Source organism: Chromobacterium vaccinii (assembly GCF_000971335.1).
GTDB classification, from domain to species: Bacteria; Pseudomonadota; Gammaproteobacteria; order Burkholderiales; family Chromobacteriaceae; genus Chromobacterium; species Chromobacterium vaccinii.
Window position 1 is genome coordinate 56,333 of record NZ_JZJL01000006.1, and the last position, 56,590, is coordinate 112,922.

Annotated in this window: 54 protein-coding genes and 1 pseudogene (2 of these 55 cut by a window edge); 39 read left to right on the plus strand and 16 right to left on the minus strand. The window is 59.2% G+C overall.

Annotated features, from left to right (window positions below; genetic code table 11):
• The 8 genes from VL52_RS04485 to VL52_RS04520 all read left to right on the plus strand — a co-directional run.
• Positions 1 to 146: the 3' portion of a hypothetical protein gene (locus VL52_RS04485; protein WP_144410153.1), read on the plus strand. It extends 1,369 nt beyond the left edge of the window; only the last 146 of its 1,515 coding nucleotides appear in the window; its start codon lies off the left edge, out of view; it ends in the stop codon at positions 144 to 146.
• The gene (locus tag VL52_RS04490; RefSeq protein WP_046155913.1) at positions 140 to 1,240 is read left to right on the plus strand and encodes a type II secretion system F family protein; all 1,101 of its coding nucleotides are present in this window, start codon (positions 140 to 142) and stop codon (positions 1,238 to 1,240) included. The genes VL52_RS04485 and VL52_RS04490 overlap by 7 nt, the downstream gene beginning before the upstream one ends.
• A 70-nt stretch (positions 1,241 to 1,310) precedes the next feature.
• Positions 1,311 to 1,904 (plus strand): type 4 pilus major pilin, encoded by a 594-nt coding sequence (locus VL52_RS04495; RefSeq protein WP_046155914.1) that lies wholly within the window; start codon positions 1,311 to 1,313, stop codon positions 1,902 to 1,904.
• Between the two features lie 49 nt (positions 1,905 to 1,953).
• Positions 1,954 to 2,901, plus strand: a complete 948-nt coding sequence (locus VL52_RS04500; RefSeq protein WP_046155915.1) for an ATPase, T2SS/T4P/T4SS family — start codon at positions 1,954 to 1,956, stop codon at positions 2,899 to 2,901.
• Positions 2,901 to 4,280: a shufflon system plasmid conjugative transfer pilus tip adhesin PilV gene (pilV, locus tag VL52_RS04505; RefSeq protein WP_160298912.1), complete on the plus strand. Its 1,380-nt coding sequence runs from the start codon at positions 2,901 to 2,903 to the stop codon at positions 4,278 to 4,280. The genes VL52_RS04500 and pilV overlap by 1 nt, the downstream gene beginning before the upstream one ends.
• Positions 4,281 to 5,108: 828 nt before the next feature.
• Positions 5,109 to 5,432, plus strand: a complete 324-nt coding sequence (locus VL52_RS04510; RefSeq protein WP_046155917.1) for a hypothetical protein — start codon at positions 5,109 to 5,111, stop codon at positions 5,430 to 5,432.
• A 549-nt stretch (positions 5,433 to 5,981) separates the two neighbouring features.
• Positions 5,982 to 6,494: a hypothetical protein gene (locus tag VL52_RS04515; RefSeq protein WP_046155918.1), complete on the plus strand. Its 513-nt coding sequence runs from the start codon at positions 5,982 to 5,984 to the stop codon at positions 6,492 to 6,494.
• A gap of 31 nt (positions 6,495 to 6,525) precedes the next feature.
• Entirely contained in the window at positions 6,526 to 7,224 is a 699-nt protein-coding gene (locus VL52_RS04520; protein ID WP_046155919.1) for a hypothetical protein, read from the plus strand.
• A 98-nt stretch (positions 7,225 to 7,322) separates the two neighbouring features.
• Here the strand turns inward: VL52_RS04520 and VL52_RS24965 are convergent, their stop codons facing one another.
• Positions 7,323 to 8,339, minus strand: a complete 1,017-nt coding sequence (locus VL52_RS24965) for a prepilin peptidase (protein ID WP_160298913.1) — start codon at positions 8,337 to 8,339, stop codon at positions 7,323 to 7,325.
• A gap of 135 nt (positions 8,340 to 8,474) precedes the next feature.
• On the opposite strand from VL52_RS24965, the gene VL52_RS24970 reads away from it, so the two are divergent.
• From VL52_RS24970 to VL52_RS25295, 5 genes and pseudogenes are all read left to right on the plus strand, one after another.
• Entirely contained in the window at positions 8,475 to 9,305 is an 831-nt protein-coding gene (locus VL52_RS24970; protein ID WP_046155920.1) for a hypothetical protein, read from the plus strand.
• A 55-nt stretch (positions 9,306 to 9,360) separates the two neighbouring features.
• Positions 9,361 to 10,107, plus strand: a complete 747-nt coding sequence (locus VL52_RS04535) for a bactofilin family protein (RefSeq protein WP_046155921.1) — start codon at positions 9,361 to 9,363, stop codon at positions 10,105 to 10,107.
• A 126-nt stretch (positions 10,108 to 10,233) separates the two neighbouring features.
• Positions 10,234 to 10,626 carry a hypothetical protein gene (locus tag VL52_RS04540; protein ID WP_144410155.1) on the plus strand — a complete coding sequence of 131 codons (393 nt, stop codon included), beginning with the start codon at positions 10,234 to 10,236 and terminating at the stop codon, positions 10,624 to 10,626.
• Positions 10,626 to 10,970, plus strand: a pseudogene (locus VL52_RS25655) (ArdC family protein); the annotation flags it as partial. The gene VL52_RS04540 and the pseudogene VL52_RS25655, both read left to right, overlap by 1 nt.
• A 182-nt stretch (positions 10,971 to 11,152) precedes the next feature.
• Positions 11,153 to 12,400, plus strand: a complete 1,248-nt coding sequence (locus VL52_RS25295) for a hypothetical protein (RefSeq protein ID WP_235429205.1) — start codon at positions 11,153 to 11,155, stop codon at positions 12,398 to 12,400.
• 51 nt (positions 12,401 to 12,451) lie between these two features.
• On the opposite strand, the gene VL52_RS04555 is transcribed toward VL52_RS25295, so the two are convergent.
• The 8 genes from VL52_RS04555 to VL52_RS04590 all read right to left on the minus strand — a co-directional run bounded on the left by VL52_RS04555 (position 12,452) and on the right by VL52_RS04590 (position 18,507).
• Entirely contained in the window at positions 12,452 to 12,928 is a 477-nt protein-coding gene (locus VL52_RS04555) for a hypothetical protein (RefSeq protein WP_046155925.1), read from the minus strand.
• Positions 12,925 to 13,656, minus strand: coding sequence for an oxygen-regulated invasion protein OrgB (locus VL52_RS04560; protein WP_144410157.1), 732 nt, complete (start codon positions 13,654 to 13,656; stop codon positions 12,925 to 12,927). Before VL52_RS04560 ends, VL52_RS04555 begins: the two co-directional genes overlap by 4 nt.
• A complete protein-coding gene (locus VL52_RS04565) occupies positions 13,613 to 14,221 on the minus strand; it encodes a type III secretion apparatus protein OrgA/MxiK (RefSeq protein WP_046155926.1) in 609 nt (202 codons plus the stop codon). Before VL52_RS04565 ends, VL52_RS04560 begins: the two co-directional genes overlap by 44 nt.
• Positions 14,214 to 14,933, minus strand: coding sequence for an EscJ/YscJ/HrcJ family type III secretion inner membrane ring protein (locus VL52_RS04570; RefSeq protein ID WP_046155927.1), 720 nt, complete (start codon positions 14,931 to 14,933; stop codon positions 14,214 to 14,216). Before VL52_RS04570 ends, VL52_RS04565 begins: the two co-directional genes overlap by 8 nt.
• The gene (gene sctI / locus VL52_RS04575; protein WP_046155928.1) at positions 14,930 to 15,226 is read right to left on the minus strand and encodes a type III secretion system inner rod subunit SctI; all 297 of its coding nucleotides are present in this window, start codon (positions 15,224 to 15,226) and stop codon (positions 14,930 to 14,932) included. Before sctI ends, VL52_RS04570 begins: the two co-directional genes overlap by 4 nt.
• Positions 15,227 to 15,272: 46 nt before the next feature.
• Complete coding sequence (locus tag VL52_RS04580; RefSeq protein ID WP_046155929.1) at positions 15,273 to 15,500, minus strand: type III secretion system needle complex protein; 228 nt, start codon at positions 15,498 to 15,500, stop codon at positions 15,273 to 15,275.
• Between the two features lie 16 nt (positions 15,501 to 15,516).
• The gene (locus VL52_RS04585; protein WP_052729135.1) at positions 15,517 to 16,707 is read right to left on the minus strand and encodes a PrgH/EprH family type III secretion apparatus protein; all 1,191 of its coding nucleotides are present in this window, start codon (positions 16,705 to 16,707) and stop codon (positions 15,517 to 15,519) included.
• A gap of 135 nt (positions 16,708 to 16,842) precedes the next feature.
• Entirely contained in the window at positions 16,843 to 18,507 is a 1,665-nt protein-coding gene (locus tag VL52_RS04590; RefSeq protein WP_046155930.1) for a HilA/EilA family virulence transcriptional regulator, read from the minus strand.
• Between the two features lie 900 nt (positions 18,508 to 19,407).
• On the opposite strand from VL52_RS04590, the gene VL52_RS23740 reads away from it, so the two are divergent.
• The 22 genes from VL52_RS23740 to VL52_RS04700 all read left to right on the plus strand — a co-directional run bounded on the left by VL52_RS23740 (position 19,408) and on the right by VL52_RS04700 (position 43,776).
• Positions 19,408 to 19,857: an InvB/SpaK family type III secretion system chaperone gene (locus VL52_RS23740; RefSeq protein ID WP_082113625.1), complete on the plus strand. Its 450-nt coding sequence runs from the start codon at positions 19,408 to 19,410 to the stop codon at positions 19,855 to 19,857.
• A 145-nt stretch (positions 19,858 to 20,002) separates the two neighbouring features.
• Positions 20,003 to 21,691: a hypothetical protein gene (locus tag VL52_RS24380; RefSeq protein ID WP_144410158.1), complete on the plus strand. Its 1,689-nt coding sequence runs from the start codon at positions 20,003 to 20,005 to the stop codon at positions 21,689 to 21,691.
• A 291-nt stretch (positions 21,692 to 21,982) separates the two neighbouring features.
• Positions 21,983 to 23,851, plus strand: coding sequence for an ADP-ribosyltransferase (locus tag VL52_RS23745; RefSeq protein ID WP_082113626.1), 1,869 nt, complete (start codon positions 21,983 to 21,985; stop codon positions 23,849 to 23,851).
• Between the two features lie 316 nt (positions 23,852 to 24,167).
• Positions 24,168 to 24,935, plus strand: coding sequence for an AraC family transcriptional regulator InvF (gene invF / locus VL52_RS04610; protein ID WP_144410159.1), 768 nt, complete (start codon positions 24,168 to 24,170; stop codon positions 24,933 to 24,935).
• A 41-nt stretch (positions 24,936 to 24,976) separates the two neighbouring features.
• The gene (gene sctC, locus VL52_RS04615; RefSeq protein ID WP_046155934.1) at positions 24,977 to 26,665 is read left to right on the plus strand and encodes a type III secretion system outer membrane ring subunit SctC; all 1,689 of its coding nucleotides are present in this window, start codon (positions 24,977 to 24,979) and stop codon (positions 26,663 to 26,665) included.
• A complete protein-coding gene (sctW, locus tag VL52_RS04620; RefSeq protein WP_326980816.1) occupies positions 26,655 to 27,809 on the plus strand; it encodes a type III secretion system gatekeeper subunit SctW in 1,155 nt (384 codons plus the stop codon). The genes sctC and sctW overlap by 11 nt, the downstream gene beginning before the upstream one ends.
• A gap of 94 nt (positions 27,810 to 27,903) precedes the next feature.
• Positions 27,904 to 30,000, plus strand: a complete 2,097-nt coding sequence (locus VL52_RS04625) for an EscV/YscV/HrcV family type III secretion system export apparatus protein (protein ID WP_046155978.1) — start codon at positions 27,904 to 27,906, stop codon at positions 29,998 to 30,000.
• Positions 30,001 to 30,086: 86 nt separating this feature from the next.
• Positions 30,087 to 31,361, plus strand: coding sequence for a type III secretion system ATPase SctN (gene sctN / locus VL52_RS04630; RefSeq protein ID WP_326980817.1), 1,275 nt, complete (start codon positions 30,087 to 30,089; stop codon positions 31,359 to 31,361).
• A complete protein-coding gene (locus VL52_RS04635) occupies positions 31,345 to 31,800 on the plus strand; it encodes a SpaM family type III secretion system protein (protein WP_046155936.1) in 456 nt (151 codons plus the stop codon). The genes sctN and VL52_RS04635 overlap by 17 nt, the downstream gene beginning before the upstream one ends.
• A 1,397-nt stretch (positions 31,801 to 33,197) precedes the next feature.
• Complete coding sequence (locus tag VL52_RS25545; RefSeq protein WP_268753679.1) at positions 33,198 to 33,566, plus strand: SpaN/EivJ family type III secretion system needle length determinant; 369 nt, start codon at positions 33,198 to 33,200, stop codon at positions 33,564 to 33,566.
• On the plus strand, positions 33,566 to 34,465 hold the full coding sequence (locus VL52_RS04645; RefSeq protein ID WP_052729138.1) for a YscQ/HrcQ family type III secretion apparatus protein: 900 nt from the start codon (positions 33,566 to 33,568) through the stop codon (positions 34,463 to 34,465). The genes VL52_RS25545 and VL52_RS04645 overlap by 1 nt, the downstream gene beginning before the upstream one ends.
• A complete protein-coding gene (locus VL52_RS04650; RefSeq protein ID WP_046155939.1) occupies positions 34,455 to 35,114 on the plus strand; it encodes an EscR/YscR/HrcR family type III secretion system export apparatus protein in 660 nt (219 codons plus the stop codon). The genes VL52_RS04645 and VL52_RS04650 overlap by 11 nt, the downstream gene beginning before the upstream one ends.
• 20 nt (positions 35,115 to 35,134) lie before the next feature.
• Positions 35,135 to 35,395 (plus strand): EscS/YscS/HrcS family type III secretion system export apparatus protein, encoded by a 261-nt coding sequence (locus VL52_RS04655; protein WP_046155940.1) that lies wholly within the window; start codon positions 35,135 to 35,137, stop codon positions 35,393 to 35,395.
• Positions 35,396 to 35,399: 4 nt separating this feature from the next.
• Positions 35,400 to 36,173, plus strand: a complete 774-nt coding sequence (gene sctT / locus VL52_RS04660; RefSeq protein ID WP_046155941.1) for a type III secretion system export apparatus subunit SctT — start codon at positions 35,400 to 35,402, stop codon at positions 36,171 to 36,173.
• A 1-nt stretch (position 36,174) separates the two neighbouring features.
• Entirely contained in the window at positions 36,175 to 37,239 is a 1,065-nt protein-coding gene (locus tag VL52_RS04665) for an EscU/YscU/HrcU family type III secretion system export apparatus switch protein (RefSeq protein ID WP_046155942.1), read from the plus strand.
• 141 nt (positions 37,240 to 37,380) lie between these two features.
• On the plus strand, positions 37,381 to 37,884 hold the full coding sequence (gene sicA / locus VL52_RS04670; protein WP_046155943.1) for a type III secretion system translocator chaperone SicA: 504 nt from the start codon (positions 37,381 to 37,383) through the stop codon (positions 37,882 to 37,884).
• Entirely contained in the window at positions 37,881 to 39,647 is a 1,767-nt protein-coding gene (gene sctE, locus VL52_RS04675) for a type III secretion system translocon subunit SseC family protein (RefSeq protein ID WP_046155944.1), read from the plus strand. Before sicA ends, sctE begins: the two co-directional genes overlap by 4 nt.
• A gap of 20 nt (positions 39,648 to 39,667) precedes the next feature.
• Positions 39,668 to 40,537, plus strand: a complete 870-nt coding sequence (locus VL52_RS23750; protein WP_082113628.1) for an IpaC/SipC family type III secretion system effector — start codon at positions 39,668 to 39,670, stop codon at positions 40,535 to 40,537.
• An 82-nt stretch (positions 40,538 to 40,619) separates the two neighbouring features.
• Positions 40,620 to 41,657, plus strand: coding sequence for an IpaD/SipD/SspD family type III secretion system needle tip protein (locus VL52_RS04685; protein WP_082113629.1), 1,038 nt, complete (start codon positions 40,620 to 40,622; stop codon positions 41,655 to 41,657).
• A 95-nt stretch (positions 41,658 to 41,752) separates the two neighbouring features.
• Positions 41,753 to 42,016, plus strand: a complete 264-nt coding sequence (locus VL52_RS04690; protein WP_052729144.1) for an acyl carrier protein — start codon at positions 41,753 to 41,755, stop codon at positions 42,014 to 42,016.
• Between the two features lie 67 nt (positions 42,017 to 42,083).
• A complete protein-coding gene (locus VL52_RS04695) occupies positions 42,084 to 42,887 on the plus strand; it encodes an EAL domain-containing protein (RefSeq protein ID WP_082113630.1) in 804 nt (267 codons plus the stop codon).
• A gap of 109 nt (positions 42,888 to 42,996) precedes the next feature.
• A complete protein-coding gene (locus VL52_RS04700; RefSeq protein WP_046155946.1) occupies positions 42,997 to 43,776 on the plus strand; it encodes a hypothetical protein in 780 nt (259 codons plus the stop codon).
• Positions 43,777 to 43,803: 27 nt separating this feature from the next.
• Here the strand turns inward: VL52_RS04700 and VL52_RS04705 are convergent, their stop codons facing one another.
• Positions 43,804 to 45,231: an aminotransferase-like domain-containing protein gene (locus VL52_RS04705; protein WP_046155947.1), complete on the minus strand. Its 1,428-nt coding sequence runs from the start codon at positions 45,229 to 45,231 to the stop codon at positions 43,804 to 43,806.
• 224 nt (positions 45,232 to 45,455) lie between these two features.
• On the opposite strand from VL52_RS04705, the gene VL52_RS04710 reads away from it, so the two are divergent.
• Entirely contained in the window at positions 45,456 to 46,082 is a 627-nt protein-coding gene (locus tag VL52_RS04710) for a LysE family translocator (RefSeq protein ID WP_046155948.1), read from the plus strand.
• An 86-nt stretch (positions 46,083 to 46,168) separates the two neighbouring features.
• Positions 46,169 to 47,557 (plus strand): glutamate--tRNA ligase, encoded by a 1,389-nt coding sequence (gltX, locus tag VL52_RS04715; protein WP_200895953.1) that lies wholly within the window; start codon positions 46,169 to 46,171, stop codon positions 47,555 to 47,557.
• Between the two features lie 66 nt (positions 47,558 to 47,623).
• Here gltX and VL52_RS04720 read toward each other — a convergent pair whose 3' ends face one another.
• From VL52_RS04720 to crcB, 3 genes are all read right to left on the minus strand, one after another.
• On the minus strand, positions 47,624 to 49,039 hold the full coding sequence (locus VL52_RS04720) for a Dyp-type peroxidase (protein ID WP_046155950.1): 1,416 nt from the start codon (positions 49,037 to 49,039) through the stop codon (positions 47,624 to 47,626).
• Positions 49,040 to 49,102: 63 nt separating this feature from the next.
• Complete coding sequence (locus VL52_RS23105) at positions 49,103 to 49,555, minus strand: hypothetical protein (protein WP_052729148.1); 453 nt, start codon at positions 49,553 to 49,555, stop codon at positions 49,103 to 49,105.
• 129 nt (positions 49,556 to 49,684) lie between these two features.
• Positions 49,685 to 50,065 (minus strand): fluoride efflux transporter CrcB, encoded by a 381-nt coding sequence (gene crcB / locus VL52_RS04730; protein ID WP_046155951.1) that lies wholly within the window; start codon positions 50,063 to 50,065, stop codon positions 49,685 to 49,687.
• A gap of 377 nt (positions 50,066 to 50,442) precedes the next feature.
• Here crcB and VL52_RS04735 point away from each other — a divergent pair, with 377 nt between their 5' ends.
• Positions 50,443 to 50,868: an acyl-CoA thioesterase gene (locus VL52_RS04735; RefSeq protein ID WP_235429208.1), complete on the plus strand. Its 426-nt coding sequence runs from the start codon at positions 50,443 to 50,445 to the stop codon at positions 50,866 to 50,868.
• A 6-nt stretch (positions 50,869 to 50,874) separates the two neighbouring features.
• Here the strand turns inward: VL52_RS04735 and mnmC are convergent, their stop codons facing one another.
• Complete coding sequence (mnmC, locus tag VL52_RS04740; protein WP_046155952.1) at positions 50,875 to 52,857, minus strand: bifunctional tRNA (5-methylaminomethyl-2-thiouridine)(34)-methyltransferase MnmC2/FAD-dependent 5-carboxymethylaminomethyl-2-thiouridine(34) oxidoreductase MnmC1; 1,983 nt, start codon at positions 52,855 to 52,857, stop codon at positions 50,875 to 50,877.
• Positions 52,858 to 52,954: 97 nt separating this feature from the next.
• The gene (locus VL52_RS04745) at positions 52,955 to 53,428 is read right to left on the minus strand and encodes a hypothetical protein (RefSeq protein ID WP_046155953.1); all 474 of its coding nucleotides are present in this window, start codon (positions 53,426 to 53,428) and stop codon (positions 52,955 to 52,957) included.
• Positions 53,429 to 53,585: 157 nt separating this feature from the next.
• On the opposite strand from VL52_RS04745, the gene clpB reads away from it, so the two are divergent.
• The gene (clpB, locus tag VL52_RS04750; protein ID WP_046155954.1) at positions 53,586 to 56,165 is read left to right on the plus strand and encodes an ATP-dependent chaperone ClpB; all 2,580 of its coding nucleotides are present in this window, start codon (positions 53,586 to 53,588) and stop codon (positions 56,163 to 56,165) included.
• A gap of 80 nt (positions 56,166 to 56,245) precedes the next feature.
• Here clpB and VL52_RS04755 read toward each other — a convergent pair whose 3' ends face one another.
• On the minus strand, positions 56,246 to 56,590 hold the 3' portion of the coding sequence (locus tag VL52_RS04755) for a DNA-3-methyladenine glycosylase I (RefSeq protein WP_046155955.1). It continues 225 nt past the right edge of the window; only the last 345 of its 570 coding nucleotides appear in the window; the start codon falls outside the window, past its right edge — the gene reads right to left on this strand; its stop codon occupies positions 56,246 to 56,248.

Sequence of the window (56,590 nt, forward strand, 5' to 3'; positions counted from 1 at the left end):
GGCTGTTGCAGCGAGAATTGGCCGACATGCCGGCGGAGCTGGCGGATAAGGGGTTGCGGCCCGATTTGCGCATCAGCGCGCAATTGTTGCAGGCGATCATGTCCGGTCGCGTGGATTATCTCGCCGCGGGGAGCGTGGGATGCTGAGTCCGCTGAAGAGGCTGTTCGGGCTTGCCGCCGCTGGCGATGCGAATCATGCCGGCCTGGCCAGAGCCAAGAGAAAGTTTCTGAAGCTGCGCGCAAAGTTTTACGGCGATTTGGCCGATTCGATCGAGGATGGCGCCAACCCCTATGAATTGTTTTCCCAGAAGCACGCGTTGGCGCGCGAGCGCGGCAATGCGATGGCGCCGCTGTTCGCCCATTGGCGGCAACGGGCGGCGTCGATGAATCTGCGCGGCGCCTGGGAGGGCACCATTCCCGCGGATGACCTGATGGTGATCGGCTCGGGGGAACGCGGCGACTTGCCGGGGGCGCTGCGTTTTCTGTCCAAGGTGGTGAAGATCCGCGAGAAGAACGCCAGGGCGATCAAGCTGGCGGTGGCGCTGCCGATTTTCCTGCTGTTGCTGATGACGGCCGTTCAGTTGGGGGTGGCCGTCGGAATGATGCCCATCATGGAGCAGATCATGCCGGCGGAGCGGTTTCCGCTGGTAGGCAAGGTGTTGTACTACCTGTCGGCGGCGATCCGGGATTTCTGGTTTCTGATCTACGGCTTGCCGACGGTGCTGACCTGCGCCTATTTCTGGTCATTGCCGCGCTGGGCCAGCCCTTTGCGCAGCCGTCTTGACCGCTACCTGCCTTATTCGTTGTATCGCGATCTGAAGGCCAGCGAATTCCTGGTGTCCTTGGCGGCGTTGGCGCAAGCGAACACCGCGGTGTTCGACGCGGTGCTGTTGCTGGAGCAGGCCGCCACGCCTTGGATGCGCTGGCATCTGGCGCGCATCCGCGTATCGCTGACGGCTAACCGCAGCATTCTGAAAGCGATGGATACCGGCTTGTTTTCCGAAGAGATTTTTGACCGGATATCCGAGTACGCCGAGCGCAGCAACTTCGAGGATGGCATTCGCAAGATCGGCCTGGGCACCATTGAAGACATCTCGACCATGATCGAGGAGCGCTCGGCCATTATCCGAAACATCCTGGTGGTGATGGTAGGCGGCTTTATCCTGCTGACGATCGCCGGGATGATGATGACCGCGCTGGAGGCGAGCAATCAGATTCAACAAATGACCAGCGGAGGGTGAGCTTATTCGGCGACAAAAATAAATTGTTCATTATAAATGGTATTTTATTAATCATAATTTGGAGAGAATCGTGAAGAATCCATCGGAAAGAAAACTGACGGCCAGAAGCGGGGCGCTTAAACATCAAGCCGGAATCGACCTGATCCAGCTATCCGTCGCCGTCGGCATCATCGCCTTCATTTTGGCCGTCGGTTTCTTGGTGGTGCCGACCGTGATGACCAACATCAAGGTCAACTCGGAGACCTCGGATATCCAGCAGGCGGTTTCGAATGCCCTGCGCGTGTTCGGCAGCGGTGCTGATAGCTCGAAACTGGATACGACTGCCGCCATCAATCTCAAGCTGTCCCCGCCGGATCGCATCGGCAGCGATGGCAAAACCATCCTGAACCGGTTTGGCGGCACGGTGGACTGGAGCCCCGTCAACTTGTTTGGCACCAGCGACAACAAGGATGGCATTGAAATCACCTCGGCCGGCTATTCCAGCGATGCCTGCGCCAAGCTGATACCGAATGTTCAGGCCTTGTTCACCAAGATCACGATAGGCGCGGACGCTGTGAAAGACATGACCAAAGGCCAAGCTTTGGATGTACTCAAGCTGGGCAAGTTTTGCCAAGGAGGGGGGGATGGGCAAACCGTAACGATCAACTTCAAGTTCACCAAGTGACAGGGCATGCCCCGTCCATGGGCGGGGCGGCAGCGAGAGTACCCAAGCGATGACGCAACAGATCATTACCGATGTCCAGTTGCATGTGCGCGACTGGCAATCCAGCGTGCTGTTTCCCGGGCAGATTCGTCCCAGCGAGGAATACAAGCCTTTCCTGATGAGGTTGACCGAGGCGGTGCTGAATGGACAACAGGAGGTGGGGCAGCGAACCGGTTTCACAGTCATCACCGCGGGGCTGCGTTGGCGGGTGCAGCGCATGCAGCCGTACCGCTACGCCTGCCGGCTGGTGATGAACAAGGCGCCGAGGCTGGGCGACCTGCGTTTGCTGGATTGCCATGTCAACATGATGCTGTCGGACGAGTTGAAGAAAAGCGGCGGGCTGGTACTGTTTTCCGGCTTGACCGGCTCCGGCAAAACCACGACCTTGAATGCGATGCTGGTGTCCAGGCTGGAGATGTTCGGCGGCTTCGCCCAGACGGTGGAAGATCCGGTGGAGATCGTCATTGAAGGATGGCACGGCGACGGTTATTGCACGCAGATCGATGTGACCGATTGCAGCGCGGGACGGGAAATTCAGTTCGACCGGCGCTTCGCCGAGGCGATCACCACTTCTTTGCGTTCCTTTCCTTCGCGGGACCGCTCGATGCTGATGATAGGCGAAGTGCGTGATCCACACAGCGCCGCGGAGCTGCTGCGGATCGCGGTGGACGGCCATCTGGTGCTGTCCACCATTCACTCGCGAGATATTCCTTCCGCCCTGCGCCGGCTGGCTTCGCTGGCGCGCGCCGGCGGCGAAAGCCAGGCGGACAAGTTCATCGCCGATGCCTTGCGCATGGTGTTCCATCAGCGTCTGGATAGCGGCATCCCGCAAGTGAGTTCGCTGGATGTGCGCGAGCGCAAGGATGTCTATCAGTTCATCAGCAAAGGCGAGTACGCGCGGCTGGAAGGCGAGGTTGACATACAGCGCCGCATGAATATCCAGAGCGGGAGGGGATGATGCGCAATAGACAGTCGGGTGAGCTGTTGATCAGCCTGGCCATCGCCGTGGCGCTGATCGGAATGTGCCTGGCGTATTGGGGCGTGCGCCAGGTGAACGAGTGGCGGGAAAGCCGCGGTCAGATACTGGGCGGCGCTTTGGCCGAATTGGGAAAGGGGGTGAACAGCTATGTCGTTCACTACCATCCCCAGATCGTCGACGCGCTGTTCGCATCCAGCCGCGTGCCGCTGGTGGTGAATGGGGAGCAGATCGCCGCGGATACGATTCGTCCCACCGCCGCCGAGATCGCCAAATTCGCTGGCATGAGCGGATTTGGCGATAGGCCGCCGGCTGTTCCCAGAGGCAGCTATCGGATCGAGCTGCGCAAAGGCAGCGAGTGCAACGTCAAGGAAGCCTGCAACGTCAACGCACTCACTTATGTCGACAAGCCGCTGCTTTTGCCCTACCCGGGCGCGATCGACAGGGTTGATTACATGGCTGCGGCGGCTGCGGCGCGAACCATAGGCATCAATGGCGGCGTATCCATCCTGCCCGATAACAGCAAGCTGACTTTTCCGGACAGCGCCGGCACGTCGATTGTCACGCTGGATAATCCTGTGAAAGACGCGCCTGGGGGGATTGTCGCGGTCAGAGGAGGCTATCTGCGCGCGGATTTCGACGAGTTTCTGCGGCGGGACGGCACCAGGCCGATGACGGGCAATCTCAATATGGGAGCCAACAGCATCAATGATGTAAAGGATATCAAAGGGGAGGGATCGCTGCAGATGCGCAGCGTGACCACCACTGAAAGTCTCAATACATTCGGCAATATCGCCGCATTAGGAAATTTGATCATAGGCAGAGCAGCCTCCGTGGGAACATTGTCGGCCGCAGGGCGGATCTCGACCAAAGAGTATGTGCAATTGGGCGGGATGGCGGTTGAAGGGGAGAGCTGCGATCCGGATGGACTAGTGGCGCGCACCAGCAAAGGCGCTTTGCTCTCTTGCCAGTCGAAACGTTGGCATCCTGGCGGATTTTCGCAAACCATAACGGTGAAGGCCCTGGCAGAAGCTTGTGGTTTCCATGCTACTCGTACGTCGCCCAGTCAAGCATCCATCGCTTATTGTCCTGCGGGTTTCCGATTGGTCGCGGGAGGATACTATGTTACTGGCTGGCCGCCGTTTCTTGCCCCGGGACAGCGCAATTACGCGCAATATACCTTTTCGCCAGAGGAAAGCGCACCGCTGGATTTTTACGATTCGGAGAGGCCCGATTCCGATGCGGGCAAGTCGCGCCAGCAGGAGCAGCCTATCGATCTGAGCAATCGAGAGGGATGGTATATCTGGACCGGCGATGCGCAAGGCGGGTGCTGGCGCGCGGTGGCAACCTGCACCCAGTAAGCATTCCAACGCCGCGCCGCGGCAACCGATCCGCCAGCTCCTTGTTGAGCGGCGGATCATCGCATGGCTCCGTGCGCAATGTTTGATCCGTCGCTCGACCAGCGTCCATAAGACCGACATCTCTCCAAGCTCTTTCTTTTCCCCTCTCTATTATCTTCTCCGCCAGCAAACCGTAGTTGCTCCTGTGCGATGGCTGCGCTGCTTTGGCATGAGTTAATCTGATGCCTTCTTTTGTAATAATTCCGTAATGATCTGTGTTGTAGTTAATGCATTGAATGAGCCTGATCGCTGCGCTCAGGCGTTGGTGCGTCATTATTTTTAATTATAACTTACAAGAATAAGTTTATTTCCTATGTGAATGATGGGTATTCTGCTTCGAGTTTCTGTTGATTCGTGATTGGCGGGGCGGAGTGTGTCGGATATGAAATTATTGCGGGCGGGTTGCTGCGTGCTGGCAAATTCTTCGGCATCAAAATGCCTGAGCGGCGGAAAATGTTTTTTATGGCAAAACTGCTCTTCTTGCAGTGCATTATTAGGCGTTTTTTTACTAAAAAGTTGTGTTAAAGTATGTATCTTAATAAATTATTATGTGAACATTGCATTGCCAAAGGCATGATTGTCCGATTGCTGGCCGACTTTTCATGCCAATTGGAAATTATCGGGCGCCGTCGGCATGGCGGACACATTTCCCACGAGAGCGTGGGTGGCTGGGATGGGCACAATCATGTGTTTACAGGGCGATGATGGCTATGGAAGCCTGTCGCATCGCACCTGGCGCAGTGGCTGAAGCTTCCTTGGATAGGGTTGGAAGGGTGATAAAGGTTTTGTATGAAGAAAATTCAAGCGGTGCTGAAGGACATTGCGCAAAAAACCCTGCTACTGGCTGGTTTGATCGACGAAGCGATGAAGGCTGGCGTGCTGACTCAGGATGGGGCAAACGATCTGGCGCGGAGAGTTGGGGTCAATGGATATTTGACTCATAGCTTGGAGACGATGATCTGTTGGACTGCCCTGGATCGTGATGATCCTGATTTTGTCGAAGAGTTGCGGGTGCTGGAGGTGAGCGCCTGTGATTTCGTCTGTTGGATGGATGGCGCGGTTGGCCAATTGCAGGGCGCTTTGCAGCAGACATGTGTCGCAGGTGGCTCGTGACGAGGGCTTGGCAGCGTCGAATATGATGATGCGGCCCAGGTTGGACCCTGAGATCATCTTGGTTATTCGTCAGATTCCAAGCCTTTCTTGGCAGGATTCCGGTCTTTCCGTCAATAAGCGACAATGGATGGTTTGCGCTTTCCGTCGTATGGCGTGAGGCAGTCATCCATTTCATCCTCTTTTTCGCAGCCACTCTACCTTGTCGGCAGATCGCCAGCCGTCTGGAAAGAAGGCGCGCGCCACATCCAAATATTCTTGCCCTGTGAGGTATTTTCTTGTGGATCCTGTATTCCGCGAGGTGATTGCCTGTGCGGTTCGGAGGATGAAATTCCAAGGTTTGCCGAGCGCCGACAGGCTGGCATCGGTATTGAATTGGTATTCAAGCAAAGATTCAGTAGTGCTAGGTTCATGATTGCTTACATTCCTTGAAAATGAATTTTTTTGACCTTGTGGTACACTCTAGTAGTAATGAAACTAAAAGAAACTGTAACCACCTGGTGGTGCCCGGGAGCTTGGGTTGCTCAGGTAAACTGAGTGAAGGGAAAAGACATGTACGATGACGGACGCGTATTTTTGGTGGCTGGCTATTGGGCAAAGCTAAAAAAATCATTTTCCTCCGCCTCTGTTTATGTCATCGCGGAAACGGCGGCCGTGGCATCCAGTCTGGCGAAGCGCTGCATGCCGCAGTTCCAGCCGGCAGGCGTGATGAGCCTGGCAGAGGTCAGGCGTTATGTGGCGTATATGAGCCGCATCGCATCGGGTGACGAGGTGTGCCTGACGCAGGGCGGGGTAGCCCGGCATCCTGATGGGAGCGTGCCTATCGGGCAGGTGTTTGTTGTCGTGGGTTTTTCCAAGACCCACTCGCCGGATCGGGATCCCATCGTCAACTTCGTGGTTGCCAAGAGCGATGTCGAGGCGGCGGTCCTGCAGCAGGCGTCGATGCCTAGCTTGTCCGTTTCCGGCGCGACCAGCCTGGACCGGCTGGTGGCGTTGAAGTCCCGGATGGAGCATGTCGCTACGGGCGAGATGCCGGCGCTCAAAGAGCAAGGTGTCATTCGGTGATGGTCGGGTCTAACGCAAAAGGGTGTGACAGATGTCTACGGTGAACATACCTGTGTATGAGCGTCAATTTGCGGTTGTTCTGCCGGAAGAATTGCGAGCATGCTATTTCAAGGGTGAGGTGCCGGCATCGATGCGGCAGCAGTTCGATGAATGGAAAGAGCTTGCCTTTGTCGATGGCGTACCGCCGCCCTCGATGACGGAGAGCAATGTCGCAAAATTCTTTTTGCGTACGGTGGCGCTGACCGAGATGGATGCTTTGGGGGCGGTGCCGTTATCGACCTTGTTTCCAATGAGCAGCGCGTCGATTACCGCATTGGATGCTCAGGCGGTCAGGCGCGCCGCGGTTTCCGGCCATGCGCAATTGACTCGGGCTGTCGTTGACATGGCGATCCACCCTGCCGATGTGACGCCTATCGCCGCCAAAGAGATGCAGAAGGTGGCGGCCAGTTTGCTGCAGACGAATCCGCCGCAAGCGGAGGAGGTCAATATCGACCGCAATCTGCTGGACTTCTTCCTGATGCGGGGCAATGCCAAGTATCGCAAGGATCTGATGATCAATGTCTCGCTGGAGGAGGCGCATGGGGCCAAGGGATTGGCGGAAAGGGTGGAGCGCAGAATGGGCGTGTTGGGCGAGTTTGAGCGCGAGCTTGTGAGAAGGCTGTTGGCTGGAGAGTCGCCAACCGAGGTGATGAAGGATGCCCGCCATTCCAGATCTGTGCCGTCCGCCTAGCTTAGGCGGTTTTTCTTTGGGCGGTCGCTTGGCTGGTTTCTTCTTGGCCGCCCAGATTCCCCCTAGTTCCCTCGACGTCGCAATCGCGCCGGTTCGGCCTATCCGGTGTGATGGCCGGGCACCAGGCTGAAATACCAGCCGATGATTTCATTGCCTCGCAGCATCGCAAGCCAGGCCGCGGCTATCAGATAAGGGCCGAAGGCCTGAGGCGTGTCGCGGTTCATCCGTTTGAAGTGGATTAGGATGCCGCCGCACAGCGCGCTGCAGATCGCTCCTGCGCCGAGAGTCAGCGGGAGCTGCTGCCATCCCAGCCAGGCGCCAATGCCGGCCATCAATTTGAAGTCGCCGCGGCCGAGTCCGTCTTTGCCTGCGCACAGGCGAAAAGCGGCGGCAATGAGCCACATGCCCAGATAGCCGGCCATTGCACCGATCACGGCATCCTGGAGCGGGGCGAAAAGCTGGAAAAGATTGCAGGCCAGCCCTGACCAAAGCAATGCCTGCGTCAGCGCGTCCGGCAGCAGCTTGACGTCGCAATCTATCAGCGCAAGCGCGGTCAGCAGGAATATGAGGACCAGATAGGCAGGTGTGGTGGGCTGGATGCCGTAATTCCAGCCTATGCATGCGAAGGCTAATCCCAGGCCGAGCTCCACCAACGGATAGCGCGGACTTATTTTTACGGCGCAACTGGCGCATCGTCCGCGCAGGAGCAGAAAGCTCAGCACGGGCATCAATTGCCAGGCCGCCAGGGGAGTCTGGCAGGCGGGGCAGTGCGAGCGGGGGCGCGAGAGCGTCATCGCCGCGGTTTGGGCGATGGTTTGGCCGCTTGCATCCGCACACTCTATCCGCCAGCGGTATTCCAGCATTTTGGGCAAACGGAAGGTCAGCACATTGAGGAAGCTGCCCAGAGTCATGCCCAATATCATCAAGGCGAAGGCTGTCTGGCTGGCGCGAGACCCGTTCAGGCCAAGCCAGGAGGACAACATCAATAGCACGATGATGGCGCCGCCAATGGCAAGCAGGTTTTTCTGAGTGATTGTCATGGCGTTTCCAATTGAAAGAACCTCTGGTGCGGCGTCATCCTTGATGGATGGCGTGGCGGTCAGAATGATCGGCAACTGTTTTTTATGGTTTATTTTTTGTAATGTTTGATTAAGTATGTATCTTAATATAACATCTTTGCAAATGGAATGATCATATTGCGATGAGGGGGCAAGGTGAGAAGAGCACATGACTTCGGTGATGCGGAGAGCTTGGCGCTGGATGCGGACCGGCTGGGTTTCGAGGATGAGCCGCCCGCGATCCGCGGCGGGCAAGAACAGGAAGATGCGAGGCGGAGTTCTCAGGGCGAAGACCGCAAGGCGAGTCAGCCCAGACGCGACAAGCCTGTCCGCGATCTGCGTAAGGTAGCGCTGTTGGTACTGATCGGCTGGTTGCTGGCGGCCATGGCGGCCTTGTTCTTCTGGCAGAGGTTTGTCGGTTTGCAGCCCATTCCGGCCGCGGCGAAAGGAACGGAGCCTGCGATGGCTACCATGGGTGCCGTTCCGCCTGCTCAGCCGTCGTTGCGGGCTGAAGCTGCTGCGCCTCCGCCATTGGCCCGGCTGGAGACGCAGCAGGCTTCCATGCCCGCCGCGCGCTCTCAGCCCGCTGTGCTTGCTCCGCAGGCTGCCAAGCTTGGCGGCCATGGCGGGCAGGCGGCGTCTGCGCCGGCGGCCAAGGCCATGCCGACTCATCGTCCGGATGGGGAGCGGGTTTTGTTTTCCAAGCCTGCTCGGATGGAGGACAGTCTTGAAGCCAAGGTCGCGCGCTTGGAGAAAGAAGTGAAAGCCTTATCCGATCGCAGCCGCGCCGCGAGCCCGCATCAGGCGGGCGCGGGCGGAGTCGGGAAGAAGCCCCGCGCCTCTCGCGATGTGAGCAAGGTCGTGGGCATGTCCTCCACATCGGTGTGGGTGCGCAGAGCCAATGGCGCGATGGCTGAATTGCAGGTTGGCGATCGTTTCAAGAATGACGAAGTGATTCAGCGCATTGATCAGCAAGCTCAGACCGTGGAAACGGACCGCGGGCATTACAAAGTTGGTTTCTAATCGGGCCGCAGGCGGGAGTTCAAGTCTCCCGGCTTGGCATACAAGGAGTTAAGTCATGCGTAAATTCTTCGCCAAAATGCTGTTGGGCAATGACGCCGTCAGCAAGCTGCATCCGCCTGTGCAAGCAGAGCGGGCGCAAGAGGAGGCTGGCCCGACGGAGGAGGCCATCAGCGAAACGCTGAAAGGAAGCTCGCCGACCATCACTCGGGAGCAGATCCGCTCCCTGATCGAAATCGACATGGAAATTCATGGCGATATTTTCATTGGCAGGGGCGTCAAGGTTTCCGGCCGCGTCGTCGGCAGCCTGATGCCGAACGGCGCGGTCGAAGGCGGGGATCCCATCGTGATCGTGAGCCAGGGGGGCGATGTCGACGGCGATCTGCATGCCCGGGTGGTAGTGGTGGCCGGCAATCTGGACGGCGACATTTATGCCGACCACGTGCTGCTGATGCCGACCGCGCAAGTCAGCGGTACCGTCAATTACCGTCATACCTTGCGCCAGGACATCGGGTCGGCATTATCGGGAATGGTGCGGCGGGTCGAGCAGATCGCCTTGCTGGACCACCCACCTCATCCTGGAGACAGGCTTGGTGTGTTGGAGGGAGGCAAGTCTGTTGCCGATTCCATCCCCGTGCTGCCGGTTGAGTCGACGGTACCGGCGCCCGCGCCCGTGTCGCCATTGGCCAGGATGGCGGCAATGATTCCGGCCCAGGAGACGGTGGATATTGAAAGCCTGTACCGCGGTTTGGAGATCGAGCGCGAAATGCTGCCGGGCGTGCGTTCGCTGGCGGCGAGCGCTTAGGCGCGGCATGGTCCCCGTGGCAACAAGCGGGCGAGTTTTCCTGAGTCCAGAGCATGCCGCGGCAGATGACTGGGTATTCTGATTTTCCTTATAAAAATTACATTTATGTTTTGGGTGGGGCGTGCGATGCGTGAAGAGGGATTCCCCTTGAGAGTGCCTGCTGATGCGTTGTCAGCGATGGAGGTTGCGGATCTGGGGCTGGAAGGCGGGTTATCGGCCGAGGCCGAGGATGACGAAGAGGACGCGCGCTGGTCATTTCTTCCATTCATGCAGGCTTCCATTGAGCGGATGTGCATGTTGTTGCTGTTGGCGGAGGATCATGAAGTGGATTTTTCGCCATTGGGGGAGGAGGGGCTTGCCGCAATCGCTGCGATGTCCCGTGCGGATGGGGATGCGGTGTTCGCGCAGATATCAGCGGATTACCTGGCGGGACTGGAGACGCTTGCTTCGATGACGGGGCGAGCGAGGGCAGGGCTGCATCTGTCGATCAGCGGCCTGTATCAGGCGGAGTCCGCGTAATGGGCGCGCGCGAATTCAGGCAACGCCGTTACGTTGAAGAGGCTGCGCGGACGATTGATCGCCATCTCGAGCTGGCGCGCGAGGGCCAGGGTTGGTTCAGCGGCGGCAGAGGCTTTTTGGCGGCGCCGTTCAACCCCTTCTCCGGCGCCAGGTACCAGGGCATCAACCGTTTGCTGCTGGAAATGGTGGCGCCGTCCGGCAGCGATGATCCCCGCTGGCTTAGCTGGAGGCAGATCGAGCAGCGGGGCGAAGCGATTCAATTGGCCGATGGCGCCCAGGCGGGGCTGGCTATCTATGCCCGGCCCATTCCAGGCTCCGCGGGGCGCTTGGTTTGCAAGGCATCCGGCGCGGAGCGGGAGGGGGCGGGCGGGCTGGCCCATGTTCTGAAAGGCTGTTCCGTTTTCAATGGCGCGGACGTTGCCGGCTTGCCGCCCTTGGCCGAACCCACCCGGAGAAGAGGCGGCGGCGACGAGTATTTCCGGCAACTGGTCGATGCCGTCGCGCGGGAGCTAGGGGGGGGGCTGCCATGGGCTACGCGATTCCGCTTGCGCCGGCGGACGGTTTTGCCGATATGCGGGCGTATGCCGGGGAGGTCTTGCGCCGGATTGCATTTTGGCGCGCGTGTCAGCCGCCGCCAGGTCCGCATGGCGAGGCCGGGCTTGCGGTCCGCGCGCACATCGCCGCTCTTTGGCTGGCGGATCTGGCTGGGTGCGGCTGCCAGCTTCCAGCGGACGCGGATGACGATCTCGCGTCTTGGGGAGAGTGCCTCCGGACTGATCCGCTTGAGGCTTTTCGCGCGGCGGCTGCCGCGGAACGCATCGTGGCCTGGCTTTGCCGGCATTCGCCCAGCTTGTCGCGCCTCCAGACGGACGAAGATGACTTTATTCGACGCCATTCGCAGCTTGGCATCAAGCCGCCGGAGCATCCGCCGGAAGACGGCGCCGTTCTGGCTCGGGCCGCCACGCGCGGCGCGCTATCGATGGAGGCGTCCTTGCTGACGGCGGAGGAGTTGTCGCAATGCCTGTCCGCGCATTTTGGCTGCCAGGAGGTGTTGTCCGGCACTGACGAAGCGATTCACCAGGCATTCCAGGCCTGGGTTCGGCAAAACATCGAATCCGGCGCTTTCGATGATGCCAAACTGACTGGCCGGCAACTGTTGTCGCGCTTTCTGGAACAGCGGGAAGCTGTCGTGCTCAGTTTTCTGGAGCGCGACGATGGCTTGCGGAGGCAGATGAGAGCCACGTCGGCAATCAATATGGAAAACGGTTGTCGGCCTTTGGCCGACGAACCTGGCGCCGGGCAGCAGAGGCGATTGTCGGCACAGCCGCTGCGGAGCGAAAACGGAAGCTGGCTCGGGGTGCGGCATGGCGCGTTGATCGCTCTGGGCATGGCGGATCGCATTGTCGATGAAAATTCCCGCATGAGCCCCGATATGGTTTATCTGTCGTGCAATGAGGACGGGGAAGACGGCGATGCCCAGCGTTTGCTGGCGGAGGCGGAGGCGGCGGGCTGGCGCGTGGATTTTCAACCAGATTTTGAGCCGAGCGCGGCTGAAATCAGCGGCTATGCCGGCTATTTCGCGCCGCTGGTGGGTTATCAACCGAAGGTCGGCGATAGACTCAAGCTGGTGGAAGGTCCGGCTTGCATTCATGCGCAGTCGACGGGAGGAGGCTGGGTGGTGCGCCTGGCCAGCGGCAGGCGGCGGGTGTTGAGTCATGCCAGGTTTTTCGATTTCATCGAATCAGTCATCGACGGAGATTACATCGTGGCATGATCCGACCTTATCCCCGTCCAGACGAAATTATCGAGGCCCGCCTTGCGGGCCTTACCAATTTGTAAACTCTGGCGGCGTGCCGTCCGACAGCATGACATCCTGCATCCATTGCTTCATCTGGAATTGCAGATTGACGGCGCTCATCGTCGCCGTCGTCAAAGGCGCCCGCAGCGGCTCCTCAGGGCAGGTCAGCGCCAGCGCACGTTGCAGAGCCGCGCGTTGTTGCTCCAGAGTGATGAAGGCGGGCCCGCCGTTAGAGTTCTTGAATTGTCGTAGCAGTTTGGCGATTGCGCCTATATGGGCCTGCTTGTCCTCCGGGGCATTTGACGCCGGCGGCGGCAATTGCCGCAGCGCGGCTAGCAGGGCGATCGCCTGGGCATCGAGGGCTGCATCGGGGTCGGTGCCTGGCGCGGCTGCGGCGGAGGATGTGGGCGACGCATCCGCCAGCCGCTGCTGTAGCGGGACGATGGCGTCGATCGCCGGATTCGCAGAGGCGTCGATAGCGTTGTTGATGATGGGATGGATCATGCGATAGGGTCCTGGCGATCGTCGTCGCGATGAGATGGCGCCGCGCCGGCAGCCAGCGCCGACAGGCGCGGACCGAGCTGGCGTTGAAATTGCTCCAGCGCGGCGACGGATAGTTGCCGGCATTCTTGCGGCAAGGTATTGAGGCGATGCGACAGTTGGCGGCTAGCGGGCTCCAGATACTGTTCCGGCGAAAACTCGGCCGCTTGATCGGCGCAGCGCATGATGAAGCGATCGTCGTCGTGATAGTCGATCTGAATGGCGCCGAACCAGTTGTCCGCCAAAAGCGCCATCAACGCGGTTTGCTGCGACCGGGCGCGTTTGGGAAGCTGCAAATGCAGGACGGCGTCTCCTGATGGGCCATCCCTGGTGCGCAGCCACTCGTCCAGCAGCAACAGCAGGGTGTCGGGGTGATCCACCGCCGCAGCCAGCATCGCCCGAGCCTCTTCGGACAGATGCTCGCGCCAGCGCGTCGCCTGCGCTTGGCTGTTTGCCAAGTGGGCCGCCAGCTGATCCAGCGCGGCCAGCATGCCTTGCTGATAACCGTCCCGATAAGCATGGCGCCGGATCGCGTCAGCCTCTCGCTCGGCATCGTCCAGGCACTGGCGCGCGCGTTTTCTGGCCTGCTGGTCCAGATTGTCGATCCGGCGCAGCCGCCGCAGTTGCTGACTGCGGATCAGCACGCCGTCAGTAATGGTCGGCTGGCGGGGCAAAGGGATGTCTCCGTGCATATTGTAAAGCCAGGGTCAGTAACAGGGCGTTGGAGGGGGGAAATGCCGCCGCCTCGTTGTCCACAACGGGAGAGAATTGCAGCGGCAGCCGCTGCGCCATGGCGGCGGGCAACTGGCCCTGCCAGGCCCGCAACTGGCTGTAGCCCGCGTTCAGCAGATCGCTGTGACGGAGCGCTCGTCCGGGCGGGGGGCAGGGCGACGCATCCAATGCCTGGCAGGAGAAGTTCTGCGCCCAGGCCGGCAAGCGGAGCATGGCGCCCTGCCAACTCAAGCCTGAGCGCAGAATCTGGCATCCCATCAGGTAGGCTGCCTGCGGCAGTTGCCGCCAGTGGCGCAGATAGTGGCGGGCGATGCTGTCCAGGGGGCCGGCGGGCCAGTGGATATCCAGTCCATAGCCGCTGATCAGCAGATCGTTGACGATGCCGCGCGCCTGGTGATTGTCGAGCCGCGCCGCCAGCCGCAGCCGCTGCGGATTGATATAGCCCAGAGGGTTGAACAGGATGTCGCGTACCAGCGAGGCCTGCTCGTCGCTGCCGGCATACGATATTGCCAGATTCCTAGCCATGCGGCTTTTCCCGCTGGCGCAACCAAAACCAGACGGCGGCGGCCGCCATCATTGTGGCCGCGACCAGCCCGGCCAGCAGCATGGGCAAACCATTCAGCTTGCTGGGTTCCGGAGCGCCGGCCTGCTGCTGTTGCGCCTCGCTGCGCCGTGATAGCACTACCGAAATATTGTCATACTCCACTTCGGCGAAGCTGTTCTTCAGAAAGCGCTTGATATTGTTGATCATCGGTTCCGGATCGATGTCGCGTTCGTATACCGCCAGCACTGATAGATGTACCGGCTGCGGCGGACGGCCGCCCTCGCCGGCGTCCAGGTCGTAGCTGACATGCACCCGGGCGGACAAGAGGCCGTCCATGGTCTGCAGCGACTGCTCCAGCCTTTGCTCAATGGCGGAGTACAGCCGGGCTTTTTCCGCCCGGGGCGACGATACCAGCGAATCGGCGGGGAACATCTGCGCCACCTCCATGCGCGGGCGCGACGGCAGGTCGTAGGTCTTCAGCCAATCGACGGCGGCGGCGAAGTCCGGCTGCGCCACCACGATGCTGATGCCGGTCTTGCCGCGGTCCTGCTTGTCGGCTTCGATATTGTGCCGCTGCAGCACGGCGATCACTTCATTGGCCTGCTGCTGGTCTAGTCCCTTCAGCAAATCCTTCTGCTGGCAGCCGCTCAGCAGCAGCGCCAGCAATGCCGCTTTCAGGCTGTTGCGCATCATGAGCGGAGCAGGCTTTCCACTACGCCCACGCCTTTGCGGGCAAGGGTGCTGAGCATGGACACTTCCAGGTTGTAGTTGGACGTGCGCTGCTGCAGCTGGAACAGCTCGGCGGGGTTGGAGAGGGACTTGGCCTGTTCGATCTTTTGCATGATCTGGTCTTTTTCTGCGCCGGTGGCGACGGCGGATTCTGCGAAGGCGTGGATCAGCCGATCTTCCAACGATACGGTTTGCTGGCTGCTTGGGCTGATATCGCGAATCAGGGCCGGCGCTTGCACGCCTGAGATCGGATTCATATAGGCATTCCTGGCAAGATGCCGGCGTAAGCGCCGGCATTTTGGGTTAACGGAAGTTCTGGATGATGGCGGCGTCAATGTCCTTGAAGGCCTTGACCACGTTGGATTGGGCGTTGCGGTACAGGTTGTATTCCGACAGTTTGCTTTGGTAGTCGGCCAGCAGGGTGGGGTCTGAGGGCGATGCCTTGAGCGCTTTCAGAGATTCATCTACTGCGCCTTGCAACTTGGTAGTGTCATTGAAGCTGGTTGATATTTCGTCGATATAAAGCGCCATGATCGGTTTCCTTTGATTAAAGCGGTTTGGGAAAATACCAGTGGCCGGCGTCCATCTTGACGTAGCCCTGGTTGCCATTCATGAAGGACTTGCCCTTGAGCCAGTTGTCCTTCAATTCAATGGCGAACTGCACGTAGCGGCTGCCCCATTGGCGGTAATAGCCGTCTATGAATTGGCGCGCGCGTTGCAGTTCGCCGTCTTCCAGCGTGCCGGAAATCACGAAGGTGACGCTGTCCGGATGATTGTCTCGGCGGAAGGGCAACGCCAGCCGCGCCAGGCCGGCTTCCGCTTCGCCTGCGGCGGTGGCGTCGTCCATCGCTACCAGCTCCACCTGATCGGCGTACGGCAGTTGTTCCGCCAGTTGCGCGTTGAGCCGCAGCTTGTCCGGCGCGATCAGCATGGCGCGTTGCTGGCTGATCCAGAGCTGTGGATGCCGCGGATCGCGCAGTTGCAGGCGGAAATAGGCCAGTTCCGGGTGCTTGTCCGCCAGCCAGCGGGCCAGGCGGTCGTTTTCCTGCCTGGGGCCGATCACCTGTGGTGGACGGGAAAAGTCGCCGCGCAGCAAGGCTTGTTGCGCCCAGTTGCGGTCACGCTCGTTGTTGGCGACAACATAGAGCTGGCCATCGTGTCCAGGCAGGATCTGAAAGCGTTGGGTATCGCGGCCCAGCAAGGCGGCTAGTTGTTCGGTCTGGCGTTGCGGCGTATCGCCCCAGCTGTCATAGGCGCCGTCCAACAACACTGCTCCGGTAGCGACCACCGCCAGCGTCAGCGCCAGCAGCGGCCACCAGCGGGCGCGCCGGCGGTCTGGCACCGGGGACGCGAGCAGTGCCGCGCCCTTGGGATGGCTGAGAATTTCCGGCAACCAAGCCAGTTGCTGCGGCCGCAGCGCCAGCTCTAGCCCCCCTATCCGCAATACTTGGTTGAAATCAGCCGGGTACTCCGCCACCTCATCCGAGCCCAACTCGCGAATGGTGGCGGCATCGTCCACCAGTACTTCAAAGTTGATGCCATCCTGATCCAGTGGCACATACAAGGTGTCGCCAGGCAGTTCCGGCAATTGGCGCGGATCGGCCAGCGCTTCGCCGGGACCTACCAGAAACAGCGTTCTGCCGGGCCGCAGCAGGAATTCGCAGCCGCGCAGCGGGCTATTGAGCAGACGCGCGACAATGGCGGCTGGCTCGAATGGGTGGTTGTCTTCTACAAGCATGGTGTCTTTATCAAGCGCTGCGGGAAGGTCCCGATCTTCGCTGCCACTGTAGGCGTGGCGGCCAAATCATTCCTGATGAAAAGGCGATCAATCTTGGCGGTCGTGATCAGATTCAAGCCGGCTACAGGTCGAGCCTCATGTCGCAGTCGATACCGCCTGCGGCGCGAACAATTCCGCCAAGCGGGGATCCTGTCTCCATGCCGGCAGCCAGGGGTAATTTCCGGCCTGCAGCTGTTGCCATAATTGCTTGGCCGCTTCCCGGCCATCGCGCGCCAGCACTAGCGGCAACAAGCTGGCGCGCATGTGGCGGCTGTCGATTTGCAAGGCCTGCAGCGGGGCGCGGTCGCCCGAGCTGGCGTATTCGACGCAGCAACGGTTGAGTTCAAGCAAGCCTGCTTCCTCGCCAGCCGCGCGCACGGCCAGGGCTAATTCCAGCGCTTCCCGGTGTTGGCGCCGTTGCGACAGCATCAGCGATAGCAGGCTCTGCAATACCGGGTGGTTTTGGCCATAGCGGCGCAACTGGCTCTGCCCAAGCTCCACCGCCTCATCGACGCGGCCCTGGTAGAAGGCCAGCCACAGCTTGAGCACGCCGGCGGCGATGCGGGAAGGATCGCGTTCAAGGCAGGTGTCCAGCGCCGCTTGCGCCTGGGAGAGCTGGCCTGACAAAAACAAGTGCCAGGCATGGTAGTAACACACCTCTACCGATTGCGGCATCAGCAGCCTAGCCTGTTCAAACAGCGCGTCGGCCAGCGCGCGTTCGCCGCGCAGGCTGCCCAGTAGCGCCAGCAATCCCAGCGTCTGCGGATGAGCGGCATCCAGCTCCACCGCCTTGTCCACCGCCAGACGGACCTGTGTCAGCGCCGCGTCCTGATCGAACAAACCGAGTTGGGCCAACGAGAGGTAGCATTCCGCCAGACCGCGCCAGGACGGCGCATGTCCGGGGGTATGGCTTGTGCATTGATGCAATTGGCTGAGCGCTCGGCGCAGGCTGGATGGCGAGTGCTGCCGCAGCTCATGCATGGCGTTCAGATAAGGGATGGCGGTATCCAGGGAGCCTAATTCGCGGGTATGGCCGCCGCGAAGATCGGGGATGCGCTGCACCAGCAGATCGCTCAGCCGGGCTTGAAGCGCCATCGGGTGCAGGCCGGCCAGAGCGATGCTCTCATGGTGAACCAATTGATGGCCGCGCGTACGGATCAACTCGACCCGCAAGATACAGGTCTCTCCCGCGCCTTGCGCTTGCCCGGCTAGATAGTAATCGGGAGACAGTTGTTCCAGCAGGGCGTGGATGTCGGCCACTCCATGGCAATGGCGAGTCAGCGTGGCGGGCAGCACGCGCAAGCCGAAGGGAGCGTAACGCGCCAGATTCTGCACCAGCGCGCCGTGCAGCGCCTGGCTGTCCAGCTGGTTTTCCGCGCGGAAGGGAAGCACGGCGACAGAGGCGCTGGCTTCCGTCGGGCGGTGTTGAGCCACGACCGCTACCGGACGGCAGAAACGGTAGCCCTTGCCGTAGACAGTATCGATGTACCGTTGCTTCTTGTTTTCCAATAGGAGGCGGCGCAGCGCGCAAATGCAACGGGTGAGCGACTCCTCGTTGACGTCGCCGTTCGGCCATACCCGGTCCAGCAGCGCATCCTTGCTTACCAGCTCGCCGGCGGCTTCCAGCAACGCGGTCAGCACGGCCAGTTCCTTGGGTGGTATGGGCAAGGCCTGGCCGTGATGAGTCAGCCTGCCATCGAAGTGCAGGATGAAGTCGCCAAACACAAATTGCCGGTTGATGAAGCCGTCGTTGTTCACCATCTCTATCCCCTGTCGCGGGCTGGGCCGCAAGTGCTCACAGCGCATGCCTTCCTTGGAAAATGTTCGCTATGATGTATATCATATCAAACATATTATCAGCGTGGGTGTGGATTGACAATGGGATTCCCGTCAGTTGCGAATTTTGCGGCGTAGTGGCGGGCGGTCAGAGGCGGGGAGCGTTTTCTGCAAGTCTCCGCCAGAGGTGTGCGCTATGGTTTAGCCCGCTCAGGACGGGTCATGGAGAGTATGAGTGCTCTGTCAGTCTCACTCTGAATGATGGAGAGTCGCAAGTTTTCATTCTTTATATCTAACTTTATTCATTTGATATGGCATGTCCTACTGACGAGGATTTTTAAACCATGATGATGTTTTACTAGATTCGGTGCTGAACTTGGAGGAGCTGGCAGTCTTCCTCAGAGTTTTTTCACGTCTCGATAGCACATAAGAGCATTTACTTTATGCTATGCGAAATGAGGCTTAAAAGTTGATGAAAGAATTTTAATAATCTAGGCCTGATTCATCTTCGCATCATTGTCACATGCTGTGAATTTTCGGCAAATTTCAATTTTTTAAGTACCGGGATGTTGGTAAGACAGTGATTGGACTGTACATTTTTTTGAATGTGGTAACTGAGGATGTATGGCACTCATCTTGGTGGTGGGGATGGTACGAACTATTAATCAATTTAGTGCTTTTATCTATAAATCGATTTGATATGACCTAAATAACGTACTTGGTTATCTACACTGATTGGGTGTGAACGGTGCACTGTTGCTTAATTTTATAAAATAATAATGATAAATTCATAGATGAAATTAGAGTAGCAAGAAAATGAGGCTTGTGTGGTTTTGTAATTTAATTTCATATCAAAGCAGCTGATATTTTAAAAGGCATGGCCTAATGCATAGGAATGATTTTGACTCGCTATTGGTAACCGACCGCGCATCAGTTAATTTGACAGAGGTGCTATCTCAAGGGTTGAGAGAGATGGGGGTGGACAAAAATAAAATTAGTCATTTTGATCATCATTCAACAGTGGTTATGAAGTTTGTTAATACTCCAAGCATCATGTTTTCTATGGGAGAGGATGGGGTGTGGATATGGAGTGCTTTTGATGGATTGAGTGAGAGTATGGTCTTGCAGCTATGCGAGGGAATTTCTCTAGTTTTGATGGAGCCTCTATTGTTGGGAGGAGGTGGAGAAATTGAATTTGAGCTTGGAGAGTATGGTTATGAGTTTAAAATCCTACTTGATTTTCAGTATTTTACTGATGGTGGTGTGTTTGCAAATGTCTTGTCAAATTTTTACTATAGGCTCGAAAGATTATGCACTGTTTTACAATGGGTTTGATCTAAATCTCGTGATGGTGGGTTTTATTGAGCGCATGCGCTTTTGACTGAGTGGCAGTTAGGTTAAGGCGTGTTTCATATTTAGAGCTTTTGTAGAGAACCATGGCTTACCTTTAGCGCTGACGCTATTTTTAATTGGGGGTGGTATGGACTTGAAATTTGATTCATCAATTGTAAATTTGAATAGGGTAACAGCGAGCGCTGCCCCGGATAGAGTGGGGTCCGAATTTGATATGAATCTTTTAAGTATCAGCAATGATGGAAGAGTGCCATCTGGTGCGAAGAGAGAGCGAGGTCAAGAGAGTCAAGGCTTGCAAGGTGAGTCGGGTAGTAAGCATCCGCGGATGGATAAGAAGTACGATAGTGATAGTGATAGTGAATATGAAGAAGGATACCAAAATTTTGCAGAGGGGGATCGATGGAAAGGGAGTGATTATGAGCATATTTCAAAAGTAAATACAGATGTGTTTAATAAGAATCAGCAAGCCAATATTAAGCGGTTGGGCAAAATTAGTTACACAGGGAGTGAATCGGAAATAAATGGCGGCATCTTTTCAAGTGATGCGGTGAAAAATAATAATGTTGCAGATACTAGACGTGGTGATTCTAGGTTTTTGACAGCAAATACGGCAAAAGTTTTTGAGCGTTCTTCGTTGAGAGAGGTCGAAGGAAAATATGTGAGTGCGTTGGGCGATTTAAATAAGAATTTGAGAACGATGAGCTTTGGTGATGCTATTGCTATGCTGCCAAAGGATGTGAAATTCAAAGTTGCTCAGTATCGTGGTTTGCATTATAGGGTAGGGGATGGTGGGTTTAGCAAAGAGCAACGGTTCAATCATAGAAAAACTAATGAGATTGCTAGGCCGATGTATTCGTTGGCGGCTTTGGATCAGGCAGGGTTTGATTTTGATATATCGAAATGGACAGAGTCTAATATTGAAAGATTAAGTGAAATTGGTCAAAAGATTAATGAGACTATTAGTGCGCTGAGGAAAATTAAATACGATGAGCAAGATCCTGTGCACTTGCAAGTGCGGAGCAGCCTTCCTTCGGCAACTGATAAATTTAATCCTAAAACCGTGCATGATATGCATAGTCATTTCTATTCAATGAACATGAATGATTATTTAGGAGATTTAAGCAGGGCGGTTGATGGCAGCGGGCAGGCTCATCGTCCGAAAGACATACTTTTCTCCGAGCTATCAAGTAAAAGAAATCCACGAGTTTCCACGGGAGATGTTCCTGTTCATGCAAATAGATATGCATATGGGGATAAGTCGTACAAGGGGGAGAGGGATAATGTGCTCTATCCTGAGTATAATAATCAAGCAACACCTAAAAACCGTTATGTTGGAAAGGTATATATAACATTGCACCCACTGGAGGACTATAACCCGGAAACTGGAGGGGTACAAATTCTTGACTTGCAAAAGCAGGGGAGAGTTAATTTAACTAAGGCTATTCTTAGCGAGGCTGAAACAACATTTGATGGCTATATCGAAAAAGATAGGTTGGTTGATCATAAAGTTGCAAAATTTCCAGATTTTAGTCGAGGGTATAAGATTTCATATCAATTAAAGTATGGGATGAGCGAAGAATTATTCAATGAGTTTAGGAGTGCTCTTGTAAATTCTAGTGGTAATAAAACTGTAAGAAATTATGTGGAGACATTATTGGTAAATCATTTGACAGAATATAGTGATGTTGAGCTTGTTGCTCGTGCTCAAGTAATGGCTCTTCGTCAGGAGGCGTGTGTGGTCTACAAGGCTGGTAATGAGTTTTCTTTTCAGCCACCCAAGATGGATAGAAACCAAATTGTTACATGGTCTTATTAGGTACGAACTTCCTCTAAAACGAAGTGGTGCAGATTGCTTTGATACTCCGTCATGTGGCGTGAGATACGATCGGCGCGTAAATTTTTCTAGATGAGTGGCGAAGGTATATCATATTGTATGAATGTGGCTAGTGTTTCCAATGATGAGAAATTAAGCAGCTAAATCGGAAAATTCTGTGTAGCGTGGTAAGGGATGCTCCAGAGAATAGCCTGTTTAATCTATAGGAGAGCTGGCAATAGTTTGATTGATTTATTTAGCAAAGATTTTATTTGATTTTAATTTGAAAAGATTATGACTATGCCACAATCTATTGGAAATTTTATCGATGCACCAATGTATGCTCATTTGGGGCATCAAAGTGCTATGAACGAGTTGTTTGGTAAGGTGAATGAGAGTCTATCCCTTGATCAGAAGCTTGGTAACTGGCATTCCGTAAAAGCATATTTATTTACCTTGGCAGTACGAGCGGAGGGGGGGTGTGGTGAAAGCATAGAGTTTTTAATGAATTTGGCGTTGGGTAAGGGAGAGGTCGCCAACTATGCGCAAGAATGTCTGTGCTCCGTGATGTACGGTGCAGATAGCAGTCGGTATGAGGTAGCCAATGCAATCAGAAGCTGTGCTCAAAATGCCATTATTATGGGGGGTGTGAGTGATGATTTTCTAGCTAAAAAGGGGTTGGTTACTGTTAAAGAAAGTGTGATGAATCAAGATTTTTCTAATGATTCTCCTAAGGTGCTTCTGATGGCTGCCGCTAGGGTCGATGGAGATGGGGAGCATTTGGATCCAGTTCCTGCGTTAGTCAAAGATCGTGTAAATGCATTCAATGAGCAAGGAGAGGTACCAGCCTGGTGGAGTAATTTTCCTCCAGCAGAAGGTGTTTTTTCAAGAGAGAGTATGGTGAGTGTATTTCTGGACTTCGCTAACCAAAGCGATGATGGGGCTAGCAAGGGGTCTGCAGGGGCTAATTTCCTCCCACTTCAATCTTATTTGGGAAGTATGAATAAGTTAAAAATTTCGCAGTCCGGAAAGGAGGATGGAAAAAATGGGCGCTTGATTTGGGATGCGGAAAATTTTGGCGAGATTGTCCTAGGGAAAATTAAAGGGATCGATGGTGCTTGTCAATTGGCACTGTCTAGGAGAAATGGCTTAGAATCTGCTATTTTAGATTGTAAAGTAGTAGATGGTAAGATATCTGTGGCTTTGTTTTATCCTGAGGGACTTGAGGATAACTATGCCGCCATTGTGAAGTTCAAGCTTTCCCAAGTATTGGGAGGCGTTGAGGGTTTGAAGTTTCATTCAGTTCCAATGAAGATGGATTCTGGCGCTGGCATGTTTGGCTCTAATTTGGCTGAGATGATTCGCAAGGATGCCCCCTTTTATGAATCGTTTCATCAGTTAACAGACTCTGAGCTTTCTGAAGTGAAGAGTATGCCTTTCGATAGTATTTTGAGCCATCACAAGCAATTGAAAGCGGAAAATGTTAAAGAAAATCAATATGATAGTGGATGGGCGGCGTCAGGGCTGAGTGAAAAGGCTGGCGGTGGCGAGATTTTTAAGCCTTTTTTGGGTTCGAATGTTTCACTCAATAAAAATACGACTATTGATCTGACCAGGGAAGAGAGGAAAGCAATTCATGATTATAGTGGAAGTTCATATCGTGATTTGAATAAAAATCTGCGCGATGGAAATGCTTTGGATGCTCAGCAGAAAATCATTGATGATAACCTGCAAAAAGTTTTTCAGAAACAGAGCCGTATCGACGTGGTTAAAACATTTAGAGGGTCTCGTGGTGGCTCCATGTATAGGGAGGAAGGGGTTGTTCATTCTACGTTGCAATATCTTTCAACTTCTCGCAGCGTGGAGCAGGCTGAGAATTTTTATCATTGGGGATCGAGTAAAAATTATCAGGCAGTGGTGTTTGGCCGGTCCGGCTTGGATATATCATCGATGTCGCAAATACCTAGCGAGAAAGAGGTTTTATATAATAGAAATACAAAATTTGAAACGATATTTTCCGCTTTTTATGAGAAAGACAATGTACATAAGACGGTTGTAGAGGAAGTGGGAACGAGAAGTGAGGAGGGTCGGAGAAAAACGGCAAATAATTTATCTGCGTTGGATCTTGCTGGAGGAGATCAAAGATGGTTGAAGAAGTTATAATGTCAATAAATGATCTGGTGTTGATCTAATGGAGGGTTTTCTTGGTAGCATGGTTTCGATGGGGTTGGGAGTCATACTTTTCTATTGTTAATTTTATGCTCAGTTATCGTGGCATGCAGCTTTATGTGAAAGTGGATGCCTTTGTTATTATTTCTTAAGTACGTAGTATTTAAATTTCGTTTCTAGTATTTTGGCTGGCGCATTCCATTCTGACACGATACGTAGGGATTGCCATCACATTCCCATCAGGATTCCCTCCCTCTCCTCCCGCACACTGATGTCATCCCGGCAATTGCCGTAGCCCGGAGCCGGCGCGATGACAGAAACCCATGTGCTTCACCCTTTGCAAACTCTGGAAACCTCAGGACGGCGCGAGATCGCCGGCCAGCAGGCCTGGTTGTTATTGCCGTTGGCAGGCGACGGCGCTCAGCTGAAATTGAGCTGGCCGACCGGAGACGAAAGCTGGACGCTGCCGGCAGCTTGGCAGGGCTTGCTGTTGCTGGACAGGTTGCGCTTGTCGGTGCAGTCGGGGCGCTTGAGCTTTCATCCCATCCGGCTGGAGCCGCTGGCCAAGCTGCTGGCTTTCATCGACGAAGCGCGCGCGCTGGCGCCGGTGAACGAGGCGGGGCGCTGTGGATGCTTGCTTCTGGATGACTTGTCGATCTGGTCCGAGAAGCGCCGTTGCGAGTATTGGTTTTTGCGCCAATTGCTGGAGCCGACGGAACCCTTTGCCGCGTTGCTGGCGCTGCTGCGCCGCAATGAGAGCTATTGGCTGGTGCGTTTTCTGCTGTCCAACTCCGAGTGCGGCGGAAAGCTGCAGATGCTTGGCGATCGTTATGGCGTATCCAGTTCCCATTTTCGCCGTCTATGCCGGCATGCGCTGGGCAATGCCGCCAAAACGACGCTGCGCGACTGGCGGGCGGCGCGCTCGCTGCTGGACGCGGTGGAGAGCAAGGAAAGCCTGACTCGGCTCGCGCTCAAGCACGGCTATGCCTCGGCTGCGCATTTTTCAAATGAAATCAAGGATTTGTATGGCGTTTCGCCGCGGGCCTTGTCCAATCTCATCCAACTGACGGTCAAATGAACAAGTTTTTGTTGTGCGCATGGTGCTTGGGATGGGCTTGTTTGCAGCCGGGTTTGGCGCATGCCGCGCCGGATGCCGGGCGAACGGAGGATGGAGCGGGCTATGTCGCCCGCCAGGACGGCCTGCGGGCCTTGTTCGACGCTATCTCCGCCAAATTGAAAAAGCCAGTGATTCTGAGCAAGCAGGCGGCCCGCAAGCAGGTGAGCGGCGAGTTCGACCTGGGCAATGCCCAGGCTTTGCTGGAAAAGCTGGCGCAGCAACTGGGCCTGATCTGGTACTACGACGGCCAGGCCATCTACGTTTACGACTCCAGCGAGACCCGCAATTCGGTGGTGCTGCTGCGCAATGTGTCGTTGACCACATTGAACGGCTTTCTGCGCAAATCCGGCTTGTACGACAAGCGCTATCCGCTGCGCGGCGACAATCGCAGCGGCACCTTCTATCTGTCCGGCCCGCCGGTATACGTGGATATGGTGAGCAATGCCGCCAGCTTCATGGACAAGCAGAGCGAGGGCATGGACCTGGGCCGGCAGAAGATAGGCGTGATCAAGCTCAGCAATACTTTTGTCGGCGATCGCAGCTATGAGATGCGCGATCAGAAAATCGTCATTCCCGGTATGGCCACGGTGATAGAGAAGCTGTTGGCGGGCGAGGAGAAGTCGGTGCTGGCGTCGCAATCGTCCGCTCCCGCGGCAAACGATGCCGCCGCCAAGGCGCCGCTGCCGGCCGGTTTGCCGCCTTTGCCCGGTTTGGCGGATGCCAAAGCCGCATCTGCTCAAGCCGGCGCCACGCCGCCGGATCCGTTCGCCCGTCCCGCCGCCGCCGGCGACATCAAGGTGATCGCCTATCCGGATACCAACAGCTTGCTGGTCAAGGGCTCGGCGGAGCAGGTGCGTTTCATCGAAGGGCTGGTGGCGGCTTTGGATGTGGCCAAGCGCCATGTCGAGCTGTCGCTGTGGATCATCGATATGGAAAAGGATGATCTGGACCAGCTGGGCGTGGACTGGCGCGGCCAGGTGTCGGTGGGGAACAAGCTGGGGGTGTCGTTCAACGCCAACGGCTCGCTCAGCACGCTGGACGGCACCCGCTTCATCGCATCGGTGATGGCCTTGTCGCAAAAGAAGAAGGCCAATGTGGTGTCGCGGCCGGTGCTGCTGACCCAGGAAAACGTGCCGGCCATCTTCGACAACAACCGCACCTTCTACACCAAGCTGGTGGGTGAGCGCAGCGTGGATTTGCAGCATGTCACCTATGGCACGCTGGTCAGCGTGCTGCCGCGCTTCGCGGCCAATGGCCAGATCGAGATGTCGCTGAATATCGAGGACGGCCGGGAGGCGCGGGCGCCGGACTATAGCCAGGACAACAGGGACGCCGCCACGCCGGAAGTGGGACGGACCCGGATCAGCACGGTGGCGCGGGTGCCGCAGGGCAAGAGCCTGCTGATCGGCGGCTTCACCCGCGACGCCAGCAGCGACGACCAGGCGTCGATCCCTGTCCTGGGGCAATTGCCGGTGCTGGGGAGGATGTTCCGTTATCAGCGCCAGAGCCTGTCCAATACCGTGCGGGTGTTTCTGATCCAGCCGCGCGAGATCGCGGATCCGTTGACTCCGGACGCCAACGACCTATTTGGCGGCATCGCCAAGCAACAAGGCCTGGATGTGGATCCGCTGCAGCAGAAAGTGCGCGACTACCTGGGCCGGAGCGGCGGGGGCGCCGACGGTGGAGATTAATGCCCGGCCCGCGCCAAGCATCGGCTTGCGCACGCTCAAGCAGCAGGCCCAGCTGGACGCCAAGCGAGAAGCCCGGCGCGATGCCTTGCAGCAGAGCGAGTCGCGGCAGGCCGACGCGCAGCTGACCGAGGCGGAGCTGGCGGAAGAGGCAAGCCCGGCGGCGCTGCTGCAGCGCGCGGCCCAGTCCTCGGATGAAATGGCGGCGGTGTTGACCCAGTTTCGCAGCCGGCGCGATTACGACAAGAAGCGGGGCAATCTGGCGGACAGCTTCGAGCGGGTGTTGGACGAGGACGCGCTGCCCAAGGCCGAAGCAGTGCTCAAGGTGGTCCAGTCGCATGAGGTGCCGGCCGAGGAGCTGCTGCGCAGGGTGCGTTCGCAGTTTCCGGACGACAGCGATCTGATCCTGGTGCTGCGCCAGCTGGCGCGGCGCAAGCAGCTGGACGAGGTGTCGCGCAAGCGGCTGCAGGCGCTGCTGGCCCAGGCGGAGGAAGAGGCCGATCCGCAACAGCTGAAAGCGGGCGTCAACAGCGCGTTGAAGGCCAAGCTGTTCGGCAAGGCCCTGGATTTGAATCCAGGCCTGTTGCGGGCCAGTTACCGACAGTTCCTGCAGAGCGAGGCGCCGGAGGCGGCGATTTATCAGGATTGGGTCGCCAGCTACGGTTATCCGCAGCGGGGCGTGGTGCTGGACTTCATCGAGGGGGCTTTGCTGGCGGATATCGATTCGCTGGACCCCAGTTGCTCGCGACTGGAGTTCGGCAATCTGCTCGGCAGGCTGACCCAGCTCAAGCTGCTGCGCTCCGCCGATGGCCTGTTTGTCGGAAAGTTGCTCGGCAATCCCTTGGTGCGGGGATTCAATTCCAGCGAGGCCGACTGGCTGTTTTTGCTGCTGTCGCTCTTGCAGCAGCCGCAGCAGGTGGACGAGCTTTTGGCGGAAACCGTGGGGGATACGGCGCTGTTGAGCCGCCATGCCGACCGCTCGTCTTTGTTGTACGCGCTGTATCAGGCATGCAAGGCATTGCCGCCCAGGCTGTTTCCGGACGAGGAATGGATGGATGCGCTGCTGGACGAGTTCCGGCACCTGGCGGGCATCGCCTACCGGCATGAAAAGGTGGAGCGGCGCAACGGGAGGAGAGCCGCGGGGTAGAGAGCCGCCAGCCAAGCCCTGCCGCGCAGGATTTCGCTTGCTGCTTTCCCTTATGAAAGGCGCTTTGAGCGTCTGATTTTCTGGATGAATGACGGTGTTGACTTCTTTGTTGAACGGCGCGCGCTCGCGGCCTGAATTGCTGATCCTGTTGCTGATGGTGATGATCATCGCGATGCTGATCATCCCGCTGCCCACTTATTTGGTGGACTTCCTGATCGGCCTCAACATCGTGCTGGCGATGCTGGTGTTCATGGGGTCGTTCTATATCGATCGCATCCTCAGCTTTTCCACTTTTCCGTCGGTGCTGCTGATCACCACGTTGTTCCGGCTGGCGTTGTCGATCAGCACCAGCCGTCTGATCCTGATCGAGGCCGATGCCGGCGAGATCATCGCCACCTTCGGCCAGTTCGTGATCGGCGATAGCCTGGCGGTGGGCTTCGTGGTGTTTTCCATCGTCACCATCGTGCAGTTCATCGTCATCACTAAGGGTTCGGAGCGGGTGGCGGAGGTGGCGGCGCGCTTCTCGCTGGACGGCATGCCCGGCAAGCAGATGAGCATCGACGCCGACCTGCGGGCCGGCATCATCGACGCCGACGCCGCGCGCGAGCGCCGCAGCGTGCTGGAGCGGGAAAGCCAGCTGTACGGCTCGTTCGACGGCGCGATGAAGTTCATCAAGGGCGACGCCATCGCCGGCATCATCATCATTTTCGTCAATTTCATCGGCGGCATCGCCGTCGGTGTGACGCAGCACGGCATGAGCCTGTCCGCCGCGCTGTCCACCTACACCATGCTGACCATCGGCGACGGCCTGGTCGCGCAAATCCCGGCGCTGCTGATCGCCATCAGCGCGGGCTTCATCGTCACGCGGGTCAATGGCGACAGCGACAATATGGGCCGCAATATCGTGAGCCAGCTGTTGGGCAACCGCTTTGTTCTGGTGGTGACCGCGGGCCTGGCGCTGGCTGTGGGCATGTTGCCGGGTTTCCCCTTGCTGGTGTTCCTGATCCTGGCCGGCGCGCTGGGGGCGTTGTTCTATTTCCGGTGGAAGGCGGCCAAGGCCGCCGCTGCGCCGCAGGCGTCCGCCGCGGGCAAGTCTGGCAAAGCCGGCAAGGATAAAACGCCGGCTCCGGCGGGTGGCGCGGCCAAGAGCGGGGGCCAGGGAAGCTCGCTGGGCTTGATCGAAAACCTGGATCAAGTAGCTACCGAGACGGTGCCTTTGATTCTGCTGGTCCCCAAGGTCAGGCGCGCCGAACTGGAAAGCCTGCAGTTGGCGGAGTGCCTGCGCAGCCAATTCTTCATCGACTACGGCGTGCGCCTGCCCGACATGCTGCTGCGCGACTCGGCCTCGATGGAAGACAACCAAGTGGTGTTGCTGATCAATGAGATACGCGCCGAGTCGTTTGTCGTGCATTTCGATCTGCTGCGGGTGGTCAATTATTCGGACGAAATCGAGGGGTTTGGCATCCAGCCGCTGAAGACCTCCCAGGGCGACGGCCAGTGCGTCTGGGTGAGGCCGGAAGAGGGAGACAAGCTGGGCAAGCTGGGCTACCAGCTGCGCCCGGCGCTGGACGAGCTGTACCAGTGTCTGGCGGCGCTATTGGCCCGCCATGTCGGCGAGTACTTCGGCATCCAGGAGGCGAAGCACATGCTGGACCAGCTGGAGGGACGCTATCCCGATCTGCTCAAGGAAGTGCTGCGCCACGCCACCGTGCAGCGCATCGCCGAGGTATTGCAACGGCTGCTGGTCGAGAGGATATCGGTCCGCAACATGAAGCTGATCATGGAGGCGCTGGCGCTGTGGGCGCCGCGCGAAAAGGACGTGATCAACCTGGTGGAGCATGTGCGCGGCGCGCTGGCGCGCTACATCTGCCACAAATTCGCCAATGGCAGCGAGCTGCGCGCGGTGATGGTGTCGGCGGAGGTGGAGGACGTGGTGCGCAAGGGCGTGCGCCAGACTTCGGCCGGTGCCTTCCTCAATCTGGAGCCGTCCGTTTCGGAAGAACTGATGGATCTGTTCGCGGTGGGCCTGGGCAGCTTGAACGTGGCGAACAAGGACATGGTGCTGCTGGCATCGGTGGATGTGCGCCGCTTCATCAAAAAACTGGTTGAAACCCGCTTTCTGGATCTGGAAGTGGTGTCCTTCGGCGAAATCACCGACAGCGTGTCGGTGAATGTGATCAAAACCATTTGAGAGAGAGCTGCGATGTCGGCCGTTGATGAGCTTGTATCTGCGCCGGCCCTTGCCGGCAGAGGGCGGGTGCGATGAAGCCGCCGCGTATGTTGCGTCGTCTGGCTTATCCGCAGCGCCTGTCCGGTCCCATCCTGGAGGCGGCTCTTCCTGATGTGGCGATTGGCGAGTTATGCGAGATACGCCGCAGCTGGCAGGACAGCGAGGTGGTGGCGCGCGCCCAGGTGGTGGGTTTCCAGGGCGCGCGCGCGGTGCTGAGCCTGATCGGCAATGCGCGGGGCTTGTCGCGCGAAGCGGTGCTGCAGCCCACCGGCAGCGCGCTTTCGGCCTGGATCGGCGACGACGCGCTGGGCGCGGTGCTGGATCCCATCGGCCAGGTGGTGGAGCGCTTCGCCGATACCGGCGGCCTGGCCGGCGGACGAAGGGGCATCGACGTCGATCCGCCGCCGTATTCGCAGCGCGTGGGCGTGCGCGAACCGCTGCTGACCGGCGTGAGGGCGATAGATGGCCTGCTGACCTGCGGTGTCGGCCAGCGGGTGGGGATTTTCGCTTCCGCCGGCTGCGGCAAGACCATGTTGATGCACATGCTGATCGAACAGACCGAGGCGGATGTTTTCGTGATCGGACTGGTGGGGGAGCGGGGCCGCGAGGTGACTGAATTTGTCGAGGCTTTGCGCCAATCGTCCAAGCGCGACCGCTGCGTGCTGGTGTACGCCACTTCCGATTATTCCTCGGTGGACCGCTGCAACGCGGCGCTTTTGGCCACCACGGTGGCGGAGCACTTCCGCGAACAGGGCAAGCAGGTGGTGCTGTTTGTCGACTCGATGACGCGCTATGCCCGCGCGCTGCGCGATGTGGCGTTGGCCGCCGGTGAGCCGCCGGCGCGGCGTGGCTATCCAGCGTCGGTGTTCGACAGCCTGCCGCGCTTGCTGGAGAGGCCGGGCGCGACGGGCCAGGGCAGCATCACAGCGTTCTATACCGTGCTGCTGGAAAGCGACGACGAGCCCGATCCGCTGGCCGATGAAATCCGCTCCATTCTCGACGGCCACATCTACTTGAGCCGCAAGCTGGCCGGGCAAGGGCATTACCCGGCGATAGACGCGCTCAAGAGCACCAGCCGGGTGGCGGGACAGGTCACCGAGGCCTCTCATCAGCAGCTTGCCGCCGCGGTGCGCGGCTTGATGGCGCGGCTGGACGAGCTGCAGGTGTTCATCGACCTGGGCGAGTACCGGCCAGGCGAGAACGCCGACAACGACAAGGCGATGCGGGCGCGCGACGCGTTGAGACAATGGCTGCGCCAGCCCATGAGCCAGCATTCGCCGTTCGCGGCCACCCTGAAGGGCATGCATGAGCTTGTTGCTTAAGATCGGCGCGCTATTGCGCCGTTGCCGGTTTGCGCAATCGCGCTGCGAGCAGGCGCTGGCGCAACTGGCGCGCCGCGATGGCGCCCTGCAGCGGGAAATCGACGACATGGGCGCGCAGATCGAGGGCTTGCGCCAATTGCTGCATGCGCAGCGGCCGGCGGGAACGGTGCTTGAGCGCAGCCAGTTGTTCACCCTGCACCGCAAACAGGCGGTGATGCGTCACCGCATGCAGGACCTGGATTTGCAGATCGGCCAATTGCGCGAGCAGCGCGGGCAATTGGCGCAGCAGCGGGAGGAGCAGGCGGGTCTGCACCGGTTCTGGCTGCGCAAGGAAGACAAATACCAGCGCTGGGCGCAACTCAGACGTCGGCAGGAGCGCCTGGAAGCTATCCGGCGAGAAGAAAGCGAACTGGAGGATAGGACGAAATGGGAACCGTGACGCCAAGCGCCGTCCATGGCGCGGCAATGAAGCTTTCCCTGAGCGGGGAGGACGACGGCATGGACGACTGGATCGCCAGGTTGGAAGAGGAGTGGAGCCAGGAGGCCAAGCGGAAGGATGAGGATGGCCAGGCGCAACCATGCCTGCAGCCATGGTTGCCGCCCCGCGCCGACCCCCCGTGGGGCGGGACGCCCGCGTTGAGCCATGGCGGCGGCTTGCAATCCGGCGGCGCGCACTCTCCTGAGACAGGGCGATTGGGTTCCGGACAGACGCCGCGACCGGCGCCGCCGCAGCGCCCCGTTCGCGATGCGCCGCATCCAGTTCAGGCGGCCGCAGCGTTGGCGGTTGAGGCCAAGGCTGCGGCCATGGCCTGGCCTGTCCTGGCCGAGGACGACGGAGCTGGGGAACCGACGCCGATTCCATCTTTGCCTCGGGGACGCGAGGCGGCGGATAGGCGATCCCCGGCGGCGCAGATCGACGAGCCGCATCTGGAGGCCAAGCTGGGGCCGAGTCCGCGCGGCCAGGCCCAGGTGGGTGATGTTGTCCGGGCCAGCCTGCCGGCCACCGCTTCCTTGCCGCCAACGCAGCGTTTGCCGGCGCCGGCAGGAGAGCCGCCTGTCTCGGATCCGCCCCAGGCGGTCGAAGCTGCGCCACGAATTGATGCCGGCTTACCGGTACAGCCGTTACGGCTGGCGGGAGAGCGGATCGCGGAGCGGCCGCCATTTTCGGGCCGGCAGCAGCTTGCCGCCGGGGATTTGCCAAATGCCGCTCCGACTCCGACGTTTGCCACACCGATCGCAACCACGATTCGGCCGCGGGAGCCGGTGTCTAGGCGCGATCGACGTCAGCTTGACGCTTCGCCTGCGGCTATCGGCGTGAATAAGCCGGCGCTTGTCTCGACGCCGCCGCGGTTCGCCGCCGACAGTCGGCCTGCGATAGAAGCCCCCGAGGCGGGAGCCGCTTCGCATGCGGAACCCGTTCTGGAACGCAAGCTTCCACCACAGGCCGAGAAGGTGGCGAAAACGCCGCCAGCCGGCGATGCGCGGGGGGAGCGTAGAGCCCGCCATGACGCGGGCTCCGCCATGCTCCCCTCTGCGCTGGTCGAGGGGACTGCTGTTGGGCGGCCAGCGCTATCCGAGCTGATGCCGCAGATGAAATTCGCGCCAGACGGCTTGCCGGCAGCGTACGAGGTTTTGCCTCAGCCTGTCTGGGAGCATCCGCTGGCCAAGGCGGACAACCGGCAAGCGCTAGCAATCGCGCCGGCACCGGCCAGCGCGCCCCCGGTGGGCGATTGGCGACCGGCGGCAGAGCCCAGTTCCATGCCAGCCCCTTTGTCGTCGCCGGCGCGAAGGCCTGCCGCCGCGCCGCGCAAACCGCCGGAGGCGACGCCGGATGTCATGGCCTATGCGGCGGCGGGGAGCCAAGCCTTGCCGTTAAGGCCGCGCGAGGCAGGGCCGGAGCCGCTATTGCCCTCGGCCAAGCGGAAGAGCGCGCCGGCCAAGCCGGCTGATGCGGAGTCCGAGCCAGCACCGTCGGGGCTGAGTTACCGCTTTCAACGCTGGGCAGGCGAGCATGCGGTGACGATTCAAACGCAGGCGGGAGCCACCGGCTTGCAGCTGCAGTTGCTGCCATCGGACAGCCTGGTGCAGCAGCGGTTGAGCGAGCAGTGGCAGTCAGGTAACCCGCAGCAGTGGAGCCTGGGGCGCGATGGCGGCGAGAAGCGGCAAGATCCCCAGCCGCAGGTCGAGCAGGAGGAGGACGATTGATGTTGAAGTTGCGCCGGGTGGACCGGCAGTCCCGGATGCTTGCGCAATTGGCGGCGCATTGGCGGGAGCAAGGCTGGGACGCGTCGATGGAAGCCGCTCCGCGCGTTGGCCGATGGTTGCCGGTGGGGGATGAGCAGCGGCGCTGGCACGGCTGGCTGGAGCCGCGGGTCTGGCTGGAGCAGGTGGCGCCTGAACTGGCCGGATTGGCCCGCGGCGCAGTCGAGGACGGAATGGTGGCGCAATTGATCGCCGCTTGCGAGCCGCCGCTGGAGTGGCCGATGCCTGAATTGGCCTATCGCAGGCTGAGAGTGGGGGATGAGGTTGGCGGCGGTGAATTGCCGCGCGGCGAACTATTGCGCGTGGCGACGCCGCAAGGTCCGGTATGGCTGGATAAGGTCTTGGCGTCGGAAAGTCCGATGCCGGCAGCAGCCGACCCGCTTGCGCGCCTGCCTCTGCCACTGTGCTTCGAGCTTGGCAGGAGCGATATCTCCCTGGATTTGCTGCGGAGCGTGCGCCTAGGCGACATGTTGTTGATTCAGCAGCCGGCGGCTCGGGTGAGCTGCAACGGCGTTGTCGTGGGACGTTATCAACAATTCGATGGGGAAATCAGGATGGAGTGGCAGGAAGAAGAGGCGGGCCAGGCAAGCGAAGCGGCTATGGGGAGCTTTGGCCAATTGCCGGTTCGGCTTGAGTTCGTGTTGCAGCAGAGCCAGGTCACGCTGGATGAATTGCGGAAGCTGTGCCAGGGGCAATTGCTGCCGTTGGCGGCCGATGCCGAGCGGCGGGTGGAGGTGAGAGCCAACGGCGCGCTGCTGGGGCGGGGCGAGCTGGTGCAGCTGGATGGGCAGCTGGGCATCGAGGTGGCGCAGTGGCTGGGGGGCGCGGGCGATGTCGAATGACATGTCGCTGATCGCCTTGATGGCGTTCGCCACGCTGCTGCCGTTTCTGATCGCATCGGGCACGTGTTACATCAAGTTTTCCATCGTGTTCGTGATGGTTCGCAATGCGCTGGGGCTGCAGCAGGTGCCGTCCAATATGACGCTCAACGGCATCGCGTTGATGCTGTCGATGTTTGTGATGATGCCTATCGCCCAGCAGGCGCACAGCTATTACCAGGACGAGCATGTCAGCTTCTCCAGCATCGACTCGGTGAGCAACTTCGTCGCCAACGGCCTGGATGGCTACCGCGCCTATCTGCAGAAATATTCCGATCCCGAATTGGTTCGCTTCTTCGAAAAAGCGCAGGCGCAGCGGTTTGAGCAGGAGCAGGGAAATGCCGCCGCCGCCGAGCAGCCGTCCATCTTCGCATTGCTGCCGGCCTATGCGCTGAGCGAGATCAAGGGCGCTTTCAAGATAGGGTTTTACCTGTACCTGCCTTTCGTGGTGGTGGATCTGGTGATCTCCAGCGTGTTGTTGGCGCTGGGGATGATGATGATGAGCCCGGTCACCATCTCGGTGCCGGTCAAGCTGGTGCTGTTTGTGGCGCTGGACGGCTGGACGCTGCTGTCCAAAGGCCTGGTGCAGCAGTACCTGGACCTGCCGGGCTGACGGCTTGAAGAGGCGCTTTCATGAATGAATTGGTATTCGCCAGCAACAAGGCCCTGTACCTGGTGTTGCTGATGTCGGCCTGGCCCATCATCGTGGCCACCGTCATCGGTCTGCTGGTGGGTTTGTTCCAGACCGTCACGCAATTGCAGGAGCAGACGCTGCCGTTCGGCATCAAGCTGTTCAGCGTCAGCCTGTGCCTGTTCCTGTTGTCCGGCTGGTATGGCGAGACGCTGCTGGGTTTCGCCCGCGAGGCGATGCGTTTGGCGCTGAGCAAGGGCTGATCGCATGCCCTTGGATCTGTTCTTCGATATCCATGGCTGGGCGGCCACCGCGGCGCTGGGTTTCGCCAGGGTGGGGCCGGCTTTCTTCATCCTACCTTTCCTCAATAACAATGTGCTGACCGGCGTGGCGCGGACAGCCGTAGCCATGCTGGTGGCGCAGGGCTTGTGGCCGCATCCGGTCGCGGCGGAGCTGCCTGCCGACATGCCGCCATTCCCGTTGCTGTTGCTGCGCGAGGCGATGGTGGGGCTGCTGCTGGGCATTCTGCTGGCGTGGCCGTTCTGGGTGTTCCACGCGCTGGGCAGCATCATCGACAACCAGCGCGGCGCCACTTTCAGCAGCAGCGTCGATCCCGCCAACGGCGTCGACACTTCCGAGCTGGCGAATCTGTTCAATCTGTTTGCGGCGGTCATCTATCTGCAGGGCGGGGGGATGAGCCTGATGCTGGAATTGTTCGCGCAAAGCTATCGCTTGTGCGACCCGCTCTCCGCCGGCATGCCGGCCTTGTTTCCGGTGCTGGCCTTGATATGCAGGGTGATGGCCAAGGCCATCGTGCTGGCCAGCCCGCTGGTGGCGGCGCTGTTGCTGACGGAAATGACGCTGGGCCTGCTGTCGCGCTTCGCCCAGCAGCTGAACGCATTCTCGGTGGCGATGACGGTGAAGAGCGCGGTGGCGCTGCTGATTTTACTGCTCTATTTCGCGCCGGTGCTGCCGAATGCAGTCGCCCAGCTGTCGTTCCGTCCGGAAGCCTTGTCCATTTGGCTGGCGGCGCCGCGCTGAGATGGCTGACAAGACAGAAAAGCCCACCCATAAGCGCTTGCGGGATTCGGCCAAGAAAGGCCAGTCCTTCAAGAGCAAGGACTTGATCGTCGCCTGCCTGACGCTGGCCGGCGTGGTCTACCTGGTGTCCTTTGGCTCGCTGGTTGAATTGATGGGCGTGTTCCGCCAGGCGGTCGCGCATGGCTTTCAATTGGGCATGCAGGGCTACGCGATGGCAGTGGTCTGGCTGGGCATCAAGCTGCTGCTGCCGATTTTCCTGCTGTGCGTGCTGGCTTCCGCCTTGCCTTCCTTGCTGCTGAGCGGCTTTGTGCTCGCCACCGAGGCGCTGAAGCTCAATCTGGAGGCGCTGAACCCGGTGCAGGGCTTCAAGAAGCTGTTCAGTCTGCGGACCGTCAAGGAGGTGGTGAAGGCGGTGCTGTATTTGGCCAGCTTTGCGGTGGCAGCGGTGGTGGTTTGGCGCAAACACAAGCTATTGCTGTTTGCCCAGCTTCATGGTGGCCCGATGGACATGGCGGCCATCTGGCGCGAGTTATTGCTGTCTCTGGTGCTGACCTGCCTGGGCTGCATCGCCTTGATCATTGTCCTGGACTCGTTGGCTGAGTATTTCCTGTTCATGAAGGACATGAAGATGGAAAAGGAAGAGGTCAAGCGCGAGATGAAAGAGCAGGAAGGCAATCCCGAGGTCAAGTCGCGCCGCCGCGAGGTGCATATGGAAATCCTGTCCGAGCAGGTGAAGTCGGATGTTTCCAACTCGCGGCTGATCGTCGCCAACCCCACCCATATCGCCATCGGCATCTATTTCAAACCCGAGTTGTCGCCGATTCCGCTGGTTTCCGTGCTGGAGACCAACCAGCGCGCGCTGGCGGTGCGGGCCTATGCCGAAAAGGTTGGGGTGCCGGTGATTCGGGATATCCCGCTGGCGCGGCGAATTTTCGCCAGCCATCGCCGTTACTCCTTCATCAGCATGGAGGAGATCGATGCGGTGCTGCGCCTGCTGGTGTGGTTGGAGGAGGTGGAGAACGCAGGTCAGCAGTCTTTTGGACAGGATGAGCAGGATGCGATCTAGCGCTTGGCATGGGCATATCGCAATGAGCGATTCTTGAATGTTTGTTGTTGGCGATCCGGGTTTAATGATGGCAGCGGTTCTTGCATGGCCGTTTCCCGCTGACATTTCCCCGATGAACATAGATTACTTGGGAGCGGAATAATGAATTTGAACGATATCGAAGATCAGAAAAAGTATGCCGAGATGGTATGGGAGGCAGTGCGCGAAGGCGCTACCTTGAAGGATCTTAATGGCATACCGCAGGACATGATGGATGGTTTGTATGCGCATGCATACGATTTTTATCAGAAAGGCAAGTTGGATGATGCTGAAACTTTCTTTCGCTTTCTCTGTATCTATGACTTTTACAACCCGGACTACATCATTGGCCTGGCTGCTGTTTATCAGTTAAAAAAACAGTATCAAAAAGCGGCTGATTTGTATGCGCTGGCATTTGCTCAAGCAAAAAGCGATTATCGGCCGCTGTTTTTTATCGGGCAATGCCAATTGGGCATGCTCAAGGCATTCAAGGCTAAGCAATGTTTTGAATTGGTGTGTGAATATAGCGATGACCAAGCGCTACGCACCAAGGCGCAGGTCTATTTAGACGCATTGCAGGATGCTGAAGATGTAGAAGCCAGTGCGCATAATGAGGAGCCAGCATGAGTAGCATCGATTCTATTAATCAAAATGTAAATTATCCCCCGGAGCATCAGCGGATTCTTGATGTCATATCAGAGAAGGTGAGAAAGCCTGGCTCATTCATTGATACAATTCATCTGTCTACTGTTAGTGTGTTGAATTATCAGGAAACGAATGCGGAGTGGGGAGGTGAAAAGACAAAAACATCGACCTCTGTTCCTAATTTGACGAGCCCGACGCCTAAAGCGAAAAGCGAACTGGATAAGGGGGGCATGTTAGTCAAGATAATTGGTGAGCTGATTAGGTTGCTAGGCAATATTAATATTCAGCGCTTGGAGGCTCAGCTAGGCGTCTGGAAGGCATTGATGAAGTCGCAGAGGTTGGCAGGGGAAAAAAGCTCGCAAGAATTTACTAATTTGGTTAATGATTCGGATAAGGCGACGCAAGAGTTTAAGCAAAAAAACGAAGCCGCACAGAATGACCAAAATGCAGCTGATAAAGCCAAGGGTGATAGGGATACGGCCAAGGACAAGTTGAATGGCTTGGCTGAGGATGATCCTGAGTATGGCAAAGTTAAAGCTGCATATGATAGTGCGGAGGCTACTTATAAAACTGCGCAAGGAAAGGCTGATACTTCTGCAAGTGATGCGGCTGCGGCTGGCAGAGTGGCTAATGAAAAAGCTAATCTTGCCAATAAGAAGTACTCTGAAATTATTAACACTAATGGCAATAGTGAAATAGTCAAGGATGGAGCAAAGCTGCATCTGACGAATATGGCGCAACTGACTGCGCAATTGGCCGAGTTCTCCAAGCTGGTAGGTGAGAATGCCGAGAGAAGCCTAAATAATGATCTTGCGTTGTTTAAGGCAATGCAGGAGTCGCGCCAGAAAGAGATGGAGAAAAAGTCAGAAGATTTTCAAAAAGAGGAGCGTAAGTCGGAGGCATTGGGGTGTTTGGGGAAGATATTGGGATTTATATTGACTGCAGTTAGCGTAGTTGGCGCTATTTTTACCGGAGGCGCTAGCCTGGCGTTGGCCGCTGTAGGTCTGGGCCTGATGGTTGCAGATGAAGTAGGGAAAGCGATAACCGGAAAGTCATTCATGGAGGCCGCGATGAAGCCTCTGATGGATGCGATATTAAAGCCTCTGATGGAGGCTTTGAGCAAAATGATAAGCAAGATGTTGGAGAGTTTTGGCGTGAGTAAAGATACCGCTGAGATGGTCGGGCATATTGTGGGGGGGATCATTGCTGCCATTGCAATGGTGGCGGTCATGGCACTGGTAGCCACTGTGGGTAAAAGCATAGCCAGCAAAATGGGCGATGTGATCGGGAAATTAATAACAGATGAAATGAAGAATTTAGTGCCGCAAGTGCTGAAAAATCTTTCCAGCGGCATAAGCAAAGGATTTTCTCGTGTCATGCAGAAAGGCAAGGATTTTCTAGCAAGCGAGAAAAATATGCCTGCTGGTTTGAATGAGACTCAAAAAATGGAATGGCAGACCTTGCGTGTCAAGAAAATGATTAATTATTCGCAAGGTGGCCTGGCTGTGGCTGATGGCGCCACATCTGGCGCACGCGGCGTTGCTGAGAAAAAGAAAAGCGATGCATTGGCGGATATCGTGCTAGGCAGGGCGGAGCTGGACAAAATCAAACAGTGGATGAATGAGGCGGTGGAGACTTATGGGGCTAGCTTTAAAATCGGCCAAGACTTGATTGCAACCATCTCATCCAGCTTGAAGCAGAACGAAGATGCTGGTCGCCATGTGCTGCGGCACAGCCACGCTTGACTACTTGGAGGAATAAATAAATGGCCGCGATAGAGAGTTATTATACCGGTAACGCAGTTTTTTTACCTAACGATGGCACAGATTCGTTAAGAGGGACGTCCCCTACCGCATCAGGGGGGACAGTTGCTTTCGCTTCTATAGTCATTGTCGGCACTGGTGGGCATGGTTCGTATTTATCCCCTGGTAGCCCTGATTTAACTACGCCTAAAGTTAAGGTGACGGTAGGGGTAATGAAGTTCTGGGATGAGAAACTGCAAGATCTGAATTTGTCTTATAGCGCTGAATCTATTTCCAGAAAACTAGATGATCCAAGTTTTGATGTTAGTGGGATGTCCAATGCGTTCACGATGATCATGATTTTATTGGTCGATGTCATGTCTAAAATACGCGCTGCTAATAGTAAAATGGAAAGCAAATTCATTGAAATCAGTTTTGCTGCGGCCAAGCATCAAGCCGCTGATATTCGCCAGCAGGGCATGTATGCGATGACTGCGGCATTTATTCAGGGCGGCGTGCAGATTAGCATGAGTTTTTATGGGGCCAAGCTCAAAAATGAAGGTTTGAATGGGCAGCAAAAAGCGCCTGGGGAAAAATCCCCTGAGTATGTAAATGCCAAGAAGCTGGAGATTCGTGGTGAATTCTTTTCCACTTCCGCACAAGGTTTTGCTACGGTTTTTGCGGCCCCGATTAATTTAATGGGAACTTACAAGCAGGCGGAAGCAATAATAGATGAAGCGATTGGGAAGTCGGCAGGCACGGTAGCCCAAAATGAGCAAGAGCAGAAGAAAGGCGCTAGCGAGCAGATTCAGAACCTGATCAACCAAGTGCGAGAGATTTTTCAGAATATAGCAGCCACAATGGGTGAGATCGCTGGGAATATACGTGCTTGATATCATTGATGGTTTGCTTGATAGGCAGGTGGGATGCGCTCGGTGTTCAAGGAATTTCATATTGGGGGAGTAGAGGTGGGGCATGCTTGATGGGGTTAAGGATTTTAAGCCGGCGCTGATGCCGCAGTCTCAGTTTGTGATCAGTGCCGATCCATCAGCTGATTCGCCAACCAAGCCTGGTTCTGAAGTTAAGAATGGCAGGCCTTCCAATTTGCCTGCTGAAACTATGCAGCTGGTTCATACCTTGCATGCAACGAACCGCATGCGTGACACGTTGTTTCCTGTGCAGAATGCATTGGATATGGGGCTGTTGCCAGATACCGATATGTTGGATGATAAGGATTTGGCCGCGCATCAGCTGAAAACCAATTTGAGCGCCTTGTCCGCCAGTGGCGTGAAGGTGCCGGCGCATGCTAGGTCATTGCTCTCCAGTTTTCCGCAAATGGCGCGATTGGCGCCGCAATTGGCCAAAGAAGACGTGCGGGAGTTTGCCGAGGGGAGGAAAGCTTCTCTTTTTAGCGATGTTGAACTATGGGGGAAGGTTCACGATGGCATTGACAGCCTGAATAAAAATTACTTGCAGCAATATCAAAAAATTGTCAGCACCTATACCGATTTTTACAAGAACTTCAGCGATATGGTCTTGGGCAAGATAGGGGGGTGGGTTGAGTCTGTCAGTGGCGGGGATGGTAAAGCGGACAAGATTAACTTGCACGTGAAGGATATGACGGATGCGCTGGGTGATGTAGTTAGTAAGAGCGATTTGGTTTTGTACAAAGGAGATGATGCTGCCAAATGGTTTAAAGATATGACGGGCAAGGATAGTGGGGCGTCTAATGGGTTGAAGTTGGAAGGCAATCAAGTAAAGATAGATACGTCGGTGCTGGATAAGATGACAGAGAATCTGAATAACTTGAAAAAACCGGACAGCCTGGATAGCGCTGCATTTCAGGCGTGGAAATCCGGCTTCGACTCGCAGGCGGAACAGCTGAAGAATACGCTACAGGTTTTGACGCAGAAATACAGCAATGCAAATTCAACATTCGACAATATGGTAAAGATATTAAGCAGCACCATTACGGCTTGCTTGGAAACAGACAAATTGTTTCTGCAGATTTAATCGAAGCAATAAGAGATTTTGAAGATTGAGCGGCGGGTGTCGATATTTAGATTGAGGCTGTTCGGTGTATTTGCTGGTTTGGAAAGAGGAATCGCATGACGGTGGATGAGGTGGAGGATAGAGCCCGGGCGGTATTGCATATGGCCCTTGGAGTGGATGAACGCTATCTGGCTCCCCAGGCGCGCTTGGTGGATCAGCTATATGCCGACTCCATGGAGTTGCTGGAAATGGTGATGGGGCTGAATGAGGCATTCGGCATAGAAATCCGCGCCGAGGACGTGGCCGCCATCGACACGGTGGCGGATGTGTATGCCGCTGTCAGGCGCTTGCTGGACGCGCAGGCTGAGCGTGAAGCTTGAGGTGGCAGGATTCCGGCTTTGAGCCGGTACCACCTGCTTGAGCCGGATGTTCGAGCGAGATGACTAGATGATCCATGAACAGGTGCAAGCGTTGCCTGGCAGGGCGGTGCTGGCGAACGCGCTGAGAGATGGCGAGTTTAGGATGTGCTACCAGCCGCAATTGTCTTGCAAGACTTTGCGGATAGCCGGCGCCGAGGCGCTGATGCGCTGGGACAGCGTGCAGGCGCGGCGGGCGGTCAGCCCCGCGCATTTCATTCCCTTGGCGGAGGAGAGCGGCTATATCGTCGAACTGGGCGACTGGAGCCTGGCATCTGTTTTCCGGCAGATAAAGTCCTGGCAGCGTGTCGCGCCGTTGCCGGCGGGTTTCCGGATGGCGGTCAATTTGTCGGGCCGGCAAATGACACCGCAACTGCCGCGCCGGGTGGCGAGCCTGATGGATGAGATGGAGGTGGATCCGGCGTGGCTAGAGTTTGAGATCACCGAATCGTATCGTCCGAAGGACATGGCTTTGCTTGCCGACGTCGCCGCGCAGTTGCGCCGTATGGGCGCGCGCATCGCCATCGACGATTTCGGCACCGGGTTTTCGGTGATGGAATATTTGCGCTTGATACCCGCCACCAGCGTCAAGATCGATTGCAGCCTCACCCGGCAGATAGTGGCTTGCGAGCGCGATCGCCTGATCATGCGCAATCTGCTTCAAATGATTGCCGATCTGGGCATGGAAAGCGTTTGCGAGGGCGTGGAAACCACGGAGCAACTGGCGGCTATCTGCGATATGGGCGCCGACTATTGGCAAGGCTTTCTGTTCTCCCCGGCGGTATCCAGCGCCGATTTCCTGTCGTTGCTGACCAAAAGCGCTGTGGAGCGCTAAGCCTGGATGGGGCTGTCAAGCGAGATGGGAACGGGGAGCGGTTCTGTCTATGGCTGAGGTATACTCCATCGATTCTGCGGCGCCAAGCCGCATAATCATTGGGGTGGACATGACTGAACAAAAATCGCTTCTTCCGGTTGAACGCGGCAACGAGCAGTTGGGCGGCGCCATCGCCTCCAGGTTGCCGGTGGTGCTGGCTTTCCCGGAGGATAGGCCGATTGTTGGGCGCGATCTGGATACTTTCAAAGAGTATTTTGGCGCGACCGTCGCCCAGGCGCTGGCGGCCCTGGGCATTCAGACTCATGGCCGGTGGTCGACCATCGTCAAGAAGAACGCGGATCTGCCGGTGGATGGCGCGATCGCCAATCTGGTGCGCTGGTATGCGGCGCACCCGGAGCGCTTTCCATTCGGCCAGGTGGATATGCCGACCTTGCGCCTGCGCTTGTCGATAAACCAGGATTCCTTTGCCCAGTTGTTCGGTCGGCGGAAGGTGGCGGTGTCGCACTGGGAACGCAAGCAGGTAAAGCCGGAGCCGCAGGTGCAAATCATCGCGCGCGAGATCGACGATCTGTTGAAGTCGTACGAGCATCAGGCGGAGCAGGAGCGGGATGGTTCGCCGCGGATGATCGTGCAGCACTTATTGCACAAGCTGGATGAGATCGAACAGGACAAGGGTTTGCGTTCCAAGGGGGAAATTCTGGCGGCGATCCGGGAAACGCTGCAAATGGAGGAGCAGAACATTCTGGTCAAGCAGGAGGCCACCACCCGCAGCCTGGACATGTTGCATGAATTCATGGATATCGCGGCGTTGAACTGCTCCTTGATCCCGGCGTCGCCGCCGCGGCGCAAGGCGAATCCGCAGAGTTTGGCGCCAAATGCGGAAGACTGACTGCCTGTCTGCGGCTTGGAGCGGGGATCAGCCCCTGTCCGCCAGCTCTCCCGCGAGTTCCCCAACCCGGACCAGCGCCCGCTGGTAGGCATCGTTCCACGGATAGCAGCACGACAGCCGCAGGCAGTTGCGGTAACGCCCCTTGGCCGAGTACATCGCGCCGGGCACCACGGTGATGCGTTCGGCCAGCGCGGCGCGGAACAGCTCCATGGTGTCGGCGTGGCTGGGCAACTCCACCCACAGCAGGCAGCCGCCGGAGGGCAGGGTGGCGCGGGTGCCGTCCGGGAAGTGCTGAGCCACCGCGCCGCGCAGTTTTTCCATCTGGCTGATGAAGTGGCGGCGGATCAGCCGCAGGTGGTGGTCATAGCCGCCGCTTTCCAGGTATTCGGCCAATGTCTCCTCCAGCAGCGCCGGCTGGCCCAGGCTGCTGGAGAATTTCAGCCGCCGCACCTCGCTGAGGAAGCGGCCTGGCGCGATCCAGCCGATGCGAAAGCCCGGCGCCAATGTCTTGCTGTAGCTGGAGCACAAGAGGACCCAACCGTCGCGGTCGTAAGCCTTGACCGCGTCCGGCGTCGCGGCGCCGTAGAACAGCTCGGCGTGCGGCGCGTCCTCGATCAGCGGCACCTGATAGTCGTTGACAAGCTGCGCCAGCCGCCGCTTGGCCTCGGGCGGCATGGTGCTGCCCAACGGATTGTGCACGGTGGGCATCGCGACAATGGCGTTCAGCCGCTTTTCCGACAGCAACAGCTCCAGCGCGTCCAGCGCCAGGCCGCTGGTGGGATGGGTGGGGATCTCGATCACCGCCAGCCCCAGGTCCTTCAGCATCGGCAGCAGCGCGAAATAGGTCGGCGACTCCACGCCCACCGTGTCGCCCGGCTTGCAGGCGGCGCGCAATGCCAGCTGCAGCGCCTCGGTGCAGCCGTTGCTGATCACCAGTTCGTCCGCCGCCAGCACGCAGCCCCAGCTGACCGCGCGCTGGGCGATCTGGCGCCGCAGCCGTTCCGAGCCGGGCGGAAAGGGGTAGTCGGTGGTCAGCTCCGGCTGCTGGCGCAGCAGCCGGCCCATGATGTGCTTGAAGCGGGTGGTGGGGTAGAAGTCGCTGCCGCGCGGACTGGCCAGCGACAGGTCGATGAAGTCGGCCTGGTTCTGCACCCCCATCACCGCTTCGATCTGGTCCACCACTTCTCCGGTGTGGTGGACGGCGCTTTGGCGGCGCATCCGGGGCAGCGGCAGGCTGGCGGCCGTTTTGACGTAGAAGCCGGATTGCGGCCGGGCCTCGATCAGGCCGCGGTCCTCCAGCATGCGGTAGGTCTGAAGGATGGTGGACGGGCTGACCTTGTGTATTGCGCAGGCCTTGCGCACCGAAGGCAGGCGCTCGCCCGGGCGCACGGTGCCGTTTTGGATCAGTTCTGTCCATTCGTTGACCAGTTGCTGGTACAGCGTCTCGCCGCTCATGCGGAGCTCCTCGGCAGGGTATGAGGTACAGATTGTTTTGGGCTTCGGTACAGTTTTGAATGAAACCGACCATAACAGTTTGGTCAATTCAAAACTGTTATGGTCTCAATTCTATTTTTCTGAATCTGTAATTGTCCAGTCAAAACGCCTAACATGACGACCTTGAATCGGGGATCTGCCCCGGAGGATCCGGCGCGTTGCCGGCCGCGGTTTCGGGAGTCGTCATGAATCTGCTTGCGCTTGTCACTTACCTGCTGGTGATGTCCATCACCCCAGGCCCCAACAATCTGGTGCTGGCCTCGTCCGGCGTGAATTTCGGCTTTTCCCGCACGCTGCCGTCCCTGCTTGGCATGGCGCTGGGCCTGTCGCTGCAAATCGGCCTGTTGTCGCTGTTCCTGGGCGCGCTGATGTCGCTGATGGCGTCCTTGCAGCTTTACCTGGCCATCGCCGGCTGCGTTTATCTGTTGTGGCTGTCCTGGAACCTGGCCCGCGCCGGCAAGGCCAAGGCGGGCGACGCCGGCGCGCGGCCGATGGGCTTCTGGGGCGGACTGATGTTCAACTGGCTGAATCCCAAGGTGTGGCTGATGGGCTTCAACCTGGTGATGGTGTTCCTGCCGGCTCAGATGAATCCCTGGCACGCGGCCGGCGTGTTCGCCCTGGTGTCCTTCGTCACCAGCCTGCCGTGCATCGCGGCGTGGGCCGGCTCCGGCGTCGCCATCCGCCGTTTTCTGGACTCGCCGCTGCGGCTGCGAGCCTTCAATTGCGGCATGGCGGCGATGCTGGCGTTGACCGCGGTGTGGCTGCTGGCGGAGATGCTGCCGGCCCATTCGCTGGCCGCCTTGATGGTTTGAGCCCGATTTTTCCCGAGCCCGCGTTTGCGGGCTTTTTTGTTGGCGGCGTACAATAACGCCTTTGTGTTTTTCTCAGAGTCCAACCCATCATGATCCGTACCCGTTTCGCCCCCAGCCCCACCGGTTACCTGCACATCGGCGGCGTGCGCACCGCGCTGTTCTCCTGGGCTTACGCCCGCAAAAACAACGGCGTGTTCGTGCTGCGCATCGAAGACACCGATCTGGAGCGCTCCACGCCGGAATCGGTGAAGGCGATCCTGGACGGCATGCACTGGGTGGGCCTGGACTATGACGAGGGTCCGTTCTACCAGACCCATCGTTTCGACCGCTACAAGGAAGTGATCCAGCAACTGCTGGCCAGCGGCCACGCCTACCACTGCTACTGCAGCAAGGAAGAGCTGGAAGCGATGCGCGCCGAGCAGGAAGCCCGCGGCGACAAGCCGCGCTACGACCGCCGCTGGCGTCCGGAAGCCGGCAAAACCCTGCCGGCCATCCCGGAAGGCGTGCAGCCGGTGGTGCGTTTCAAGACGCCGCTCGCCGGCGCGGTGGCCTGGGACGACGCGGTCAAGGGCCGCATCGAGATCTCCAACGAAGAGCTGGACGACCTGATCATCGCCCGCCCGGACGGCAGCCCCACCTATAACTTCTGCGTGGTGGTGGACGACTGGGACATGCGGATCACCCATGTGATCCGCGGCGACGACCACGTCAACAACACCCCGCGCCAGATCAATATCCTGCAGGCGCTGAACGCGCCGCTGCCGGTGTACGGCCACCTGCCGATGATCCTGAATGAAGACGGCCAGAAGATGTCCAAGCGCCGCGACGCGGTCAGCGTGGTGGACTACGCCGACAAGGGCATTCTGCCGGAAGCACTGCTGAACTACCTGGCGCGCCTGGGCTGGGGCCACGGCGACGACGAATTCTTCAGCATGGAGCAGTTTGTCGAGTGGTTCAGCCTGGAGGCGGTGAGCCCGTCCGCCAGCCGCTTCAACCAGGAAAAATTCATGTGGCTGAACGCCCAGCACATCAAGACAGCCGACAATGGCCGGCTGGCCGAGCTGATCGCGCCGCGCCTGGCCGCCGCCAATGTCGACACCGCTAGCGGCCCGGCCATCGGCGACGTGCTGGCGCTGGTCAAGGAGCGTGTGCAGGATCTGAACGCGCTGGCGCTGGAAGTCGATTACTTCTACAAGAAGCGCGAGCCAGCCGTCGCCGACGTGGAAAAGCATCTGGCCGGCGACGCCGTCGAGCGCATGGGCCGCTTCGCCGATCGTCTGGCCGCGCTGGAAGCCTGGACCGCCGAATCCATCCACGAGCTGTTCAAGCCGTTCTGCGCAGACGAAGGCATCAAGATGGGCCAGCTGGGCATGCCGCTGCGCGTGCTGGTGTGCGGCACCACCCAGACGCCGTCGGTGGACGCGGTGCTGGCCCTGATCGGCAAGGACGAGGTGCTGCGCCGCATCCGCGGCTGATTTTCCGGAAGATCGGCATCAGCCTACCCCCGCCGTCCTGATGGGCCGCGGGGGTTTTGTTTGCCGTCAGCCGGAAGCCAGCGTGGCCAGGTAGCGCAGGCCGCTGATGCTGGGGAAGAAGCAATAGGCGCCGCCGCGGGTGTGGATCAGCCGGGGGAAGCCGGTGATGCGCTTGTTTCCGTGCCCCTTGGCGCCGGGCCGGGCGTCGGTGAAGGAGCTTTGGTCCACGTGATTGACGCCGAGGAAAACATCCTCCCCGCTGATGTTGAACACCGCGTTGCCTTGTTCCGACCCGCCGGGGCCGGTGGCCGATTTGACGAATTGGGAGTCCAGTATCCACTGGCTGGTCAAGAATTCGAACTGGTTGCTCAGGCTGGCGTTGATGAAATAGCCGACCAGGCCGCGTTTCTGCTGGTCCGGCTTGGCCGGATCGTATTCCGGGCCATAGGGCATGGCGCGGCGCACGATGCGGTGCGAGGGGCTGCCGGCGCCCACCACGCCGCCGTCGCGCGGGTTGCTGCGGCGGATGTGCGAGCCTATCGGGCACTTCAAGCCCAGGGTGTCGTCCTGCTTCGCGTCATTGCTGACATAGTGGAACGCGTTGAGCTGATCCGGCGGCAGCGTGGAGCCTTCATCGGTCGGCATCAGGGTCAGCGGGTTGCCGTTGCGCCAGCGGCCGCAGACCTTGGCTGCCAGCATTTCGGCGTCCATGCCCAACTGGCCGGCATAGGTCTGCAGGAAGCTTTCAAAGCCGGGGACATCCTGTTCCAGGATGCGGAAGGCGGCGAAGCTGCTGTTGAGGGATAGCTCCTCCGGTTGCAGCGAGTAGTAGCCGTCGCTTTCATTGAGGTAGCCGAGCAGGAACTCGCCGGTGGCCACCGATGGCTGATCGTCAGGGATGCTGCGCTTGCGCGGAGGGGCGCCGTCGATGGTGGGCTGGGCGATGCTGTCGCGGTAGCCGAAGTGCACCCGGTTGTCCGGCAGGGCCACGGCATCCTGCGCGGACAGCTCGGTCACGCCGTATTCTGCGAAGGCGCGGCGCAACGCGGCCGACGCCGATTCCAGCGGCGCCTCGCCGCCGTCCACCCACAGGCTGAGCAGCGCGTGGACCTGGCAGCCATCGTTCAGGCCGCCTATCCAGTTTTGCGGCGCGCTGTCGTCGCAATCGCCGACCTCGGCGGCGACGTCCGGATTGGTGGCGCCCTTGTAGAAAGAGGCGTCGAAGGTCTGCAGCTGGGCGTCGCTGAGCCCCAATTGGGACAAGCCGACGCGGGTGAAGCTGATGTTCAGGAAGTGGATCGGCTTTTGCTGGCCGCGCTGGGCGGTGGTGATCGGCGGGAGTCCCAGTTGTCCGTCCACCAGCTTGAGGATCAGTTCGCCTGCGCCGGCCTTGTCATCGATGCGCAGGACGAAGTGGCGGGCGCGCTCCACCCGGTAGCCGCGCAGGATGGTGCCTTGTACGTCGTCGAATGGGATGTTCATGGTCGCTCCGGGAGAAAGATGCGGCGCGCCGTTGGCTGCCGCATCGGAGACGGTGCGCAGCGTTTAGGGCAAGGAGGCCAGAATCGTCTGCACGGTGGCGTCGTAGGCTTGGTACAGGCCCTGGTTCAGATCGTGCTGGGAGGCGTCGTTCTTGGCGATGAAGGCGGTGAAGGCGGAGGTGTTGTTGGCCACCGGGATCAGCTTCTCAGCCCCGTCCACGAAGCGCAGCAAGGCATCGAATATGGGGCCGACCTCTTTCACGAAGTCCTGGATGTATTTGTCGAAGCTGCCGTCGTATTCGGTGATGACGGCGAGGACATAGGCCTTGCTGGGACTGATGCCCGGCTGCAGATTGGTGACGGCGCGGTCCAGCAGCAGGGTGCGGGCGTAGTGCACGGTGCCGATTGCGGTGAGGGCCGCGTGCAGCTTGGGTTGATTTTCCTTGACGGTGGCGGCAAGGGCGATCAGGTCCGCGTGGGGCGCCACCGGCATCAGCAGGGTAAGGGGATTGGCCATGTTTTCCTCCGCGACAGGTTTGTTGGAGGTTGAAACATAGGAAGCAGATAGTCTGTTTGATATGGTGTTGAATACGTAGCGCCCGCGTTGCGGGGCGCCGGCGGCCATTTGCCGCCGGATGCGCGGGGTTCAGCGCTTCAGCCACTGCCAGCTGGCGATGCCGGCCATGGTCATCAGCAGAGAGCCGCTGACATGCGTCGCGATGGCTGCAAGCGCCGGCTGCAACTGGCCCTGGCGCAGCAGATCCACCACTTCGGCGGAGAAGGTGGAAAAAGTGGTCAGGCCGCCGCAGAAGCCGGTGATGATCAGCAAGCGCCACAGCGGCGACAGCGCCGGCATGTCGGCGAACAGGGCCACGGCCACGCCGATGATGTAGCCGCCGATCAGGTTGGCGGCCAGCGTGCCAGGCGGCAGGGAGGGGAACAGGCTGTTCAGGCGCAGGCCGAGGAACCAGCGCAGCAGGGCGCCGGCGGCGGCGCCGATGGCGATGGCGAAAACGGATTTCCACATGGCGGCAAGGGATGAAGGGCAATGATGGCCATTGTGCATCTGCGTGGCGGGTTCGACTAGCGCGGCTTGGCGCGCGAGGGCAAAAAAAAGAGCCCCAGGGGGGCTCTGAATTGCACCTTCGCTCAGGTGATCGAGGCTCGGTCGGAGACCTGGCATCGATCATGTCCCGCTCTCGATCCCGTTGGAGATCGTGAACCGGACAAGACGCATTATCCCGATGCGCCAGCCTTTTCCGTAGCATGATTGTTGATGGCTTGTGTGACGGGGTGTAATCAAAACGGCCTGTATTTAACACTTTCGCAAAAGAATCGGCAAATAGGCCTAGCATCCCGTTTTTGCCGTTATCATGAAGTCTTTCAAACAGTCGGGAGCTAGCCTTGACGACGCCGTTGCCAGTGCTGGACACGCGCACCATCAGCATGCGCTGGGGAGACATGGATGCGGTGGGGCATCTCAATAACACGTATTATTTCCGCTACCTTGAGCAGATCCGCATCGAGTGGCTGCAGGGGATCGGATTCGGCATCGAGCCGGAGGGGATCGGTCCGGTGTTGGCCAGCACCAGCTGCGTTTACCGCAAGCAACTGACTTATCCCGCCACGCTGGACATCACCATCGAGCTGGAAAAACTGGGGCGCAGCAGCCTGAAGCTGCGCCATCATTTCTATCGCCGCGACGATCCGGGAGTGGTCTACGCCAGCGCCGAAGTGCTGCTGGTCTGGGTGGACTACAAGGCCGAGCAGTCGGTGCCTATCCCGGACGCGATCCGGGAGGCGATAGAGCGTTCGACGGCCACGGTTTGAGTCCGGTCAGGGCGCGTCCAGGTCCAGTTTTCGGCGGATCAGGTCGCGCAGCAGGAAGCGGGATGGATGGACGGCCCGCATCAGATCGGCCGGCAATGGCGCCGGCTCTCCCTCCAGCAGCGAGGCCAGGATTTCCCCCGACAGCGGCGCGGTGATCAGGCCGCGGGAGCCGTGGGCGGCGTTGACGTACAGGCCATCGGCCCACGGACATGTCTCCGCCAGCTCCAGCGTCGCGTCGCGGGCCAGCTCGCGGTAGGCGCGGACGAAGTCGCGGGCGGCCACTACCGGGCCGATCAGCGGCAGATAGTCCGGGCTGGTGCAGCGGAAGGCGGCGCGCCCTTCCAGTTGTTCCGGCGCGTCCTTTTCCAGGCTGGCGCGCAGCTCTGGCGCCAGTCCGGCCAGCATTGCCAGGTTTTCCGCATGCTCGTCGTCGTGGACGGCGAGATCGTCGGCATCGAACTTGAACGTGGCGCCCAGGCAGTGGCGGCCGCCGCGGGCGGGCGAGATGTAGCCTTCGCCGCACAGCACGGTGCGCAGCCGGCTGCTGGCCTCGCTGGCGGCGACGCTGGTGACCTGTCCCCTAATCTTTTTCAGCGGCAGATGCCGCGTGCTGTCGAACTGCGCGGTTTCCGCCGCGCCGGCCAGCACCACCACGGACGCCACCGCCAGCGGGCCGCGCTCGTCGCTTGCGGTCCAGCTGCGCTGCGAAGGGTCGTAATCCAGCGTCAGCGCGGTGCGGCCGGTCTTGACTACGATATTCGGGTGTTCGACCAGCTTGCGCACCAGCGCGGGCGGGTGCACCCAGCCGCCCTGCGGGAAAAACAGCCCGCCGGACGGCAGCGGCGTGCCGGCCAGCTCGCTGGCCGCCGCCTGGTCGAGCGGCCGCATCACGGTTTCGGGCAACTCCAGTCCGGCCAACCCCTGCTGTTTTTCCGCTTCCTTGGCGTCATGTGCCAGTTGCAGCACGCCGCAGGCTTGCCAGTCGGCGCCTTCCGGCAGCAGGCCGCGCAGCGCGCGCAGGCTGTAGGCGTAGCCGGACAGCACCAGCCGGGTCAGCGGCGTCAGGTGGGGGGAGAGCTTGGTGTACAGCACGCCCTGCGGATTGCCGGAGGCGGCGCTGGCGAGCTGGGGCATTCTTTCGATCACAGTCACCTGCCAGCCTCGTTGCGCCAGGCTGTTGGCGGTGGATGCGCCGGCTAGGCCGCCGCCGACCACGACGACGCTGCGTTCGCGCCAGCGCGGTTCGGGCCTGGCGAACCAGGGTTCCTGCCAGCCGGCGTCGGGCGGGGTGGCGATTCCGCCGTGGACGATGTGGCGCTTGTGGCCGTGGCCCGGCGCTTTTTTGACCTCGAAGCCAGCCTCGGCCAGGCCGCGCCGCACCGCGCCCGCGCTGGTGAAGGTGGCGAAGCTGGCGCCCGGCGAGGACAGGCGCGCCATCTGCTGAAACAGCGGCTGCTGCCACATGTCGGGGTTTTTGGAGGGCGCGAAACCGTCCAGGAACCAGGCGTCGACGCGCGCGTCTAGCTGCGGCAGCACGTCCAGCACGTCGCCTATCATCAGCGTCAGGGTCACCCTGCCGCCGGCTAGCACGAAGCGGTGCCAGCCCGGCGTCAGGACATCGTATTGCGCCAGCAGCGGGGTGGCGAATGCAGAGAGCTCCGGCCATAGCGCCAGCGCCTGGGCCAGGTCGGCCGGCGTCAGCGGAAATTTTTCCGCGCTGACGAAATGCAGCCTGGCGCCGGCCGGCGCGCACGCGTCGAAGCATTGCCAGGCGCAAAGGAAATTCAGCCCGGTGCCGAAGCCGGTTTCCGCGATGGTGAAGGAGCCGGACGGCCGCAGCGCGGCGAAACGTTCCTCCAGCCGGTTATGGCGAAGAAAGACGTGGCGCGTCTCTTCCAGGCCGGAGGCGCGGGAGAAATATACGTCGCCGAAAACGGCGGACATGGGCTGGCCGTCTTGCCAGACGAGTTGAGCGTGAGAGTGGGTCATTATGTGGTCTGCGCCGGCCACGGCGGGCCGGCGGGAAGGGTAGGTCGATTTGGCGCCATTGTCTCATGCCGATCAGGTGTGTCCAAGCCTGAGAGGATCATAAGGTCCAGCGCAGATTGAGGGTGGTGACCGAGGTCTTGGGGTGGTGGCTGCCCACGTTGACCCTGGGCAAGTAGCCGACCTCCAACGCGAAAGATTTGCTTCCCAGGCTGATGGTTGGGAGCGCGGCAGGGCCGTTGTGGCCCGATCCATGCAGATAGCCGGCTTGCAGGCCGATGCCGGCGAAGATCGGACCGAGGATTTCCCATTCTCGCCGCCAGCCCAGCGTGACGAAATTGGCCTCTTTGCGGAAAGAGTCGCGATAGACGCCGGCGCGGGCGTACCAGCGGCCATTATCCTGATTGCCCGCGAATGCCCATTCCAGGCCCGCGCCGGGATTGTCTTGATTGAGGTTGCAGGTGGTGCAGCCATGATGAAGCGAGGCGCCGAACAGCAGAAGCGAGAAATCCTGGGCCTGGACGGATGGGGTGGAGATGAGCAATGCGGCGGTGATCAATGAGATACGCGTCATGGCTTCCCCTTGCTGAGCGATGGTGGCTGCGTCTTTTTATTTGAACGTCATTGAGTGATTTGAGCGTAGTCAATTCCAGGCGTTTGGCAACTCTTGAAATGGCCATCGACCTCCCCAAAATGCAAGTTATCGACAGATCATCCAGGGAACCGACACCATGCGATTCGACAAGCTGACCACAAAATTCCAGCAAGCGTTGGGGGATGCCCAGAGCCTCGCCGTGGCGGGCGACAATCCTTTCATCGAGCCGCAGCACTTGCTGCTGGCGATGCTCGATGACGCTGAAGCCGGCATAGGCGGCCTGTTGGCGCGAGCCGGGGTCAATGTGCCGGCGTTGAAGGCTGGCCTCAAGTTGGCCGTCGAGCGGCTGCCGCGCGTGCAGGGCAATGGCGGCGAGATCACCGTGTCGCGGGATCTGGCCAATCTGCTCAATGTGACCGACAAGATCGCGATGAAGCTGGGCGACGATTTCATCGCCAGCGAGCTGTTCCTGTCGGCGCTGAGCCAGGACAAGAGCGAGACCGGCCGTTTGCTGAAAGAGCATGGCGGCCAGCATGCGTCGATCCAGGCGGCGATAGACGCAGTGCGGGGCGGCGAAAATGTCTCCAGCGCCGACGCCGAAGGCCAGCGCGAGGCGCTGAAGAAATACACGATGGACCTGACCGAGCGCGCCCGCCAGGGCAAGCTGGACCCGGTGATCGGCCGCGACGACGAAATCCGCCGCGCCATCCAGGTGCTGCAGCGCCGCACCAAGAACAATCCGGTGCTGATCGGCGAGCCGGGCGTGGGCAAGACCGCCATCGTCGAAGGGCTGGCGCAGCGCATCGTCAACGGCGAAGTGCCGGAAAGCCTGAAGAACAAGCGCCTCTTGGTGCTGGATCTGGCGGCGCTGATCGCCGGCGCCAAATTCCGCGGCGAGTTTGAGGAACGCCTGAAGGCGGTGCTGAACGATCTGGCCAAGGACGACGGCCAGACGCTGATCTTCATCGACGAAATCCATACCCTGGTGGGCGCTGGCAAGGCAGAGGGCGCGATGGACGCCGGCAATATGCTCAAGCCTGCGCTGGCGCGCGGCGAGCTGCACTGCATCGGCGCCACCACGCTGGACGAATACCGCAAGTACATCGAGAAGGACGCCGCGCTGGAGCGCCGCTTCCAGAAGGTGCTGGTCGGCGAGCCGTCGGTGGAGGACACCATCGCCATTCTGCGCGGCCTGCAGGAAAAGTATGAAATCCATCACGGCGTCGACATCACCGACCCGGCCATCGTCGCCGCGGCGGAGTTGTCCCAGCGCTACATCACCGACCGCTTCCTGCCGGACAAGGCGATAGACCTGATCGACGAGGCCGCGTCCAAGATCAAGATGGAGCTGGATTCCAAGCCGGAGTCGATGGACAAGCTGGACCGCCGGCTGATCCAGCTGAAGATCGAGCGCGAGGCGGTGAGGCGCGAGAGCGATGAGGCCTCGCAGAAGCGCCTGCAGCTGATCGAGGAGGAAATCGGGCGCCTGCAGCGCGAATATGCGGACCTGGAGGAAATCTGGAAGGCGGAGAAAGCCGCCGCCCAGGGCAGCCAGACCATCAAGGAGGAAATCGACCGCCTCAAGGTGGAGATGGAAGACCTCAAGCGCAAGGGCGACTGGCAGAAGCTGGCGGAACTGCAGTACGGCAGGCTGCCCAAGCTGGAAGCCAGCCTGAAGGACGCTGAAGCCGCCGGCAGCGGCGAGCAGGCCAAGCCCAACCGCCTGCTGCGCACCCAGGTGGGGGCGGAGGAGATCGCCGAGGTGGTCAGCCGCGCCACCGGCATCCCGGTGTCCAAGATGCTGACCGGCGAGCGCGAGAAACTGCTGCATATGGAAGATGTGCTGCACCAGCGGGTGGTGGGGCAGGATGAGGCGGTGACCGCGGTGGCCGACGCGATCCGCCGCTCGCGCTCGGGCCTCGCCGATCCGAACAAGCCTTACGGATCCTTCCTGTTCCTGGGGCCGACCGGCGTCGGCAAGACCGAGCTGTGCAAGACGCTGGCGGGGTTCCTGTTCGACAGCGAAGACCACCTGATCCGCATCGACATGTCCGAGTACATGGAGAAGCATTCGGTGGCGAGGCTGATCGGCGCGCCGCCGGGATATGTCGGCTACGAGGAGGGCGGCTACCTCACCGAGCAGGTGCGCCGCAAGCCGTATAGCGTGATCCTGCTGGACGAGGTGGAGAAGGCGCATCCGGATGTGTTCAACGTGTTGCTGCAGGTGTTGGACGACGGCCGCCTGACCGATGGCCAGGGGCGCACCGTGGATTTCAAGAACACCGTGATCGTGATGACGTCCAATATCGGCAGCCAGCAGATCCAGGCGATGGCCACCGACGACTACCAGGTGATCAAGCTGGCCGTGATGGCGGAGGTGAAAACCCAGTTCCGGCCTGAGTTCGTCAATCGTATCGACGAGGTGGTGGTGTTCCATGCGCTGGACGAGAAGCATATCCAGTCCATCGCCCGCATCCAGCTGAAAGGCCTGGAGGCGCGGCTGGCCAAGCTGGAGCTGAATCTGCAGATCAGCGGCGAGGCGCTGGCGCTGCTGTCCGAGGTCGGTTTCGACCCGGTCTACGGCGCGCGGCCGTTGAAACGGGCGATACAGGCGGAGCTGGAGAATCCGTTGGCCAAGGCCATTCTGGCCGGCAAGTACCCGCCGAAGTCCACGGTGATGGTGGAGGCGCGCGAGGGACGGCTGGCTTTTGATTGAGCCTTGTTCCGCTCTCCTTCCGGGGTATGAAGAAACGGCCGCTTGCGCAAGCGGCCGTTTTGCATGGCGGAGCGTCGGGCTCAGCCGGCGCGCGCCGGGTGCAGGAAGCAGCCGGGCAGGTGGTCGTTGACCACGCCGCAGGCCTGCAGATAGGCGTAGATCACCGTGCTGCCGACGAAATTCATGCCGGCTTTCTTCAGCGCTTTGCTGATGAGGTCGGACAGTTCGGTGCTGGCCGGCACCCGCTCGTCGCCGCGGCGCCGCAGGATGGGTTTGCCGTCCACGTGCGCCCATAGCCAGTCGGCAAAGCTGCCGTGCTCCTGCTGCATCCGCAGAAACACCTTGGCGTTGCGGATGGCGCTATGGATTTTCAGCCGGTTGCGGACAATGGCTGGATTCTGCATCAGCCGCTCCACGTCGTCGTC

Bases quoted from the DNA above. Each gene is read 5' to 3' on its own strand.
- VL52_RS04490 (WP_046155913.1), top strand. From the start codon at position 140: ATGCTGAGTCCGCTGAAGAGGCTGTTCGGGCTTGCCGCCGCTGGCGAT.
- mnmC (WP_046155952.1), bottom strand. From the start codon at position 52,857: ATGACCCACTCTCACGCTCAACTCGTCTGGCAAGACGGCCAGCCCATG.
- VL52_RS25295 (WP_235429205.1), top strand. From the start codon at position 11,153: ATGGGCTACGCGATTCCGCTTGCGCCGGCGGACGGTTTTGCCGATATG.
- pilV (WP_160298912.1), top strand. From the start codon at position 2,901: ATGCGCAATAGACAGTCGGGTGAGCTGTTGATCAGCCTGGCCATCGCC.
- VL52_RS04520 (WP_046155919.1), top strand. From the start codon at position 6,526: ATGTCTACGGTGAACATACCTGTGTATGAGCGTCAATTTGCGGTTGTT.
- sctE (WP_046155944.1), top strand. From the start codon at position 37,881: ATGAGTAGCATCGATTCTATTAATCAAAATGTAAATTATCCCCCGGAG.
- VL52_RS04555 (WP_046155925.1), bottom strand. From the start codon at position 12,928: ATGATCCATCCCATCATCAACAACGCTATCGACGCCTCTGCGAATCCG.
- sctI (WP_046155928.1), bottom strand. From the start codon at position 15,226: ATGAATCCGATCTCAGGCGTGCAAGCGCCGGCCCTGATTCGCGATATC.
- VL52_RS04745 (WP_046155953.1), bottom strand. From the start codon at position 53,428: ATGACGCGTATCTCATTGATCACCGCCGCATTGCTCATCTCCACCCCA.
- clpB (WP_046155954.1), top strand. From the start codon at position 53,586: ATGCGATTCGACAAGCTGACCACAAAATTCCAGCAAGCGTTGGGGGAT.
- sctN (WP_326980817.1), top strand. From the start codon at position 30,087: ATGTTGCGTCGTCTGGCTTATCCGCAGCGCCTGTCCGGTCCCATCCTG.
- VL52_RS04695 (WP_082113630.1), top strand. From the start codon at position 42,084: ATGATCCATGAACAGGTGCAAGCGTTGCCTGGCAGGGCGGTGCTGGCG.
- VL52_RS04705 (WP_046155947.1), bottom strand. From the start codon at position 45,231: ATGAGCGGCGAGACGCTGTACCAGCAACTGGTCAACGAATGGACAGAA.
- VL52_RS04635 (WP_046155936.1), top strand. From the start codon at position 31,345: ATGAGCTTGTTGCTTAAGATCGGCGCGCTATTGCGCCGTTGCCGGTTT.
- VL52_RS04515 (WP_046155918.1), top strand. From the start codon at position 5,982: ATGTACGATGACGGACGCGTATTTTTGGTGGCTGGCTATTGGGCAAAG.
- VL52_RS04685 (WP_082113629.1), top strand. From the start codon at position 40,620: ATGCTTGATGGGGTTAAGGATTTTAAGCCGGCGCTGATGCCGCAGTCT.
- sicA (WP_046155943.1), top strand. From the start codon at position 37,381: ATGAATTTGAACGATATCGAAGATCAGAAAAAGTATGCCGAGATGGTA.
- VL52_RS04655 (WP_046155940.1), top strand. From the start codon at position 35,135: ATGAATGAATTGGTATTCGCCAGCAACAAGGCCCTGTACCTGGTGTTG.
- VL52_RS04585 (WP_052729135.1), bottom strand. From the start codon at position 16,707: ATGCTTGTAGAAGACAACCACCCATTCGAGCCAGCCGCCATTGTCGCG.
- VL52_RS04710 (WP_046155948.1), top strand. From the start codon at position 45,456: ATGAATCTGCTTGCGCTTGTCACTTACCTGCTGGTGATGTCCATCACC.
- sctT (WP_046155941.1), top strand. From the start codon at position 35,400: ATGCCCTTGGATCTGTTCTTCGATATCCATGGCTGGGCGGCCACCGCG.
- VL52_RS04570 (WP_046155927.1), bottom strand. From the start codon at position 14,933: ATGATGCGCAACAGCCTGAAAGCGGCATTGCTGGCGCTGCTGCTGAGC.
- VL52_RS04645 (WP_052729138.1), top strand. From the start codon at position 33,566: ATGTTGAAGTTGCGCCGGGTGGACCGGCAGTCCCGGATGCTTGCGCAA.
- VL52_RS04580 (WP_046155929.1), bottom strand. From the start codon at position 15,500: ATGGCGCTTTATATCGACGAAATATCAACCAGCTTCAATGACACTACC.
- VL52_RS04540 (WP_144410155.1), top strand. From the start codon at position 10,234: ATGCGTGAAGAGGGATTCCCCTTGAGAGTGCCTGCTGATGCGTTGTCA.
- VL52_RS23750 (WP_082113628.1), top strand. From the start codon at position 39,668: ATGGCCGCGATAGAGAGTTATTATACCGGTAACGCAGTTTTTTTACCT.
- VL52_RS23740 (WP_082113625.1), top strand. From the start codon at position 19,408: ATGCATAGGAATGATTTTGACTCGCTATTGGTAACCGACCGCGCATCA.
- VL52_RS04535 (WP_046155921.1), top strand. From the start codon at position 9,361: ATGCGTAAATTCTTCGCCAAAATGCTGTTGGGCAATGACGCCGTCAGC.
- VL52_RS04700 (WP_046155946.1), top strand. From the start codon at position 42,997: ATGACTGAACAAAAATCGCTTCTTCCGGTTGAACGCGGCAACGAGCAG.
- VL52_RS04690 (WP_052729144.1), top strand. From the start codon at position 41,753: ATGACGGTGGATGAGGTGGAGGATAGAGCCCGGGCGGTATTGCATATG.
- VL52_RS04565 (WP_046155926.1), bottom strand. From the start codon at position 14,221: ATGGCTAGGAATCTGGCAATATCGTATGCCGGCAGCGACGAGCAGGCC.
- VL52_RS04720 (WP_046155950.1), bottom strand. From the start codon at position 49,039: ATGAACATCCCATTCGACGACGTACAAGGCACCATCCTGCGCGGCTAC.
- VL52_RS04665 (WP_046155942.1), top strand. From the start codon at position 36,175: ATGGCTGACAAGACAGAAAAGCCCACCCATAAGCGCTTGCGGGATTCG.
- VL52_RS23105 (WP_052729148.1), bottom strand. From the start codon at position 49,555: ATGGCCAATCCCCTTACCCTGCTGATGCCGGTGGCGCCCCACGCGGAC.
- VL52_RS23745 (WP_082113626.1), top strand. From the start codon at position 21,983: ATGACTATGCCACAATCTATTGGAAATTTTATCGATGCACCAATGTAT.
- VL52_RS24380 (WP_144410158.1), top strand. From the start codon at position 20,003: ATGGACTTGAAATTTGATTCATCAATTGTAAATTTGAATAGGGTAACA.
- invF (WP_144410159.1), top strand. From the start codon at position 24,168: ATGACAGAAACCCATGTGCTTCACCCTTTGCAAACTCTGGAAACCTCA.
- VL52_RS25545 (WP_268753679.1), top strand. From the start codon at position 33,198: ATGGCCTATGCGGCGGCGGGGAGCCAAGCCTTGCCGTTAAGGCCGCGC.
- crcB (WP_046155951.1), bottom strand. From the start codon at position 50,065: ATGTGGAAATCCGTTTTCGCCATCGCCATCGGCGCCGCCGCCGGCGCC.
- VL52_RS04560 (WP_144410157.1), bottom strand. From the start codon at position 13,656: ATGCACGGAGACATCCCTTTGCCCCGCCAGCCGACCATTACTGACGGC.
- VL52_RS04650 (WP_046155939.1), top strand. From the start codon at position 34,455: ATGTCGAATGACATGTCGCTGATCGCCTTGATGGCGTTCGCCACGCTG.
- VL52_RS04510 (WP_046155917.1), top strand. From the start codon at position 5,109: ATGAAGAAAATTCAAGCGGTGCTGAAGGACATTGCGCAAAAAACCCTG.
- VL52_RS04500 (WP_046155915.1), top strand. From the start codon at position 1,954: ATGACGCAACAGATCATTACCGATGTCCAGTTGCATGTGCGCGACTGG.
- VL52_RS04590 (WP_046155930.1), bottom strand. From the start codon at position 18,507: ATGGTGAACAACGACGGCTTCATCAACCGGCAATTTGTGTTTGGCGAC.